This window comes from Neisseria weaveri, assembly GCF_900638685.1.
Taxonomy (GTDB): domain Bacteria; phylum Pseudomonadota; class Gammaproteobacteria; order Burkholderiales; family Neisseriaceae; genus Neisseria; species Neisseria weaveri.
Map to the genome: position 1 here is coordinate 1,728,127 of NZ_LR134533.1, position 57,671 is coordinate 1,785,797.

Annotated in this window: 41 protein-coding genes and 1 tRNA gene (2 of these 42 only partly in view); 13 read left to right on the plus strand and 29 right to left on the minus strand. The window is 47.5% G+C overall.

Going from position 1 to position 57,671, the window contains the following annotated elements:
* From EL309_RS08370 to mutY, 9 genes are all read right to left on the minus strand, one after another.
* A protein-coding gene (locus tag EL309_RS08370) for a DNA translocase FtsK (protein WP_004283312.1) crosses the window boundary here: on the minus strand, positions 1-218 show its 5' portion. 2,197 nt of this gene lie to the left of the window's left edge; the window shows 218 of its 2,415 coding nt (coding positions 1-218); the start codon lies at positions 216-218; its stop codon lies beyond the left edge, outside the window.
* 286 nt (positions 219-504) lie between these two features.
* A complete protein-coding gene (locus EL309_RS08375; RefSeq protein ID WP_172795957.1) occupies positions 505-1,209 on the minus strand; it encodes a GntR family transcriptional regulator in 705 nt (234 codons plus the stop codon).
* A gap of 368 nt (positions 1,210-1,577) precedes the next feature.
* On the minus strand, positions 1,578-1,994 hold the full coding sequence (locus EL309_RS08380; protein WP_004283310.1) for an OsmC family protein: 417 nt from the start codon (positions 1,992-1,994) through the stop codon (positions 1,578-1,580).
* 9 nt (positions 1,995-2,003) lie between these two features.
* The gene (rraA, locus tag EL309_RS08385; protein ID WP_004283309.1) at positions 2,004-2,495 is read right to left on the minus strand and encodes a ribonuclease E activity regulator RraA; all 492 of its coding nucleotides are present in this window, start codon (positions 2,493-2,495) and stop codon (positions 2,004-2,006) included.
* A gap of 65 nt (positions 2,496-2,560) precedes the next feature.
* The gene (gene rfaD / locus EL309_RS08390) at positions 2,561-3,562 is read right to left on the minus strand and encodes an ADP-glyceromanno-heptose 6-epimerase (RefSeq protein ID WP_004283308.1); all 1,002 of its coding nucleotides are present in this window, start codon (positions 3,560-3,562) and stop codon (positions 2,561-2,563) included.
* A gap of 226 nt (positions 3,563-3,788) precedes the next feature.
* Complete coding sequence (rfaE1, locus tag EL309_RS08395; RefSeq protein ID WP_004283307.1) at positions 3,789-4,751, minus strand: D-glycero-beta-D-manno-heptose-7-phosphate kinase; 963 nt, start codon at positions 4,749-4,751, stop codon at positions 3,789-3,791.
* 153 nt (positions 4,752-4,904) lie between these two features.
* Positions 4,905-5,639, minus strand: coding sequence for an orotidine-5'-phosphate decarboxylase (gene pyrF, locus EL309_RS08400; RefSeq protein ID WP_004283306.1), 735 nt, complete (start codon positions 5,637-5,639; stop codon positions 4,905-4,907).
* 195 nt (positions 5,640-5,834) lie between these two features.
* A complete protein-coding gene (dusA, locus tag EL309_RS08405) occupies positions 5,835-6,845 on the minus strand; it encodes a tRNA dihydrouridine(20/20a) synthase DusA (RefSeq protein WP_004283304.1) in 1,011 nt (336 codons plus the stop codon).
* Between the two features lie 146 nt (positions 6,846-6,991).
* On the minus strand, positions 6,992-8,044 hold the full coding sequence (gene mutY, locus EL309_RS08410; RefSeq protein ID WP_004283303.1) for an A/G-specific adenine glycosylase: 1,053 nt from the start codon (positions 8,042-8,044) through the stop codon (positions 6,992-6,994).
* 277 nt (positions 8,045-8,321) lie between these two features.
* Between mutY and EL309_RS08415 the strand changes: the two genes are divergently transcribed.
* Positions 8,322-9,362, plus strand: a complete 1,041-nt coding sequence (locus tag EL309_RS08415; RefSeq protein WP_004283301.1) for a zinc-dependent alcohol dehydrogenase family protein — start codon at positions 8,322-8,324, stop codon at positions 9,360-9,362.
* 161 nt (positions 9,363-9,523) lie between these two features.
* A complete protein-coding gene (locus tag EL309_RS08420; RefSeq protein WP_172795958.1) occupies positions 9,524-10,669 on the plus strand; it encodes a THUMP domain-containing class I SAM-dependent RNA methyltransferase in 1,146 nt (381 codons plus the stop codon).
* 149 nt (positions 10,670-10,818) lie between these two features.
* Here EL309_RS08420 and erpA read toward each other — a convergent pair whose 3' ends face one another.
* Entirely contained in the window at positions 10,819-11,157 is a 339-nt protein-coding gene (gene erpA, locus EL309_RS08425; RefSeq protein WP_004283299.1) for an iron-sulfur cluster insertion protein ErpA, read from the minus strand.
* 90 nt (positions 11,158-11,247) lie between these two features.
* Positions 11,248-11,937 (minus strand): S24 family peptidase, encoded by a 690-nt coding sequence (locus EL309_RS08430; protein WP_004283298.1) that lies wholly within the window; start codon positions 11,935-11,937, stop codon positions 11,248-11,250.
* Positions 11,938-12,163: 226 nt separating this feature from the next.
* On the opposite strand from EL309_RS08430, the gene EL309_RS08435 reads away from it, so the two are divergent.
* Positions 12,164-12,436 carry a hypothetical protein gene (locus tag EL309_RS08435; RefSeq protein ID WP_004283297.1) on the plus strand — a complete coding sequence of 91 codons (273 nt, stop codon included), beginning with the start codon at positions 12,164-12,166 and terminating at the stop codon, positions 12,434-12,436.
* A 77-nt stretch (positions 12,437-12,513) separates the two neighbouring features.
* Here EL309_RS08435 and argC read toward each other — a convergent pair whose 3' ends face one another.
* The 5 genes from argC to rluD form a co-directional block, all read right to left on the minus strand.
* Positions 12,514-13,557: an N-acetyl-gamma-glutamyl-phosphate reductase gene (gene argC, locus EL309_RS08440; protein WP_004283296.1), complete on the minus strand. Its 1,044-nt coding sequence runs from the start codon at positions 13,555-13,557 to the stop codon at positions 12,514-12,516.
* 258 nt (positions 13,558-13,815) lie between these two features.
* Positions 13,816-13,891, minus strand: a tRNA-Ile gene (locus tag EL309_RS08445).
* Positions 13,892-13,999: 108 nt separating this feature from the next.
* Positions 14,000-15,337: a branched-chain amino acid transport system II carrier protein gene (brnQ, locus tag EL309_RS08450; RefSeq protein ID WP_004283295.1), complete on the minus strand. Its 1,338-nt coding sequence runs from the start codon at positions 15,335-15,337 to the stop codon at positions 14,000-14,002.
* 349 nt (positions 15,338-15,686) lie between these two features.
* The gene (gene pgeF / locus EL309_RS08455; RefSeq protein ID WP_372512999.1) at positions 15,687-16,469 is read right to left on the minus strand and encodes a peptidoglycan editing factor PgeF; all 783 of its coding nucleotides are present in this window, start codon (positions 16,467-16,469) and stop codon (positions 15,687-15,689) included.
* 73 nt (positions 16,470-16,542) lie between these two features.
* Entirely contained in the window at positions 16,543-17,661 is a 1,119-nt protein-coding gene (gene rluD / locus EL309_RS08460) for a 23S rRNA pseudouridine(1911/1915/1917) synthase RluD (RefSeq protein ID WP_004283292.1), read from the minus strand.
* On the opposite strand from rluD, the gene EL309_RS08465 reads away from it, so the two are divergent.
* Positions 17,660-18,463, plus strand: coding sequence for an outer membrane protein assembly factor BamD (locus EL309_RS08465; protein ID WP_004283291.1), 804 nt, complete (start codon positions 17,660-17,662; stop codon positions 18,461-18,463). The two genes, rluD and EL309_RS08465, sit on opposite strands and share 2 nt — an antisense overlap.
* Positions 18,464-18,606: 143 nt before the next feature.
* Here EL309_RS08465 and EL309_RS08470 read toward each other — a convergent pair whose 3' ends face one another.
* Entirely contained in the window at positions 18,607-20,205 is a 1,599-nt protein-coding gene (locus EL309_RS08470; RefSeq protein WP_004283289.1) for a peptide chain release factor 3, read from the minus strand.
* A 507-nt stretch (positions 20,206-20,712) separates the two neighbouring features.
* Between EL309_RS08470 and EL309_RS08475 the strand changes: the two genes are divergently transcribed.
* Positions 20,713-23,463: a right-handed parallel beta-helix repeat-containing protein gene (locus EL309_RS08475; protein ID WP_004283288.1), complete on the plus strand. Its 2,751-nt coding sequence runs from the start codon at positions 20,713-20,715 to the stop codon at positions 23,461-23,463.
* 77 nt (positions 23,464-23,540) lie between these two features.
* On the opposite strand, the gene EL309_RS08480 is transcribed toward EL309_RS08475, so the two are convergent.
* Entirely contained in the window at positions 23,541-24,602 is a 1,062-nt protein-coding gene (locus EL309_RS08480; RefSeq protein ID WP_004283287.1) for a histone deacetylase family protein, read from the minus strand.
* 173 nt (positions 24,603-24,775) lie between these two features.
* On the opposite strand from EL309_RS08480, the gene yajC reads away from it, so the two are divergent.
* From yajC to secF, 3 genes are all read left to right on the plus strand, one after another.
* The gene (gene yajC / locus EL309_RS08485) at positions 24,776-25,072 is read left to right on the plus strand and encodes a preprotein translocase subunit YajC (protein ID WP_004283285.1); all 297 of its coding nucleotides are present in this window, start codon (positions 24,776-24,778) and stop codon (positions 25,070-25,072) included.
* Between the two features lie 68 nt (positions 25,073-25,140).
* On the plus strand, positions 25,141-26,997 hold the full coding sequence (gene secD / locus EL309_RS08490) for a protein translocase subunit SecD (RefSeq protein ID WP_004283284.1): 1,857 nt from the start codon (positions 25,141-25,143) through the stop codon (positions 26,995-26,997).
* Between the two features lie 5 nt (positions 26,998-27,002).
* Complete coding sequence (gene secF, locus EL309_RS08495; RefSeq protein WP_004283283.1) at positions 27,003-27,938, plus strand: protein translocase subunit SecF; 936 nt, start codon at positions 27,003-27,005, stop codon at positions 27,936-27,938.
* A 101-nt stretch (positions 27,939-28,039) separates the two neighbouring features.
* Here the strand turns inward: secF and EL309_RS08500 are convergent, their stop codons facing one another.
* Together EL309_RS08500 and EL309_RS08505 are read right to left on the minus strand one after the other, a co-directional pair.
* A complete protein-coding gene (locus EL309_RS08500; RefSeq protein WP_004283282.1) occupies positions 28,040-28,903 on the minus strand; it encodes a phosphoribosylaminoimidazolesuccinocarboxamide synthase in 864 nt (287 codons plus the stop codon).
* A 150-nt stretch (positions 28,904-29,053) separates the two neighbouring features.
* Positions 29,054-29,407, minus strand: a complete 354-nt coding sequence (locus tag EL309_RS08505; RefSeq protein ID WP_004283281.1) for an ArsC family reductase — start codon at positions 29,405-29,407, stop codon at positions 29,054-29,056.
* Positions 29,408-29,564: 157 nt separating this feature from the next.
* Between EL309_RS08505 and EL309_RS08510 the strand changes: the two genes are divergently transcribed.
* Both EL309_RS08510 and EL309_RS08515 read left to right on the plus strand, forming a co-directional pair.
* Positions 29,565-30,212 (plus strand): hypothetical protein, encoded by a 648-nt coding sequence (locus tag EL309_RS08510; protein WP_004285538.1) that lies wholly within the window; start codon positions 29,565-29,567, stop codon positions 30,210-30,212.
* A 111-nt stretch (positions 30,213-30,323) separates the two neighbouring features.
* The gene (locus EL309_RS08515) at positions 30,324-31,907 is read left to right on the plus strand and encodes a YdgA family protein (protein ID WP_004283279.1); all 1,584 of its coding nucleotides are present in this window, start codon (positions 30,324-30,326) and stop codon (positions 31,905-31,907) included.
* 98 nt (positions 31,908-32,005) lie between these two features.
* Here EL309_RS08515 and smc read toward each other — a convergent pair whose 3' ends face one another.
* Positions 32,006-35,500, minus strand: a complete 3,495-nt coding sequence (gene smc, locus EL309_RS08520; RefSeq protein WP_004285536.1) for a chromosome segregation protein SMC — start codon at positions 35,498-35,500, stop codon at positions 32,006-32,008.
* 498 nt (positions 35,501-35,998) lie between these two features.
* Here smc and EL309_RS08525 point away from each other — a divergent pair, with 498 nt between their 5' ends.
* Together EL309_RS08525 and EL309_RS08530 are read left to right on the plus strand one after the other, a co-directional pair.
* Complete coding sequence (locus EL309_RS08525; RefSeq protein WP_004283277.1) at positions 35,999-36,895, plus strand: OmpA family protein; 897 nt, start codon at positions 35,999-36,001, stop codon at positions 36,893-36,895.
* Between the two features lie 53 nt (positions 36,896-36,948).
* Positions 36,949-47,775, plus strand: a complete 10,827-nt coding sequence (locus EL309_RS08530; RefSeq protein WP_126382097.1) for an Ig-like domain-containing protein — start codon at positions 36,949-36,951, stop codon at positions 47,773-47,775.
* A gap of 313 nt (positions 47,776-48,088) precedes the next feature.
* On the opposite strand, the gene rpoD is transcribed toward EL309_RS08530, so the two are convergent.
* From rpoD to gmk, 7 genes are all read right to left on the minus strand, one after another.
* On the minus strand, positions 48,089-50,041 hold the full coding sequence (gene rpoD, locus EL309_RS08535) for an RNA polymerase sigma factor RpoD (RefSeq protein ID WP_004285260.1): 1,953 nt from the start codon (positions 50,039-50,041) through the stop codon (positions 48,089-48,091).
* A 145-nt stretch (positions 50,042-50,186) separates the two neighbouring features.
* Entirely contained in the window at positions 50,187-51,956 is a 1,770-nt protein-coding gene (dnaG, locus tag EL309_RS08540) for a DNA primase (RefSeq protein ID WP_004285259.1), read from the minus strand.
* A gap of 55 nt (positions 51,957-52,011) precedes the next feature.
* Entirely contained in the window at positions 52,012-52,458 is a 447-nt protein-coding gene (locus EL309_RS08545; RefSeq protein ID WP_193777310.1) for a GatB/YqeY domain-containing protein, read from the minus strand.
* A 121-nt stretch (positions 52,459-52,579) separates the two neighbouring features.
* A complete protein-coding gene (gene rpsU, locus EL309_RS08550; protein ID WP_003680926.1) occupies positions 52,580-52,792 on the minus strand; it encodes a 30S ribosomal protein S21 in 213 nt (70 codons plus the stop codon).
* 283 nt (positions 52,793-53,075) lie between these two features.
* Positions 53,076-55,232 carry a RelA/SpoT family protein gene (locus tag EL309_RS08555; RefSeq protein WP_036494306.1) on the minus strand — a complete coding sequence of 719 codons (2,157 nt, stop codon included), beginning with the start codon at positions 55,230-55,232 and terminating at the stop codon, positions 53,076-53,078.
* Positions 55,233-55,261: 29 nt separating this feature from the next.
* Entirely contained in the window at positions 55,262-55,468 is a 207-nt protein-coding gene (gene rpoZ / locus EL309_RS08560) for a DNA-directed RNA polymerase subunit omega (protein ID WP_004285450.1), read from the minus strand.
* Between the two features lie 63 nt (positions 55,469-55,531).
* Complete coding sequence (gmk, locus tag EL309_RS08565) at positions 55,532-56,149, minus strand: guanylate kinase (RefSeq protein ID WP_004285255.1); 618 nt, start codon at positions 56,147-56,149, stop codon at positions 55,532-55,534.
* Between the two features lie 154 nt (positions 56,150-56,303).
* Here gmk and EL309_RS08570 point away from each other — a divergent pair, with 154 nt between their 5' ends.
* A complete protein-coding gene (locus tag EL309_RS08570; RefSeq protein ID WP_004285254.1) occupies positions 56,304-56,870 on the plus strand; it encodes an adenine phosphoribosyltransferase in 567 nt (188 codons plus the stop codon).
* A gap of 83 nt (positions 56,871-56,953) precedes the next feature.
* On the opposite strand, the gene EL309_RS08575 is transcribed toward EL309_RS08570, so the two are convergent.
* Positions 56,954-57,671 carry the 3' portion of a serine hydrolase gene (locus EL309_RS08575; RefSeq protein ID WP_372512984.1) on the minus strand. Its footprint extends 194 nt past the window's final position, so the window shows 718 of its 912 coding nt (coding positions 195-912); the start codon falls outside the window, past its right edge; its stop codon occupies positions 56,954-56,956.

Consider the following 57,671-nt stretch of genomic DNA (forward strand, 5'->3'; position numbering starts at 1 on the left):
GTATAAACGGTAGCGATTAATCCGAATGCCCATAAGGTATCGTTGATGAGTGCGGCGATATGGGGGGAACGCTGTTTTTTACGGGCAGGCATGGAAACCGCTTCCAAATTGGTTTTGCGCTGACGCTGCGGTTTTTCTGCGGACGGATTGGTGCCGGATTTTTGTGCGGGCGCGCCCGCTTTGGCTTTTGTTGCGTTTTTAGGTGGTTTTTTAATCATATTTGTGCTGTGGTCGGATGGGTTGTCGCAATAGGAAGGCCGACGCTGAAAGCTTGGCTGTAAACGGGAAAATTATACAATATTCTATCAGGGGAAACCCAAAGGCCGTCTGAAATGTTTCAGACGGCCTTTGGGTTTTATGAAAGGTTTAAACGGGATAGAGGCTGACAGAGTGTTTTTAATGGTTTGGCATCGGCTTTATCTGTTTATGCAGTTTTGATTTGGCTGATGTAAAAGGCCGTCTGAAAATTTCAGACGGCCTTTGTGTTGTTTATCGGGTTTGGGTTTATTGTGTTTCGAATTTTTTTTCCAAGCGTACTAAAGTTTCGTTCAAATGTTTGCGCAGCATTTTGCCGGCGCGATTGCGTTTGCCTTCAACCAGCAAATCCAGAATTTCGCGGTGTTCGTTGTAAGTTCCGGCTCGGCGTGCGGGTTTGTTGTCTAAAACGGCGATAACCAATGAAGTTCTGGCGCATAGGGTATTCATGATTTCGGTCAGGACGTTGTTGCCGACCAGGCGTGCCAGTTCTACATGGAAAGCGTTGGAAATGCGGTTGACGCCGACTTGGTCGCCGCCTGCCAAAGCGGTGTCTTCATGGTCGAGTATGGTGTAGATCGGTTGCAGGCGCTGTTCTAAATCGGGCAACTCGCTGAGCAATCCGATAATCATTTCTTCCATTGCCATGCGCGTGCTGAGAATGTCGCGTATTTCCTGCAGGTCGGGAACGTGTACGAATGCACCGCGGTTGGGTTGCAGGTCGACGATTTTATCGTGGGCGAGCAGGGAGAGGGCACTGCGTACGGTGTTGCGCGAGCAAACCATTTGGCGGCACAGGTCGGATTCGGTCAGTTTTTTCCCCGGTAGTAAAATGTGGTCGGTAATGCCGTCCAGAATGGCGGCATAAACACGAAACAGCTCGGAATCGTGTCTTTCTTCCAAAATCAGCGAGGAAGTTGCAGGCGCTTGAATATTTTTGTTTTCGTTTTGAATCATGCTTTTATCTGCTGTTTGTTGCAGCCTTTTTAAGGTTTTTGTTAATGATTATTAAGAAAATTGTTGACAATGGTAGCTGCTTAAGGGCAAAATCGTCAACAATAACAGCCAAGTTATAAAGGCATATATAGAGAGAGAAGCGTATCGTAAAATAAACAGGTATATTCGGACGCGTAATGTGGGATGGTCTGGGTATATTGATTTTACGAGTACATGTGGGATTATAAACGACAGTAGTGGTTTTGCCGTTATTTTTCCCGAAAATAATCACAGGTTTTGTGTAAAAAAGGAACGGAACCCTTAAGGGTTCCGTTCCTTTTTTCCTTTTGGGGAAAGGCAGATGGCGGTTATCTGCCTGATTGTTTTTATGCTTCGACAACTTCAAAGCTGTGGCTGACCTTGGCTGCTTTGCCCAGCATGATGGAGGCGGAGCAGTATTTTTCCGCCGACATTTGTACGGCTTTCTCGATGGCGCTTTCTTTCAAGTCGTGGCCGATGACTTTGAAATGGATGTGGATTTCGGTGAAAACGCGCGGAGTATCGTCGGCACGCTTGGCGGTAACGGTTGCTTGGCAGTCTTTGATGTTTTGACGTTGTTTTTCGGCAATCATCACGATATCAATGCTGGAGCAGCCGGCAACGCCCAGCAGCAGGAGTTCCATCGGGCTGGGACCGCGTTTGGGGTTGCTGTCGGCCGGCATGCCTTCCATGATGACGCTGTGTCCGGTTTCGGTGGTGCCGACGAAGCATGAGCCGTCCAGCCATTTTGAAGTTATCTGCATGTTTTGTCCTTATTCGTTAATCAGCGGCTGTTCCGATACCAGAATGCCGTCTGAATCGCTGTATAGATAGTGTCCGGGGGTAAAGGTGACACCGCCGAAGCTGACGGGAATGTCGACCGAGCCTGCACCGTCTTTGGCGCTTTTGCGCGGATTGGTGCCGAGTGCTTTTACGCCGAAGTCCATGCCGTTCATGGCTTCGTTATCGCGGATGGCTCCGTAAATGACGGCGCCTGCCCAGCCGTTTTGGGCACCTGCTGCGGCAATCATGTCGCCCATCAGTGCGCTGTACAGCGAGCCTGAGCCGTCGATAACCACGACTTCGCCGTCGGATGGGGTGTTCATCAGCTGCTTAACCAAGCCGTTGTCGCGCTCGCATTTGACGGTGCGGATTTTGCCGCTGAAGCAGCTGCGTTTGCCGAAGCTGCGGAATTGGGTTTCGCAGGAAGGCGTGTCGGGTGCGATGTCGATCAGATCGGCGGTTGCGAAGTTGTTTTTATCCATGTTTTTCTCCTTTGTTTACTTGGTTTTTCAGACGGCCTCTTGGGAATGAGGCCGTCTGTTTTTTATCATAAATTGTTCAGCATCCAATGTACATAGCGGCCGACGCCTTCTTTGACGTCGAAAAATTCTTCCTGATAGCCTGCTTCGCGCAGTTTGGTGATGTCGGCTTCGGTAAAGCTTTGGTATTTGCCTTTGAGTGCGTCGGGGAAGGGGACGTAGCGGATCAGTTCTTCATCAACCAATTCTTTTAAGGTCATCGGGTGTTTGCCTTCGGCTTCGCGGCAGGCGTTGACGGTGGCGGCGGCCAATTCGTTGAACTGTTGGCTGCGGCCCGTACCTAAGTTGAAAATGCCGGATTTGTCGGGATGGTCAAGGAAGAACAGGTTGACTTTGGCGACGTCTTCCACGCTGACGAAATCGCGGGTTTGTTCGCCGTTGCCATAGCCGTCGTTGGCGCCGAACAGGTTGACGTAGCCGTTTTCGCGGTATTGGTTGAAGTGGTGGAAGGCGACGGATGCCATGCGGCCTTTATGCTGCTCTTGTTGGCCGTATACGTTGAAATAGCGGAAGCCGACCACTTGGGCGGTTAATTTTTTTTCCATGCGGCGGCGTACGACTTGGTCGAACAGGAATTTGGAATAGCCGTAAACATTGAGCGGTTTTTCCAGTTCGCGTTCTTCGCGGAACACTTCACCTTTGCCGTAAACGGCGGCGCTGGAGGCGTAAAGGAAAGGGATGCGTTCGTCTTGACACCAGTCCAGCAGGTCGAGACTGTATTGGTAGTTGTTTTCCATCATGTATAAGCCGTCGTGGTTCATGGTGTCGGAACATGCGCCTTGATGGAATACGGCGTCGATGTCGTCAAACGGCAGAATGTGTTCACGGACTTGGCGGATAAATTCGTGTTTGTCGAGATAATGGGCGATTTCGCATTCGGCCAAGTTTTTGAATTTTTCGCCGCGCGATAAATTGTCGACGGCTACGATGTCGGTTATGCCGCGTGTGTTGAGGGCTTTGACGATATTGCTGCCGACAAAGCCGGCGGCACCGGTTACGATGATGGTCATGATATTTTCCTTTGGATATGGGGCCGTCTGAAATTTTCAGACGGCCTTTTCATCTTTTGAAAAGGGCAGTCATAATGATATAGCAAATAAACGGATTTTTGATAACGGCTTGTACATTGCATTTAAGCTGCTTTGCAATCAGGTTTATCGGGAATCATCATGAGCCTGTTCCATATAGGGGTCAGGTATAAGGAGGCCGTCTGAAATTTTCAGACGGCCTTGATATTTATCCGGCGGTTAAGGCCGAAGTTAATTCTTCAAACGAGCAGACTGCGGTACCGAGTTTGGCTACCACGACACCTGCGGCGGTGTTGGCCAGATGCATGGCTTCGGGGAGGGTGAAGCCGGCGGCCAAGCTGAGCGCCATACCGGCAATCACGGTATCGCCTGCGCCGGATACGTCATAGACTTCCTGTGCGCGGGTCGGCTGGTGGTGCGGTTCGCCGTCGCGGAACAGTGTCATGCCTTCTTCGCTGCGCGTCAGCAAAATGGATTCCAAATTCAGACGGCGTCTTAAGGTTTGGGCTTTTTCGGTCAGCTCTGCTTCGCTGCGCCAACTGCCGGTAACTTCTTTCAGTTCGGCGCGGTTGGGGGTAATCAGGGTGGCGCCGGCGTATTTTTCGTAATCGTCGCCTTTGGGATCGATCAGTACGGGTTTGCCGGCATTGCGTGCCCAGTCGATCATGTCGGCAATATGGGTTAGGCCGCCTTTGCCGTAGTCGGAAAAAATTACGGTGTCGTATTCGGGCAGCAGATTGCGGTATTGCTGTTTGACGGCGTCGAGAATTTCGCGGTTGGGCTGTTCTTCAAAATCCAGGCGGATAAGCTGTTGGTTGCGCGAAACCACGCGCAGTTTGACGGTGGTATCGATGTCTTTGTCGCGCAGCAGGTGGGAAGCGATGCCGTCTTGACGCATGAGATTGTCGAGCGTGTCGGCGGCTTCGTCGTCGCCGGTCACCGACAGCAGCGCGGCATTACCGCCCAATGAGGCGATGTTGCGTGCCACATTGCCCGCGCCGCCTGCGCGTTGGTCGGTTTTGGTAATGCGGGCGATGGGAACGGGGGCTTCGGGGGAAATGCGCGAGGTTTCGCCGAACCAGTAGCGGTCGAGCATGACGTCGCCGACAACCAATACTTTGGCTTGTTTGAAGCGTGTTTTTAATTCTTCTGTTTGGATTTGGGTAACCATGATAAGAATAAGCCTTCTGGATTTTTCAGACGGCCTTTTCGGCAGATAAATACGGTTTTATTGATGGTGCCGCTTGGCTGAAACGAATCAAGCGGCAGATCAGGGAAAACCGTTTTGATGGCCGGGCAGAGGCCGTCTGAAAATAAAAACGGGTCAGACCGGGTTGGCTGCGTTGTTGACTTCGCGCAAAACGGCAACGGGATCGGCGGCTTGGGTAACAGGGCGGCCCATTACCAGATAAGTCGAGCCTGCCGCCAATGCCTGTTGCGGTGTCATAATGCGGCGCTGGTCGTCGTTGTTGCCGGCGATGTCCAAGCGGATGCCGGGTGTAACCAAAACAAATTCTCCGCCCAATTCGCGGCGCAGCGGTGCGGCTTCGTGGGCGGAGCAGACTACGCCGTCCAAGCCTGAATGTTGCGCCAGTTTTGCCCAACGCACGACCAATTCGTCAACGGGTTGGGTGAAGCCGATGTCCGCCAAGTCATTTTGCTCCATGCTGGTTAAAACGGTAACGCCGATGAGCAGCGGTTTTTGCGCATGGTTGGCGACGGCTTCGGCGGCGGCTTCCATCATGCGGCGTCCGCCCGAAGCGTGCATGTCCACCATCCACACGCCCATGTCGGCGGCTATTTTGCAGGCTTGGGCTACGGTGTTGGGGATGTCGTGGTATTTTAAGTCGAGAAACAGTTTGAAGCCTTGATTGATGAGTTTTTCAGCCAAGCTGCGGCCGGTTGCGGTAAACAGCTCTTTGCCGATTTTGAGTTGGCACAGGCCGGGGTCGAGACGGCGGACGAAATTCAGCGTATCGGTTTCGTTGGCAAAGTCCAGCGCAACGATAACGGGGGTGCGTTGGGCGGGCGTTTGGAAATCGGTAATCAGGGGGTTCATGATGTTGTCCGTATGGTTTTTTCAGACGGCCTTCACCAAAAAGGCCGTCTGAAAAAGGGTTGGATAATGAAGTGGATTTTATCAGTATTGCTTGCCGTTAGGAATCTGCTGTATGGCGGCAAACCGGAAGTTTGATTGGTGATCAATCCGGTTTGCCGCTGTGTGAAGGGCTTTGGATTTTCCGTTTAAGGTTAGTTAAAAGGTATTGGCGTTTTTCACTTCTTCCCATGCCTGCAGTATCAGGCTGCCGTCGTTGTCTTTCAGTAAAGCGGCATCGGACAGCATGCGCCGCCAAACACGGGCTTTGTTCAGGCCGTGCATCAGGCCGAGATAATGGCGGACGGTGTGGCGCAATATGGTACCGCGCCCGGCTTGGATTTGTTCGCGGCTGTAACGGAATATACGGTCAACCAATTCGGCATACTCAATCGGCGGTTCGCTGCTGTGGTAAAAGCGTTGATCCCATTCGCGCATGATCATCGGATTGTGATAAGCCTCGCGGCCGACCATCACGCCGTCGACATGTTGCAGATGGCCTGCGATTTCTTCGTTGGTGGTGACGCCGCCGTTGATGATGATTTCCAAATTCGGAAACTCCTGCTTCAAGCGGTAAACGTATTCGTATTTCAGCGGCGGCACTTCGCGGTTTTCTTTGGGGGAAAGGCCGTCCAGCCAAGCATTGCGCGCGTGGACGATAAAAGTGGTGCAGGCGGTTTTATGCGCGAGCGTGCCGACAAAATCGGCGACGGTTTGGTATTCGGTTTGCCGGTCGACGCCGATACGGTGTTTTACGGTAACCGGAATGCGGACGGCATCTTGCATACTGTTTAAACAATCGGCCACCAAGCCGACTTCGTTCATCAGGCAGGCGCCGAATGCGCCTTTTTGAACGCGCGGGCTGGGACAGCCGCAGTTGAGGTTGATTTCGTTGTAGCCGTATTGTTCTCCGGCTTTGGCGGCTTTGGCCAAGTCGGCCGGTTCGCTGCCGCCCAGTTGCAAGGCAACGGGTTGTTCGCCTTCGTTAAACATCAAAAAACGGTCTTGGTCGCCGTAGATAATCGCGCCTGCATTGATCATTTCGCTGTACAGCCAAGTGTGGCGGCTGATTTGGCGCGCCATATGGCGGTAGTGGCGGTCGGTCCAGTCGAGCATGGGGGCAATGCTCAAACGGCGGCTGCCTGTGATGTTGTTGTCTGTCGGATTCATGGATTTTGATTTCTGTTTTTGTATGTTTGACTAAAAAGCCTGCTGATTGTAGCCAAAGCCGTCTGTTTAGTAAAAATCTTTGGTTCAGATAAGGGGCAGTTGAATAGGCCGTCTGAAAATCAGCGTTTTTTTCAGACGGCCTCGATTTATCGGAGCTGTTTGAGAAAATCGTTTAGCGGTTTGGGTAATCCGTAATCCGCTAAATCCGATTCGGCTACCCAAATGCTTTGCGCAGACGGTTTCGGTGCAGAGGTTTCGGACAGGCCGGTATCGGCTTGAAACGGCGTAATCAGCAGCAGGCGGTGGGTCAGGCGGTGGGTGAGCGGCTGTTTTTCTTCCAATGCGTCGGGTGAAAGCCGGAAAACAGCGGCATATCGGTGCAATGCTTCCAATGAATCGAAGCAGGGCAGGCAATATAAACCGCCCCAAATGCCGCGTGCCGGCCGTTTTTCCAATAACAGCTCGCCTTTGGCGTTGCGCACGGCAAGCCAATATAAGGGTAGGGTTTGCACGGTGGCGGCGGATTTTTTGCGCGGCAGTTCGGCGGTTCGGCCTTGTTTGTTTGCTTCGCAGAGGGTTTCCATCGGGCATTCGCCGCACAGCGGTTTGCTGCGTTTGCACACGGTCGCACCCAAATCCATCAGCCCTTGCGTGTAGGCGGGCATGTCTTGGCAGTTGTCGGGCAACAGACTTTCCGCCAATGCCCACAGCTCGTTTTCGAATGCTTTTCCGGCAGGGTCGCCGTCTTTGGCGAATACCCGGCACAACACGCGTTTGACGTTGCCGTCCAAAATGGTTTCGCGTTGTCGGAATGCAAAAGCCGCAATGGCTGCTGCCGTGCTGCGGCCGACGCCGCACAGGGTTTCCAAATCTTTTCTGTTGTCCGGAAAGCTGCCGCCGAATTGACCGACTATTTGCTGCGCGGCTTTGTGCAGGTTTCTGGCCCTGCTGTAATAACCCAAGCCTGCCCACAAACTCAATACTTCGTCTTGCGGGGCGGAGGCCAAAGTGTGCACATCGGGAAAGCGTGCGGTAAAACGGGGGTAGTAATCAAGTACGGTGGCTACTTGGGTTTGCTGCAACATAATCTCGGAAAGCCAGATACGGTAGGGGTCGGAAACCTGCCAAGGCAGATTGTGCCGGCCGTGCTGTTTCTGCCAGCCGATAAGCCGTTCGGCAAAAGTAGGGGATGAGGGCATAAAACGGGTAAACAGGTTTGCTGATGAAGTCGGCTATTGTAGCGCGTTTGGATTTGCGATGTGGACTTGGCTGGTGTTTGAAACTGCATAAAGGCCGTCTGAAAAAAATAACAGGTTTTCAAACGATATTAATGCTTATTTTGATTGTTATAATTTAACATATTAATTTTAAATAAAAAAATTGACAAATAAAGCCTGTGGGAATATAAATGAAAGCTCCATTTCCTTTAGTTGTCTTAAATAAGTCCATTACTCCACCAAAAGAAAGGGAAGCTAAATGAAAGCAATGGTGTATCACGGTGCAGGCGATATCCGCTTGGAAGACAAACCCAAACCTCAAATTATCGATCCGACCGATGCGGTGGTAAAAATCGTTAAAACCACTATTTGCGGTACCGATTTAGGTATTTGGAAAGGCAAGAATCCCGAAGTGGCAGACGGCCGTATTTTGGGTCACGAAGGTGTCGGCATTGTCGAAGAAGTCGGCTCCGGTGTGAAAAATATCAAAAAAGGCGATAAGGTCATCATCTCTTGCGTAAGCAAATGCTGCTCTTGCGACAATTGTAAAAAGCAATTGTATTCACACTGCCGTAACGGCGGTTGGATTTTGGGTTATATGATTGACGGTACGCAGGCGGAATATGTGCGTACGCCGTATGCCGATAACAGCCTGATTCCGTTGCCGGATCATGTCAACGACGAAGTGGCCCTGCTGATTAGCGATGTGTTGCCGACCGCTCATGAAATCGGTGTGCAATACGGTGATGTGAAACCGGGCGACAGCGTTTTTATCGCCGGTGCGGGACCGGTGGGTATGTCGGCTTTGCTGACTGCCCAGTTATACAGTCCGGCCGTTATCATTGTTTGCGATATGGATGAAAACCGCTTGAAGCTGGCCAAAGAATTGGGTGCAACCCACACGATTAACCCTGCCGAAGGCAATGTTCCGGAAAAAGTGTTTGAAATCGTCGGTGCCGACGGTGTGGACTGTGCGATTGAAGCCGTAGGCATTCCGGCTACTTGGGATATGTGTCAGGAAATCGCCAAGCCGGGCGGCCATATTGCCGTAGTAGGCGTGCACGGCAAACCGGTTGACTTCAAACTGGAAAAACTGTGGATTAAAAATCTGGCCATTACCACGGGTTTGGTCAATTCCAATACTGCGGAAATGCTGTTGAAAGCCATTTCGACCAGCTCGGTTGACTACACCAAAATGTTGACCCACCGCTTCAAATTAAGCGAATTGGAAGAAGCTTACGAAGTGTTTAAACATGCTTCTGAAAACGGTGCGATGAAAGTGGTGTTGGTAAATGAATAATCCGACAATAACGGATTGAATTTGATGTGAGGCCGTCTGAAAATTCAGACGGCCTTTTGCATGGCTGTGTAATAATTTCGGCGGTATCATGCTTATCCGCTATAATCACGTTTTTCCCATCTCAATATTCAGACGGCCTGAATATTTCTATACAAAGAAAGATTATGACTATTTACTCCCTATTCATTACCTGTCCCCGCGGTTTGGAAAGTATATTGTCCGATGAATTGAAGCAGCAAGGCTGCACAGAAATCGAAGCGACAGACGGCGGCGTAGGCTGCAAAGGCGGCTTGGAACAGGTATACCGCATCAACCTATATTCCCGAACGGCCAGCAGGGTGTTGCTCCGTCTGATCAAAGGCAGCTACCGCAGCGAAAACGATATTTACAAATTGGCTCGCAATATCCGTTGGCAGCATTGGTTTGATGTCGGCCAGACGTTTAAAGTGAAAGTCGAAGGCAAGCGTGCGCAGGTGAAAAGCCTGAATTTTATCGGTTTGAAAATAAAAGATGCGGTTTGCGATGTTTTCCGCGATGTGGAAAATGCGCGTCCGAATGTCGGTAAGCTGGATCCTGATGTTCGGGTGTATGCCTTTGTTGACGAGCGGACGGCGCAGATTTTTATCGATACGAGCGGTGAAGCGTTATTTAAGCGCGGTTACCGTCAGGATACGGGTGAAGCGCCTTTGCGGGAAAACTTGGCCGCAGGCTTGTTGATGTTGGCAGGATATGATGGCAGCCAGCCTTTCCAAGACCCGTTTTGCGGTAGCGGAACCATCGCAATTGAAGCTGCATGGATTGCCATGAACCACGCTCCGGGGTTGTTGCGCCGTTTCGGTTTCGAAAAGCTTAAAGGCTTTGATAAAACATTGTGGCACAAGCTCCGTGCCGAAGCGGAAAGCAAAGTGGTTGATAAAACTGCACAGCCGATTTCCGGCAGCGACAACGACCGCTATATGATTAAGGCGGCCATTTCTAATGCCAATGCCGCCGGTGTGGGCGACATTATCCGTTGGGATGTAAAAGAAGCGCAGGCCGTTCGCCCGAACGGTGAGGGCGGTGTGATGATTTCGAATCCGCCTTATGGTGTGCGTTTGGCTGAAGTTCAAGCGTTGCAAGCCCTGTATCCGCAGTTGGGGACTTGGCTGAAACAGCATTATGCAGGTTGGTTGATCGGTATGTTTACCGGAGACCGAGATATGCCTAAATTTATGCGTTTGAGTCCTAAGCGTAAGATTCCGCTTTATAACGGTAATTTGGATTGCCGCCTGTTTTTATTGAATATGGTCCAGGGTTCAAACCGTTAATTCGTTAAACCGGTGGGTTTGGATTTCATTTATGTTGTTTATTTTCAAATGGAGTGATCATCAGCCGTAGATATTCAAATTGTGCACTGCATTGAAATAAAGAAAAATCCCGTCTTCATTTAAGAAGACGGGATTTTTGCTGAAAAATATCAAACCGAGAATGAAGAGCCGCAGCCACAGGTTGTGGTTGCATTCGGATTGCGGATAACGAATTGCGAGCCTTGCAGGCTTTCGGTGTAATCGATTTCCGCACCAATCAGATATTGATAGCTCATTGGGTCGACCAAGAAAGTCAGGCCGTCTTTTTTGATTTCGAAATCATCATCATTGGTGATTTCGTCAAAAGTAAAACCGTATTGGAATCCGGAGCAGCCGCCACCGTTAACAAATACACGCAGTTTCAAATCAGGGTTGTTTTCTTCGGCAATCAGGTCAGCCACTTTCGCACAGCAGCTTTCTGTAAAGATAATAGGGCTTTCGTCAGACATAGTATTGTTCCTCTTGAATATTGCTAGGCATTGTCGCGCAAATGCTTCTTTCAGGCAAGTTGTGGCATCGGGAAAAATTTCAATGGTTTTTCAGATGTTGCGCCCGAACCATTCTACCCGTCCGATAATGGCGACGTCGTCCGTCATATTGTTCAAATCGATTTCAAAAGTAGGGTAGGCCTCGTTGGCAGAAATCACATTGACAATTCCGCCCGGCATCAATTGGAGGCGTTTTACCAGCAAGTTGTCGTTGAGGCGTAAAACATATAGTCCGTCGCGAGGTGTGGTTTCTCCGTGATTGATGAGAATGGAGTCTCCGTCGTTTAAAACGCCTTCCATGGAATCGCCTTTAACGGAAATGACAGACAGTTTTTTTGTGTCGCGCGTTACATAGTTTTCAACCCAATAACGGCGGAAAGCCATGGTAAAAACGGGTTTTTCGTCTTGGACTAACTGCCCGTGTCCTGCTGCGGCCTGAATGTCGTAACGGGGAACGAAGATAAATTCGTCAATATCGACAGGATTGTCGAGCGTATCGTAAACGGCAGGCGGTGTTTTATTGACGCTGTCTGGAAAAGGTTCGCCTTCTCCGGTTAGCAGCCAATCGATATTGCAGCCCTTTAATTGTTTGATTTTTTTTAATGTTTCTGCTTTGGGCAAACCGCCTTCATTCCAAATTCTGCTGAAGCCTGCAATGGTCATATCGATATCCGCAGCAATCTTGGCTTGCTTTGCTTCGTCTTTCCAAAGAAAAACCAGTCTGTCTTTAAAAGTGTTCATTCATCTTTCCTTATTATTAATTATGGTTTTGTTTTGGTATGTCCGAATATCGGCTATTTTACTGTGGTTTTTGTTTTTTAGTAAGCTTAATTTTATATTTTTTTTGATTTTCAGAGCTTGATTAGTCTGTTTTTTATTAGTAATATTTAGTTATTCTTAGTTTTATGTAAGATTTATCTTAGTTTTGTGCTGGTTTGGCAGATAAACTTTATAAAAGGAGCGTGTGATGAAAAACGGTAAATGGATGAGTGTAGCGGCAACAGGTATGGCTGTATTCTTATTGAGTGTTTCATCATCGGGCTATTCTGATGCGGCTTCGGTGGATGTGATTGTGTCTCAGTTGAGTTGCGATAAGTTGCATGTGTTGGAAAACGGAAAAATGAATGCCGTGCAGCATGCTTATGCTTTGAAATGCGACGAAGCGGAAGCAGATCGGGCTTGGGAGCAGGTTTATGGTTCTGCGGGTGGCGGAGTATTGGGCGGTGTGGTTTATGAATAAAGCGAGGCCGTCTGAAAATTTCAGACGGCCTTCTATAATTAAGGAATATTGAAAACCGGCTTTTAGCAGGGCTTGTTTTAAGGAAGTAGGGGAACGGTGTTCAATCCGGCATCTTCTTCTAATCCAAACATAATATTCATATTCTGTACGGCTTGGCCTGCCGCGCCTTTTACCAAATTGTCGATGACAGACAAAATGATCCAGACATTGCTTTGCGGTGCTTTTTGTACGCTGATACGGCAATAGTTTGCCCCACGAACGCTGCGTGTTTCGGGCGTTGCGCCTTCAGGCAAAACATCTACAAACAAGCTGCTTTGATAGAAACGGCTGAGCATGTCATGCGGATTATTTTGTCCATCTAAGTGAACATATAAAGTGGCATGCATGCCCCGAATCATGGGTGTGAGGTGCGGTACGAAAATCAAACCGTCGGCAATATTGGGTTGCAAATAATTAATGGTTTGTTTGATTTCGGGTAGATGGCGGTGTCCGCTTACTCCGTAGGCTTTGAAATTGTCGCCTGCTTCGCAAAGAAGAGTGGGGACGCTGGCTTTTCTGCCGGCACCGGAAACTCCGGATTTACAGTCTGCGATTAAAGGCATATTTTCTTTAAGTGCGCCTGCTTTGAGAAGCGGAAGCAAGGCCAGAGAAACGCAGGTGGGATAGCAGCCGGGATTGGCTGTTAAAAGGGTTTGGGCGATGTTTTCCCTGTTCATCTCAGGCAGGCCGTAAACGGCCTGTTTAACCCATTCCGGGCTGCTGTGCTGCATGCCGTACCATTTTTCCCATGTTGGAATGTCTTGAATGCGGTAGTCGGCGGATAAGTCGATAACTTTGATGCCTTTTTCTAGAAGTGCGGGGGCTTCTTTCATGGCCACGCCGTTGGGTGTGGCAAAAAATACGGCATCGCATTGATCTAGGTTTGCTTCGTCCGGTGTTTGGAAAACGAGTTGGTAGACGCCGCGCAGACTGGGAAAATAATCAGCAATGGCAATGCCGGCTTCGCTGCGGCTGGTAATGGCGGTAACGTCTACATTGGGGTGATGGGCAAGTAATCGGAGCAGTTCGCTTCCTGTGTAACCTGTTGCCCCTACGATTCCTACTTTGATTTTTTTGCTCATATTTATTTTGATGACTTGATATGTTGGTAATTGGAACAGTTTAAGGCTTAATAGGCCGTCTGAAAAGATTGCAAGCAATTTTAGTTAGGGCAATGGATAGTAGCAATCGGTTAAAGGCCGGCATTTTTTGGGTTGGACCACTTAGGTAGGGGAACAGGCGGTTAGCGGTTTTGAAAGTTTTAAAAAAATATTTAAGATTTTTGAATATCAAAGCTGGAAAGAAAAAAAGGTTAAACCGTAGTTTAACCTTTTAAAATCTGGTGGGTCCGGTGGGTTTCGAACCCACGACCAAGGGATTATGAGTCCCCTGCTCTAACCCCTGAGCTACAGACCCAGACGTTTATGAAGTCCGTTATTCTAACATAGTTCCCCAGAAAAACAAGATAAGAGGCCGTCTGAATTTTCAGACGGCCTCTTGTTAACACTTTATTGTTTTACCGGTTTAAGCTTTCTTTTTGCTTGCGGCATTTAAGATGCAGCCTAAGATAAAGCCGGCAGCTGCAGGCAATACCCAACCCAAACCGATATCGTACCAAGGCAGAGTGTTGTTGATTGCTGTTGCGGTTTCTTCACTGAAACCAAAAGCGGTTTTGTAAGCATCCAGCAAACCTACGATTAAGGTGGAGAACATAGTGCAGATGTATACGATACGGCTGCCACCGAAGAATTTATCTAAGAATGCCAACAAAATCAGAACGATGGTCACAGGATACAGAAGCATTAGCATCGGAATGGAGAAGCTGATGATACCTGCCAAGCCTTTATTGGCCAAACCGCATGAAATCAAGGTAAACAGAATGGCAAAAGCTTTGTAGGATACGCTCGGAATCAGTCGGTTGAAGTATTCCGAGCAAGCTGTAATCAGGCCGACAGAAGTGGTTAAACAGGCCAGGAATACGATGATTGCCAATAATACATTACCTGCATTGCCGAAATAGAACTGTGCGCTCTTAGAGAGTACGGCTGCACCGTTGTCTAATAAACCTAATTCGGCCACGCTGCTTGCACCCATATAAGCAATGAATACATAAACGATGGCCAAGCAGGCTGCGGCAACGAAACCGGAACGGGCAGTCATGCTTAATACTTGTTGGTGGTTTTTTACACCCATCAGGCGCACGGCATCAACAACGATAATGGCGAACGCCAAAGAAGCCAATGCATCCATTGTGCCATAGCCTTCGATGATGCCTTTGCCTACCGGCTGGGTAACGAAATCACCTTGTGGCGCTTGCAGCGGGCCCATAGGGTTCAAGGCGGCATAACCTACCAAAACGGCAATCGCAATCAATAAGCTGGGTGTCAGGATTTTACCGATGCGTTCAACCAATTTTCCTGGAGACATGGCCAGCCAGTATGACAAAGCGAAGAATGCGATACTGAATAATGCCAATGCCATAGTTTTCTTTTCTTCGGCAGCTTCGCCTAAGAACGGTACGATACCGATTTCAAATGAAACGGTGGCAGTACGGGGAGTAGCAAACAAAGGCCCGATGGAAAGATACAGCAGGGCGGCAAATAAAATACCGTACCACGGTGTAACACGGGAAGCCAATTCCTGAACATCGCGCGAACCGGAATAGCCGATGGCAATGACGCCCAGCAAAGGCAGACCGGCACCGGTCAGTAGGAAGCCGGTCATTGCGCTGAACACGTTGCTGCCGGCTTGTTGTCCGATTGAAGCGGGGAAAATCAGGTTGCCCGCGCCGAAGAACAAAGCAAACAACATCAGGCCTGTGGCCACGAATGTTGTTTTATATTGTGCATTTGGAGAATTCATACCAACGCCTTTTTTATTATGGAAGAAGGAGTGAGATTATCACAAATTGTAAAAAAATGTGAATCGATGCTTGTCGGTTTGTGGCGTTTTGATTTTCTTTTTGAATTATTTTTTAATAAAAATTAATGGATTATGCTATAAATTTTTTACGGTTTAAAATGAAATTGTTTTAAATCTTTTTTGTATAGAATCTTTGTTTAAATAGATTTAATGGGTTTTTTCTGGTGTAAAAAGGTATTTTGTTGAAATTTTGTCTCACTTAATACACTTTTGTCAGATGTTTTATTGTAATGTGGTTAATGAAAGGCCGTCTGAAAATTCAGACGGCCTCCGTTGTAATGATATACGCTTATTTTTCCAGCCAAATCATGCTGGCCATGCGTCCGGTTTGCCCGTCTCGGCGGTATGAGAAGAAAGTCTCCCTTTCCAATACGGTGCAGTGTTTGCCGCCGTAAATCATGTGCACGCCTTCGTTGCGTAAGGTTAAGGTAGCCAGCATGTAGATATCGGCCAGATATTTGCCGTTGCCGATGTTTTGGAATGCTTGCTCGGCTTCCGGCAGTGTCGAAGTGAAGGCGTCAAAGACATCTTTGCCGACTTCGAAGGCATCGGGGGCGATGGCGGGGCCGAGATAGGCCATGATTTCTATTTTGGGTACGTCCATGGCGGAAAGCGTGTTTTGCAGAATACCGTTGGCCAAGCCGCGCCAGCCTGCATGGGCTGCTGCAACCGTTGTGCCTGCGCGGTCGCAGAATAGAACAGGCAGGCAATCGGCGGTCATGACTGCGCAGGCAACGGTGCCGGTATGGTCGGTGCTGGCATCTGCATCTGTGGTACGGCCGATATGTTGTGCGGCAGTAACTACCCGATTGCTGTGGGTTTGATTTAAATAAACAATTGGGTGTGGGACTTCGTTTTGTACGATTTCACGGTTGCGCAGGACATGTTCGGGTTGGTCTCCGACATGGTTTCCCAAGTTCAGACTGTGATAAGGCGGCGCGCTGATTCCGCCGTTGCGTGTGGTAATCAGGGTTTTGACATTGTGCGGTGCCGGCCAGTCTGCTTGGAGAAAATTTTCGTGCATCGGGTTTAGTCCGATGGCATGGTCTAAGCTGAAATTGGAGATGTTCATATTGGTCTTTCCGAATTTCAGACGGCCTCTTGGCAATAAAACGGTAAAGCTTGTTTGAGGCCGTCTGAAAAAATCAGTCGCGTACGTACATGACTTCTACGTCGTAATCATCGTCGTCCCAGTCATCGTCGTCGTCATCGAATTTTTCCTGCCACTCTACTTCGTTGTTTAAAGATGAATCCAAACCGGCTTCCAAACGCAATACGGAAAGCAGGTGGTATATATCTTGAGGAATCGGTGCTTCGAAAGAAACGGTTTCCTGCGTGCTCGGGTGGACAAAGCTGAGACGGTAGGCATGCAGTGCTTGGCGGTTGAGCTGTTTGACTTCGGACTTGACGGTTTCGGAACAGGGATGGCGCGGATTGCCATAGATGGGATCTGCCGCAAGCGGGTGGTTGGCTTCACGCATATGTACACGGATTTGGTGGGTGCGGCCGGTTTCCAGCGAGCATTCGATGTAGCTGTGTGCCAAGTAGCGTTCTAATACTTTTACATGGGTAACGGCAGGTTTGCCGCCGAATTTGACGACTGCCATCTTCAAACGGTTATGCGGATCACGGCCGATCAGGGTTTCGATTTTGCCGTCGAAGGGAACAATGCCGTTGGCAATGGCCCGGTAGATACGTTTGACGGTTCGCGCTTGCAGTTGTTGAACCAAATGGTTTTGCGCAGGCAGGGTTTTTGCTACGACCATCAGGCCGCTGGTATCTTTATCCAAACGGTGTACAATACCCGCACGCGGCACTTGGCTTAGGGACGGGCAGTGTGCCAAAAGGCCGTTAAGCAGAGTTCCCGTCCAATTGCCTGCCGCCGGGTGGACAACTAAGCCCGCAGGTTTGTTGATGACGAGAACGGTGTCGTCTTCATATACAATATCCAAATCCATAGCTTCGGGCGTGAAAGCCAGGTTTTCTTCGCTCGGGCGCACGGTAACGGTAATGTCTTCACCTCCGATGAGTTTGTCTTTCGGTTGTGCCGGTTTTCCGTTTACCAAAACCGCGCCGTCTTTTATCCAAGTGGTCAGACGGCTTCGTGAATAATCAGGCAACAATTTGGCCAATACGGCATCTAAACGTGTGCCGGCTAAATCGATTGGAGTAGTCAAACGGATGCAGGTTTCTGTATCGGGGGCTGCCGAAAACTCTAAATCATCGTTATAATCGGCTTCATTGTTAAAGGAAGTGTTCTGCATGAAAAAAATTCTTTTAGTGGTTGCTGTAAGTTTGGTTCTGGGCGGGTGTGCCACAGACGGTACTGTTGATAAAGATGCCCAGATTACTCAGGATTGGACGGTTGACCGTTTATACACGGAAGCTCAAGACGAGCTTAATAGCGGCAATTATACGCGAGCTATCAAGTTATATGAAATTTTAGAATCGCGTTTCCCGAACGGACGGTATGCACAGCAATCCCAATTGGATACCGCTTATGCCTATTATAAAGATGACGAGCCGGAGAAAGCATTGGCGGCGATTGACCGCTTCCAGCGGACTCATCCGCGTCATCCGAATTTGGATTATGCCCTGTATTTGAAAGGGTTGGTATTGTTTAACGAAGACCAGTCTTTTTTGAGCAAACTGGCTTCGCAAGACTGGTCGGATCGTGATCCGAAAGCGAACCGTGATGCTTACCATGCATTTGATCAATTGATTAAGCAGTATCCAAACAGCAAATATGTTCAGGATGCGACCGAGCGTATGGCGAAATTGGTAGATGCTTTGGGCGGAAATGAGATTGCTGTTGCGCGTTATTATATGAAGCGCGGGGCATTTCTTGCAGCGGCCAATCGTGCACAAAAAGTGGTGCAGCAATATCAAAATACCCGTTTTGTCGAAGAGGCATTAGCCATTATGGAGTTGGCTTATATACGTTTGGACAATAAGCAGTTGGCTGAAGATACACACCGTATTTTGGAGAAAAACTTTCCGAGTAGCCCTTATCTGACCAAACCGTGGCAATTAGATGCCATGCCTTGGTGGCGTTATTGGAAATAATAAGGGGTTGGTATATGAAGAGGCCGTCTGAAATTTCAGACGGCCTCTTTACATTAGGTCAAATAAAAAAGCTTGCCGTAACCTTCAAATACGGCAAGCTTCTTATTTATGGTAAAACCGGCATTAGTTTATTGTTGTAACCGTTAAGCATTCAGATTAACAGAGTGCTCGCGGGTCTCGTGGAATACGATGTCCGGCCAGCGTTCTTGAGTCAGATTCAGGTTCACACGGTTGGGTGCTAGATAAGCTAAATTACCGCCTGCATCAATGGATAAGTTCGCTGCATTCGCTTTTTCGAATTCAGCCAGTTTTTTTCTGTCTTCGCAAGATACCCAGCGGGCAGACCAAATGGAGGCTGTTTCAAATACCGCTTCAACGCCATATTCTGCCGCCAAACGCGAAGTAACCACTTCAAACTGCAACACACCCACTGCACCGAGAATCAAATCCGCACCGCTATGGGGTTTGAAGACCTGAACGGCACCTTCTTCGCCGAGTTGTTGCAGGCCTTTTTGCAGTTGCTTCATTTTCAGAGGGTTTTTAATGCGCACACTGCGGAACAATTCGGGCGCAAAGAACGGAATACCGGTAAATGCCAGTTGCTCTCCTTCGGAAAAGCTGTCGCCAATTTGGATATTGCCGTGATTGGGAATACCGATAATATCGCCGGCATACGCTTCGTCAACCAATTCGCGGTCGTGCGACATAAACGTTACCACGCTGGACGCGGCGATATCTCGGTTGATGCGCAAGTGTTTTATCTTCATTCCGCGCTCGAATTTGCCCGAGCATACGCGCAGGAAGGCAATACGGTCACGGTGTTTCGGATCCATATTGGCCTGAATCTTAAACACAAATCCTGAAAATTTTTCTTCAGACGGCTCAACCATACGCACAGTCGCATCACGGCCTTTCGGTGCGGGAGCCCAATCGATCAGCGAATTTAAAATTTCTTGCACGCCGAAATTGTTAATGGCCGAGCCGAAAAACACCGGCGTCAATTCGCCTGCCAAGAATTCTTCCAATACGAATTCATTGGAAGCCGCCTGAACCAATTCGATTTCGGCACGCAGATTGTCCATTTCCAATGGAAACAGCTCATCTAAGCGCGGATTGTCGATGCCTTCAATCACTTCAAATTCATGTGGCAGTTTCTCACCACCGGCATCAAACAAATACACTTCGTCATTCAGAATGTGATACACGCCTTTAAAGTTTTTGCCCATGCCGATCGGCCAAGTAACCGGAGCACAACGGATTTTAAGGATGTTTTCGACTTCGTCCAGCAACTCCAGAGAATCGCGCACTTCCCGGTCGTATTTGTTCATAAAGGTAACAATCGGCGTATTGCGCAAGCGGCAAACATTCAACAATTTGATGGTTTGTGCTTCCACACCTTTAGCTGCGTCGATCACCATCAAAGCGCTGTCTACGGCAGTTAACACGCGATAAGTGTCTTCAGAGAAATCTTGGTGTCCTGGAGTATCGAGCAGATTGACGGTGTGGTCTTCGTATTCAAACTGCATTACAGATGAAGCAACCGAAATCCCGCGTTGTTTTTCGATTTCCATCCAGTCTGAAGTTGCAAATTTTCCTGTTTTTTTACCTTTTACCGTACCTGCGCTTTGAATGGCACCTGAAAACAGCAAAAGCTTTTCGGTTAACGTGGTTTTACCCGCGTCAGGGTGGGAAATAATGGCAAAGGTACGGCGACGGCGTACTTGCTCCGGAATGTTAGACATATTTTGCCTTTGAAAGAATGATGAACAGGCAGCTTTAGCCCGACAAGCTGCCTGATAAAAAATAAAAAGATGCGAGATTGTACTAAAAACAACACTCTGTATCAAATCGTAGCAAATTTTACAAATCTAATTTTTTATTTGTCATTTTTGATATTTTATTTATTTTAGTTATTGATTTAAATAGATAAATTTTTATTTTTTATCTTCTTATTCATGATGGTTGAATATTTAATTGCTATTTTAATTAAATGTCATTTAATAGTTATAGTTATTTAAGTAAATATTTTGCTGTATCTCAAGTTTTGTATTGATTGGGTTGTTTTGATAGTTTTGTGATAAAAAAAATTATGATAACTTTACTAAAAATAACAAAAAAAGTAGTTTTGTTAGTTTATAGAAACTTAGTTTATTTTTATGCATTTTAAGTAAAGAGTGTTTAACACTCGAAAAGCAAAAATAAATCCGGCACCAAGCCGGCTAATCAATAACATTACGGGAATAAAAAATATGTCAAAACAAAACTTTAAACCTATCGATCAGGTTGTGAACGGCAATATATCCCAAACTATGTATTCAAAAGGTGCGGGGTTGAATGTAGGAGCAGAAAATTCTCTGTACATGCAAGATGTGTATGTAGAGGAAATGTTATCCGAATTGACAAAGCAGATAGACATTGGTTCGGAAGTAAATTTAGACGAATTGGCGTGGGACGCAGGTAATGAGTCGGCTCAAAACTATGGGCAGGTTCATATGCAGCAGCAAGCTACCGTGGAAAATATGCAGGTAAAAGCGCCTGATGAAGTAGTTGCGAAGTCTCCGGAATATGTATTGGCTGAAGAAGTAGCCATTCAAAACAGCGCGGTTAGCAGTAGCGGTAAGTTACCTATTATTTTGGGAGGCTTGGCCGGTGCAGGTGTGTTGGGAGGTTTAGCTGCCGGTGGTGGCGGTGGAGGTGGCGGCGGTTCTGAATCAAAACCGGCTGTGGCACCCAAAGAAACGCCGGCAGTGAAAGAGCCTGCTGCTCCAAAAGAGACTTTAATGCCAGAAGATACCAAAGTGGTTGAAAATTCTGAATCGGGTAAAGAGGAAGTCGATAGTAAACAAACTGAGAATCCTAAGGAAGAGGTTGTTCCTTCAAAAGAAGCTGTCCCTGTTGCAGAGAATGCTGCTTCTAATGCGGGAAGCTTATTTGCGGCCAATACCGATGCAGGTAAATTGAGCGCATCAGGTGAATATCGAATTTACAACCATAAAGTTTATGGAAAATATATTGATGCGCGCGATTTCGGTACGGATGTAACAGGCCAAAAAGACAGTTTGGCAGCAATTAAAAAAGCTTTGGCGGCTGCTCATGAGGAAAGTGCCGCTGTGTATTTGAAAGGTCATTTGAAGATTTCCGACCAAATTGTTTTGAATGATGCTAATAAGAATGTAACCGGCTTATTTGGTGATGGAAAATGTAATACGACTATTTCTTTTGATAAGCCGCAAAAAGGGGTATTTAATCCAAATTCGAATGAAGACGACATCCGTGATCATGCAGGTATTTTGATTGATAAGCAAAACGGTAAGACTATTGCAGAGTTGTCGGTGAAGTATACCAATGAAAGTGATTTTTATCGTCCTTATAAAACTTACTTCGGAAAAATCAGCGGTATTTTAGTGAATGATTCTGATAATACTTTAATCAGTAAGGTTGAAGTATCTGGAGCAAACCGTGCAGGTGTGATTTTCACTTCTACGGACGCATTAACACGCGAGCCGAACAGCTCTTCAAATAAAAATTATAAGATGCGCTTGGCAACGGGTGAGATAGATGAAAATTATGAAACTTTGCCGTATGGGGAAAATAATCGTATTGTAGACAGTTATTTACACCATAACCGCGTTGCAGGTGCCTTGGTTGCTTATCAGAAAAATTTTATTGCCGAGAAAAATACGTTCTCCTGGAACGGTCATGAGAAAGACGGCGGAACTGGTTACGGTATTGCTTCAATGGCCGGTAGCTACGGTTCGGGGATTATATTTAGAAACAATCTAAGCGATCACAACTATAGAAAAGGTTTTGATATCCATGACGGTAACAATATTGTTATTGAAAACAATACTGCAATCGGCGACCGACTTTATGGAATTGCTGTGTATAACAGATTGTTCAGTATGGATAATGTGAAAATTAACGGAAATACGATTATTCAGGATCCGGATTTCCGTTTGGATCGAGATGATGATCTCGGTAACCGATACCATGGTTATTCGGCAATTCAACTGCAAACCAATACGCAGTTTAGAGATATGCCCGGTAAACCGAATGGATATTTTGAAATCAATAACAATATTATTAAGAATTTGAGCCTGTATAAAAATGCTATCCAAACATACGGTATCGAATTCCGCAATCATGAGCCTAAGATGGACTATACCTTGAATATGAAAGGCAATCACATCAGCGGCGATTCTACAAAATACTTGATTGCGGCCATTAATGACACGAAGAATTTCGTTACCAATACCAAAGGTCCCGGTTCCGGTAATATTAATATTCATGATAACTATGCCGAAGTTAAGACCATCGCTAAAGGAACAATGCCTATCTATATTAGCGAAAGTGAAACAAACGGATCTCTACGAGGTAAAGTCAGCATTGAAAGGAATGATATTAAAGTTACGGAAAAATCTGATGGCAGTATTGAAGGTATCGGTTTGCACGGTAACGCAGTAAGTTACGAAATTCACGATAATACTTTTGAATTGCGCGGAACACTGAAAGACCCGATTATCAGCTTCCGCAGCGATAACAAAAACGCATTATCCGAAGTCAACGTAACAGGCAATAAGATCAATACCGATCTTGACTCAATGTATATACGTTGGTTGAGGGCATTCACTGATGCCGATATTGCTGCCGATAATAACAGCCACAACGGCAAGTCTCTTAAATCAATGTATGATAAGCCGCAAAAGTTGGAATTGGATATCGGCGGAGACAGCGTGGTAGGTGGAGAAGTTAACAGTTCTGCCTCAGTATTGCCTAAGCCCGGCATTGCACAAAAATCGGCTGAAAATCTTCTCGGAGAAAAAGGCAAACAATTGATATTGTCTGACTTATTGTCACCATCTGAATTGGATTTGACAGCAACTTTAGGTAAAGACAATCATGAATCATTGCCAGTTAGCGAAATGATACCTGTGTACTCTCATACAGTGGAAACGCTCGATGATTCATTACAGCAACTCGGTCATTCCGGTATTGTCTAATAACGTAGTGTAAATAAAAGCCTTGCATCACAATAAAACGAGATGCAGGGCTTTTTATTGTTTTTGGGTTTAAAAAGTTAAGTTTGCAGCTTGAAAATTTTTTTATCGGTTTGTTTGAGCAGTTTATCGTATATAACAGCACAGTCCGGTTTTCCCATACATGCCAACACATAAATATGTGCTGCCGATGATTTTGCCAGACTTTCCAATGTATATCCGCCTTCTAATACGGACACAATCCGACCTTTACATGAAGAGGCCGTCTGAATAATTTTATGGGTAAGCCAAGCATAATCTGCTTCATGAAGATTCAGACGGCCTGTTTCATCTTGTTTATGTGCATCAAAACCGGCAGACAGTAAAACCAATTCCGGTTTGAATTCAGCCAATTTTGGGAGCCATATATTTTTGATCACGGAGCGGAAAGCGGTACTGTCGGTTTGGGATGGAAAAGGAGTATGGACGACTTGCCGGTTTTTCCCTTTTTGCGGAGCAACAAAAGGGAATAAATCATTTTCAAAACAGTTTAGAAACAGTACTCTTGGATCATCTTTAAAAATTTCCGCCGTGCCATCGCCAAAATGTACATCGAAATCAATAATGGCAATACGCTTCAAACGGTAATGTGCAATTGCGTGCATGGCTCCGATAGCAATATTGTTCAAAAAGCAGAATCCTCCTGCATTATCGCTTTTAGCATGATGACCGGGAGGACGTATGGCACAAAAAGCGTGAAAAGCACGGTTTTTGACAACCATATCGACGGCTTTGATAACGGCGCCGGCTGCATGCCGTGCTGCTTCCAAAGTATTATGGTTCATGACGGTATCATCGTCGATTCGGCTGATTTTTCCGGGCTGAGGGCGGACGGATTCCAAAAAGCGAAGGTATTTTCTCGGATGTACCAGTGCCAATGTGGCATCATCGATTTCAGGTGCCTCTGCAGTTTGCAAGTGTTTCCAAATTCCTTGCTTTTTTAATTCTTCGGAAATCGCCTGTATCCTTTGGGGAGATTCAGGATGATGGTTGCCGGGCTGGTGTTGCAAAAATATCGGATGGCTGATCCATAATGTTTTGGCCTTTTTTCCCATAAACCGGCGTAATTTTGTTTTTACACGTTGGATAATGCGTCGAATCATTGTTTGAGTGTCTTTGCCGTTATTTTTCAGACGGCCTCTTGCATTAAATAAGGTTAATAAAACGGAAACTTCTTGGAAAAATCCTTGTCGGCCTTTAGAATATCTTACTTTCGGCAGCAATCCAAATAGTTTGCTGTTTATTTTGTTACAACAAAACAAAGAATGGATAAAACATGATTGATTTTGCATACGCAGCCGATGCCGCTGCGCAACCCAGCGTTTTGATGCAGTTCGCACCACTGGCTTTGATTTTGGTGGTGTTTTATTTCCTGATTATGCGCCCGCAGCAAAAGAAATTTAAAGCACATCAAGCGATGATTGCAGAATTGAAGCAGGGTGACCATGTGATTTTGGCTTCAGGTTTCAGAGGTAAAATCACTAAAGTAAACGAACAGTATTTCAGCGTGGAGATTGCGCCTCGTGTTGAAGTCGAAGTAGAGCGCAATGCCATTGCAAGTAAAGTGGCTTAAGCCATTGTGTATGAAGTAGCCGCCGCATTATGCTGCGGCTGTTTGTCTTTATAAAATGAAGGTTTACCATGAACCGTTATCCGATTTGGAAATACTTGATCATTGCGGTCACCATCATTTTGGGCGTGCTTTATACGCTGCCTAATCTGTTCGGCGAAACGCCGGCCGTTCAAGTATCGACCAACCGACAATCTATTATTATTAACGAACAAACGGAAAAACGTATTGCTTCTGCTTTGCAGGCGGCCAATATTCCGACCGACGGCATGTTTATTGCCGACAACTCTCTGAAAATCCGTTTTAAAGATGCGGAAACCCAATTGAAAGCCAGAGACGTTATCGAAAATACGGTTGGAGACGGCTATATCACGGCATTGAATTTGTTGGCCGACAGCCCTGAATGGATGGCCAAAATTAAAGCCAATCCTATGTTCTTAGGTTTGGACTTACGTGGTGGCGTCCACTTTACCATGCAAGTGGATATGCAGGCTGCAATGCAGAAAACTTTTGAGCGTTATTCGGGTGATATCCGCCGCGAACTGCGCCGTCAAAAAATCCGTACCGGCACAATCCGACAAACCGATAACGGATTGGTGGTGCCGTTCCAAGATAATGCGGATTTACAAAAAGCACTGCCCGAATTGCGCAAATATCTTCCTGAAGCCACGTTGACGCCTCAAGACAAGGATTTGGTTTTAACGCTTTCTGAAGAAGTGTTGAATAAAGTACGCAGTGATGCAGTAAAACAAAACATCAATACCTTGCATAACCGTGTTAACGAATTGGGTGTTGCCGAGCCGGTAATCCAACAAGCCGGTTCAGACCGGATTGTGGTTCAATTGCCAGGCGTTCAGGATACTGCTAAAGCCAAAGATATTATCGGCCGTACCGCTACATTGGAAGTGCGTATGGTTTCGGATGATCCTGCCCAAGTTCAGGCGGCCTTGTCGGGTAATGTTCCGTTGGGTTACGAATTGCTGTATACGGCAGGTGAACATCCTCAGCCGACATTAGTCAGCAAACAGGTTGAATTGACCGGTGACAACATTAATGATGCTCAGCCAAGCTTTGATGAATTGGGTGCGCCCGCTGTAAGCATCAATTTGGACAGTGCCGGCGGCAGTATCTTTGCGGACTTGACCTCGCAAAACGTCGGCAAGCGCATGGCGATGGTGTTGATTGATCAAGGTAAGGCAGAAGTGGTTACCGCTCCGGTAATCCGTACGGCCATTACAGGCGGGCGCGTACAGATTTCAGGCAGCATGAGTACTGCTGAAGCCAACGATACTTCTCTGCTATTGCGTGCCGGTTCGCTGGCTGCTCCGATGGAGATAATCGAAGAACGTACAATTGGCCCGTCTTTAGGTAAAGAGAATATCGAAAAAGGTTTCAATTCCACATTGTGGGGCTTTGCAGCTGTTGCAGCGTTTATGATTGTGTATTACCGCTTGTTCGGCGTGTTCTCAACCATTGCATTAAGTACCAATATTTTGTTTCTGATTGCGATTTTATCGGTGTTGCAGGCAACGCTGACTTTGCCCGGTATTGCGGCTTTGGCTTTGACGCTGGGTATGGCGATTGACTCGAACGTATTGATTAACGAGCGTATCCGTGAAGAGTTAAGAGCCGGTGTTCCACCGCAACAGGCTATTAATTTGGGTTATCAGCATGCTTGGGCTACGATTGTCGATTCCAACCTGACTTCGCTGATTGCCGGTATTGCCTTGTTGATTTTCGGTTCGGGGCCGGTACGCGGTTTTGCCGTGGTACATTGTCTGGGTATTTTGACATCGATGTATTCTTCCGTTGTGGTTTCGCGTGCATTGGTTAATTTGTGGTACGGGCGCCGCCGGAAATTGCAGCAGATTTCTATCGGTACGAAATGGATACCGCGTGTGGCTGCCGAAGCTGCAGATAAGGAGTAAGCATTATGGAATTATTCAAGATAAAACGCGATATTCCGTTTATGAGCTATGGCAAGCTCACAACCTTTATCTCATTGGTTACATTCATTGCCTCCGTTTTCTTTTTAGTAACGAAAGGTTTGAACTTTTCGGTAGAGTTTACCGGCGGTACGGTGATGGAAGTGCAGTATGAAAAAGGTGCCGACATTAATCAAACCCGTCAGAATCTGCAGGTTTTGAAATTGGGTGAAGTACAGGTTCAGGCATTAGGTACAAACAAGCATGTGATGATCCGTCTGCCTAATAAAGACGGCGTGCCTTCCGCACAATTATCCAATGAAGTAATGAATGTATTGAAGCAAAGTAATCCGGATGTAACTTTACGTCAGGTTGAGTTTATCGGCCCGCAAGTTGGAGAAGAATTGGTCAGCAATGGCTTGGCAGCATTGGGTATGGTGATTGCCGGGATTATTATATATCTGTCTATGCGCTTTGAATGGCGATTTGCCGTCGCGGCGATTGTAGCGAATATGCACGATATCATCATTATTCTTGGCTTCTTCGCTTTCTTCCAATGGGAGTTTTCGTTGACGGTGTTGGCAGGTATTTTGGCTGTGTTGGGCTATTCTGTGAATGAATCGGTGGTGGTATTCGACCGTATTCGTGAGAATTTCCGCAAACCTGCCATGCGCAATAAAACCGTACCTCAAATTATCGACAATGCGATTACGGCAACAATGAGCCGTACCATCATTACTCACGGTTCGACCGAAGCTATGGTGTTGTCGATGCTGATTTTCGGTGGTGCCGCTTTACACGGTTTTTCTTTGGCTCTGACCATCGGTATCGTATTCGGTATTTATTCATCGGTTTTGGTGGCCAGTCCATTGTTGTTAATGTTTGGCTTGAACCGTGATAATTTGGCTAAACCGCAGAAGCAGAAAGAAGAAGCTGTGGTCTAAGCTTGATATAAACGTTTGATATATCTGATATATTGATAATGGGAAGGCCGTCTGAAAATTCAGACGGCCTTCTATATTGTGAAACTGATTGGATAAAGGACTTATTTGCCTGTAAGCAGGTTTAACGCTTCCTGGTATTTGGAAACGGTTTTTTCAATTACTTCGGCAGGCACTTTGGGTGCGGGAGCCTGTTTGTTCCAGCCGCTTTGCTCCAGCCAGTCGCGTACAAACTGTTTGTCAAAAGAAGGCGGATTGGTGCCGACTTGATATTGGTCTGCAGGCCAAAAACGGCTTGAGTCGGGAGTCAGCACTTCGTCCATAAGAGTCAGCGTGCCGTTTTCGTCCAAGCCGAATTCGAATTTGGTGTCGCAAATAATGATGCCGCGCGACTTTGCGTATTCTGCCGCTTCGGTATAAAGCTGAATGGCTTTGGCACGGACTTCGGCAGCCAATTCTTTACCGATAATATTTTCGCATTCGTCAAAGCTGATGTTTTCATCATGATCGCCGACGGCAGCTTTGGTAGATGGGGTAAAAATGACTTCGGGCAGCTGTTCGGCTTCCCGCATGCCTTCCGGCAAGGCAATGCCGCATACGGAACCGGTTTTTTGATAATCTTTCCAACCGCTGCCGGCCAGATAGCCGCGCACGATGGCTTCAACTTTGACCGGGGTCAGTTTTTTGGCCACTACGGCGCGTTTTTCCAGAGTTTTGGCTTCAGCTTCAGGAAGAACGTCGTAAACGGTATCGCCTGTAAAGTGATTGGGCATGATATGGCTGAGTTTTTCAAACCAGAAATTGGAGATTTGGGTAAGAATTTCGCCTTTACCAGGAATAGGATCGTCGAGAATCACGTCGAATGCGGATAGACGGTCTGAGGCTACCATCAGCATTTTATTGTCATCGATTTCGTATAAATCACGTACTTTGCCGGAATAGATTTTTTTCAAACTGATGTCTGACATGATGAGAATCTCTTAGGGGAGGGTAAAAGCAGTATTTTAACTGAATTTAACATGATGTGGGCAGGTCGTTATTGAATTGAGGCCGTCTGAAAATTCAGATGGCCTCATAGCTGGCCAGCATGGTTTGGTTTGAAGTTGGTGTGCTCAAACTCAGGCTTTAAAAATTTCTGTGTAGGCTGCTTCTGTAAAGCCGACATGACGGCATTGGTTTTCAATGGTTAATACGGGCCGTTTGATTAGGCTGGGTTGCTCGGTCATCAGTCTGATTGCCCCCTCTTGTGTTGCGGCAGCGGCTTGTTGTTCCTGATCCAGTTTCCGCCATGTAGTGCCGCGCTTGTTGAGTAGGGTATCCAAAGAAACGCTTTCAAGCCAACCGGTAATCATTTCTGCGGTTACGCCTTGTTTTTTGAAATCCCAAAAAACGTAGTCGATTTGTTCGGTTTCCAGCCATTTTCGTGCTTTTTTGACTGTGTCGCAATTAGGAATGCCGTGAAGGGTAATCATGGTTTGGGTGTCTTTCTAAGATATAAAATAAAGTTTGATTGTACGACCGCCGGCTTGCTTTGTCATGTGTATGACAAAAGGCTTGGAATCATGAGTAAAAAAGACTATGCTTAGACCTTTTCTATCTTATCTATCAATATTGATTGGAGTTCGCACTATGAAAGTAGCAAACCTCATGATTGCATTCGGCGTATCGGCTTTGTCAGCTTGTTCCGGTTCTTCAAGTGAAGCGGGAAAAGCGGTTTTCGAAGAGACGATTAACCGTTATGAAGCGCAGCGCGGTATTTGTTTGCCTGTAAAGTTGGATGTGAATGACGGTTTGCAGACTTTGTTGGGAAATAATTTGGTAGGTAGCGACGAGATCCGGATTTTGTATACCGACAGCCTGGGCAATAAAGTGAACCAGCAGGCGCTCCGTCAAATGGATTTGTTGGAAGAGGGCGGTTTTTATCAAAGGGTGGAAGATAATTTTGCAAAACCGCAGAGACAAAGTGAAGTTAAGGTAAAGGTGTTTCAGATTACGGATAAAGGCCGGTCGCAAACGAAACTGTCTCCGCAGGGGCCTAAATTCTGTATCGGCAGGTTGAAAGTCGATGAAGTGAAATGGTATACGGAGCCGGCGGCAGGCAGCGGTATGATTATGTCGAAAGTGGCGTATCAAGCTACATTTGTTCCGGAGCGTTGGGCCAAGCGTCTGTTGAAGGAAGATGAGAAAGTATGGCGTGAAGCTGCTAAGCCGAGTGTTTTGAAAGCCACTTTGGTGAAAACCAATGAGGGATGGCGCGATATCCGAGAATTAAATTAAAACATTGAGGTTTTCAGACGGCCTGTTGCCGGGCGGAGGCCGTCTGAAAAGACAAATGATATAAATAATGCTATTCTTAAAACCTTATAAATATTCTTTTTGCACATTGCAATGAAAAAGCTCTTCATTATCGTATTTACCGTTATTGCTTTAATTGTTTCCGTTATTTTCTTTGCTCTGCCTTATTATTTCGGCATGAAAGCGGAGGAAACACTGAATGAGCAGCATCGTCTGTTGGCAAGTTCGACTTTGCTGACGGTAGAGTCCCGTCAGTATGAGCGGGGCTGGTTTGGCGCAACCGAAACGATGACGGTCAGACTCAAGCCGACTTTGCTGCATAATGCGCGAAAATATATCCCTGAAAACGTGAAAACATTCTTGGGTGAGCCGATTACGGTGGTAAACCATATTAAACACGGCCCTTTCGTTTACGGTATCAAGCCGGTTCGGGCGCATGTGGAAACCGAATTCCAATATACCCAAGAAGCCGAAAAAGTTTTAAAACGCTTTTTTGGCGAACAAGCACCTGTAAGCATCTCCAATACGGTTAATCTCGGCGGCTCGGGCAGTTTGTCGATGCGCATTCCCGCATTTGATTATGAAGAGTTGTCCGGCATCAAGTTGGATTGGAAAGGTTTGGAAGGAACAACGGATTACGCTTCCGGCTTCGAGACCTACACCCATGATTACCGTGCCCCGTCTTTGGCGGTAAAGCTGGCGGACAAAGGCGATATCGCTTTGGAAAACCTGCATATCAAAACCACTACAGACGACGGTGTCAATAAGTTATCGTTGGGCAGCAGCAGTGTCAGCTTGGATAAATTTTCCATCGAATGGAAAGAAGGTATTGAGTACAACGTCAAGGTGAACGAGCTGGTAAATTTGGTAACCGATTTGCAGATCGGAGCGTTTATCAATCCTACGGGCACGATTGCGCCTTCAAAAATTATCGTTGATAAGTTTCAATTTGAAACACAAACCAATGAAGCCGACAAATGGATCAACAGCCGCGGTCGCTTCCGTTTTGAGAAGCTGACTTACGGAAATGACCGATACGGCCCTTTGGATATCGATGTGTCTGCCGAGCATTTGGATGCACAAGGGTTGCTGGCCATTAAAAACAAAATGGCTGAGTTAACCGTTAAAGAAATGACGGAAGAGGAAATCCAAAACGAGTTGCTAAAAACCGCTAAAAACGAAGCTTCAGGCTTGTTTACTCAAAATCCTGTTTTGAATATCAACACGTTTAATTTCAAAACGCCTGAAGGCACGGTGGATGCGAAAGGCCGTTTGGCTTTCAATAATCTGACCGTAGCGGATATGGACGATTTTGGTGCGATGGTGAAAAAAACCTTGATTGATTTGGATTTGCAGGTGCCGCAGAAATTGTTGGAACAGTTGGCAATCAGACAAGCCGGCAGCATTTTCAGCGTGAATCCCGAAGATGCCGCCGAAGGTGTGGCCAGCATCGAAGATATCAATGAAACCTTGCGTTTGATGGTAGACAGCACCATCCAAACAATGGGTAAAGACGGCTATCTGAAGTTGGAAGACGGCAATGTCCGCACCAATATTCATTTAAGTGATAACTTGCTGAAATTGAACGGCAAAGAGTTGGAAGTCGAGCCTGATCCGGTGTTTACTGAAGAAGATATGGTCGGCGGTGTGGAAGATGTTCAGGCATCGCAGCCTTAATCGGTCGGGATTACATTGAAACGTTTTTTGTTTTTGATGATTATCTTGGATAAGCCAAAGGCCGTCTGAAATTTCAGACGGCCTTTTTCTATATGGCTTTAATTGGGCTCGGCCATTTTTAATGCTTGTTGGATATCGACGGCCACAATACGGGACACTCCTTTTTCCTGCATGGTCACGCCGATCAACTGTTCAGCCATTTCCATGGTCAGGCGGTTGTGCGAAATATAGAGAAACTGGGTTTGTGCCGACATCTCTTTGACCAAGTTGCAGAAGCGGGAAGTATTGGCATCGTCCAGCGGCGCATCGACTTCATCGAGCAGGCAGAACGGTGCGGGATTAAGGCTGAACAAGGCAAATACCAAGCTCATGGCAGTTAAGGCTTTTTCGCCGCCGCTGAGTAGGTGGATAGTACTGTTTTTCTTGCCGGGCGGACGGGCCATAATGGAAACGCCGGCACTCAATAAATCTTCACCTATCATATGCAGCGTGGCTTCGCCACCGCCAAACAGCGTCGGGAAAAATGTCTGCACTTTTTCGTTGACCGCATCAAAAGTTTCTTTGAAGCGTGATTTGGTTTCTCCGTCGATTTGGGCGATGGCTTCTTCCAGTAAATCAATGGCGGACTGGACGTCTTCGCTTTGGGTGCGGTAGTAATTGTCGCGTTCTCTGGCATCTTCCAATTCTTGCAGCGCAGCCAAGTTCACAGGTCCTAATGCTTCGATCTCACGCGCCAGATCATTGATGTAGCTGTTGAGAAATTTGATGTTCCCGCTGTTTTTTGCCAACTCGGCCAAAGCGTCGGTGTCGGCTTGTCGGGATTGTAGATTTTCGTAATAGCGTTTGGCATTCAGTAAGGCTTCTTGCTGCTGTAATAAGGCGGTTTGGGTTGCGGCCTGCAGTTGTGGCAGTTTGGCAGACAAAGCCTGCTGTTGTGCGTATTGGTTTCGGCTTTTTTCTTGTTCGGCGGCCAGATGGTCTTGGACGGCTTGATATTGCTCATCCAATATCTGTATTTCTTCGCCTAAAGTTTCCAGTTTCAGACGTTGCTCGGTATCGAGATTTCCTGTTTCGAATGCCAACGCCAATTCGGATTGCCTTTCCTGCCATTCGAGGCTTTGTTGTTCCAATTCTGTGATTCTGTATTCCAGATTTTGTTTTTGTTGTTGGATTTTATGCAGCTCGATTTCAGCCAATCCATACTGGCGGTTGCTTTCCAGTAGGGCGAGTTGGGCTTGTTTGAGTTGGTTTTGCCGCAGTTGTTTTTGCTCGCCTGTGTGCCGGTATTGTTGCTCCAATTCGTTTAGAGCTTCGGATAAGGTGGTGATATCTTGGTGAAGGCCGTCTGAAGCATGTTCTAAAACAATGGTTTCTTCTTCAAGCTGCAATAGTTCGCGTTCGATATGGTCGCGGCGCAGCTGGCCTTGGTTGGTTCTGGCCAGTAATTCGGCGGCACGGGTTTGTGCGGTTTGATATTGGTAATTGTGCTGTTTTTGTTGCTGTTGAAGATTTTTATAGTTTTGTTCGGCATGGTTCAGCATTTGCCGTGTTTGCTGTAATTGCTGCTCGGCTTCATTCAGTTTGGGAGATAAAACAGACAGCTCCGAAGAGAGTTCGTCCAATTGTTTTTTTTGGGTAATCAGGTTGTCCTGCTGGTGTTTGCCGAATAGTACGACGCTGATTTTGTCGACTTGGTGGCCTTCGGGTGTCAACCAAATTTGATGGTTTTGCAGTTCGTTTTGATGGGTCAGTGCGTAATTTAAGTCAGGTGCACATAAAACACCGTCCAGCCAGTGGTGTAAGGCCGTCTGAAAAGGTGCTTTGGTTTGGATTTGGTTGAGCAGGGCGCGTGCCGGTAAAACGTTTTTTACTCCGCCTGACAGTTGTTTGCTGATCCACGCTGCGGAGTGGCCGGTTTGAGCCGTATCGGGTTGGAAATCTGCCGAAACAGCGCGTGTGTAAAGCCGTTTGGATAAAATAATACTGAGTGCCTGCTGCCATTCGGGTGTAACTTGGATACTTTGCCAAAGCTGTGGGGCTTCGGATTCTTGAGTGGAGTGCCAGAATTCCGATTGGTCGCTGCTTTGTGCTGTTACCAGTTGGTTTAAAGCCTGTTGTCTGACTTGCAGGGTAAGGTGTTGCTGTTCCAGTTGCTGTTGGTATGTTGAGGCCGTCTGAAATTTTTCCTTAAGGTGCTCCAACTCTCTTTCGGCTTGAAGCAGCTGTTCTTCATAATGTTCTTGTTGGCTTTGCAGCAGCAGGCTTTGTTCTTGCGCGGCTTCGGTTTCTGACCGGTCGGGCAGATTGAGGGATGTGTTTTCCTGTTGCAGACGGATTTGGCGTGCCGCGTTTTCTTTTAAGGCATTTTGCGTGTGTGCCAATTGTTGCTGCTTTAAAGCAAGCTCGCGTTTTAGGCGGTTGGTTTCTTCCTGCTGGTTTTGATAGGCATGCTCCAGCTCGGCTTCCGTTTCTTCAAGTTCGGGAAGCCGTTCTTCATGTTCGGCAACTTTGATGGCCCATTCGGCCAATTCGGTTTGCTTTTCTTCTATTTTGAAATTGCTTTCTTCGATTTGTTTGAGTATGTGTTGCTGCTCTTGATGGATTTTTTGCAGTTGCGTTTGGGCGGCTGCTTTATCTCTTTCCAAACGTTGATGCAGGTTTTGTTGGTGTCGGATTTGTTCTTCAAGACGTGCGGTTTGCTCGCGAAGGACGCTGCGTTGGTTGTTGATGCCGTGTGCTTTGTCTTGGTAAAGCTGGATGGTTTCCTGAAGCTGGTGGATCTGTTCTGTCAGGGTTTGGATTTGTTCGGCTGTGTCATTTTGTTGCTGCAAGAATGTTTGGTGTTGCTCGCTGGCTTTGTCGGCCGTATTCAGAGCGTTTTGCCATTGAACGAAATCGAGCAGATCTTGTTGTTGGGAAAGCAATCCGGAAAGTTTTTGGTAATGTTCGGCTGTGGCAGCCTGTTTTTCCAACTTTTCGACTTGTCTTGCCAATTCGGTTTGCAAGTCGGATAAGCGTTGCAGATGCTCGCGGGTGTCTTTCAGACGGCCTTCCGTTTCTTTGCGTCTTTCTTTGTATTTGGATACGCTTGCGGCCTCTTCGATGTATGCGCGCAATTCTTCCGGCCGCGCTTCGATGATTCGGGAAATCATGCCTTGTTCGATAACGGCATAACCGCGGGCACCTACGCCGGTGCCTAAAAATAAATCGGTGATGTCGCGGCGGCGGACAATCTGGTTGTTGATGTAATAGCTTGATTCTCCCTGGCGGGTTAATTGGCGTTTGATACTGATTTCCGCATATTGCCCCCATGCGCCTTGCAGGGTTTGGTCGCTGTTATCAAAAATCAGCTCGACAGAAGCGCGGGGAGAGGGGCGGCGTGTTGCAGCCCCGTTAAAGATGACGTCCTGCATACTTTCGCCGCGAAGCTGCTTGGCAGATGCTTCGCCCAGCACCCAGCGTACTGCGTCGATAACATTGGATTTGCCGCAACCGTTCGGTCCGATGACGGCAACTAATTGGCCGGGAACATGAATGGTTGTGGGGTCTGTAAAAGATTTAAAGCCTGAGAGTTTTATATGGGTGAGACGCATATGTGGGGAAAATGAATCAATATTAGTTGTAAGGAATGCTTAATTTTAGCGGAAATTCGATTTTTCGTTGGGTGATTCTTGGATGTTGTGTGAGAAAAGGGGAAAATAAGCAGTAGTAAAAATTGTTGGAAAAGTTCAAATTTTTTGTAACATTTTCACAACTTAATAATAATTAAAGTTACTTTATTTCGTAAGTTAATAATTTTAAATGATTTATTTTTATATTAAGGGGTGTCTCATGAGTCGTATCTACACGATTTTCACGTTTTTTCTTCAAAAAACCGTCTGATTGTCATACCTGTTATCAGTGAAAAATACCGTTTAATCCAGCCTCGCAAAGACTTTTGCCGATATGTATATCATTTCGTTAAATCCTAAGCTTTATGGCTTGGCGAGGCTCGGTAAATACTTGATTTCAAGTTTTTCAGACGGCCTCTCAACAAAATATATTAAGAAATAATCAATATAAATAATCTATAAAAACAGGAGCGTTTAATCATGTTTCAATGTCGTCAATTATTATGGGGTTTGTTGCCGTTGGTATTGGTAGGTTGTGCTGCTCAGCATAAAGAAACTTGGGTAAATACCCAAAATGCTGCTTACCAGACTAATGTTCCTGAAGGTCGTTCTTCAGTAGTGTTTTACCGTCAAGCCGGTGCAGTAGATGGGCCGACTGTAAATATTTATGTAAACGGTCAGTATTCCGGTTCCTTACAGCCCAATGCATACCGTCAAGAAACTGTTTGCGCTCAAAATCAAAAATTCCACGCCGAGTTTACCCGTAAAGATCGTGCGTATAACAAAAAAATCACTGCCGGCGACTACTATAATTTGCCGGAATCTTCAGTATCCTTCTTTAAAGTTGTTGACAACGGTCAAGGTGAGCCTGTGCTGCAAGCGGTTACGCCGGAACAGGCAGAGTCTGAAATCAGCGGTGTAATGCGTCAAAACCATACTTTGTCTCGTGTAAACCGTCATGCTGATTGTTCTCAAGTTTTGAAAAAATATACTTTGCAGGCTTCCGCATTGTTTAAATTCGACCGCTCAGGTTACAAAGATATGCTGGAAAAAGGCAAACAGGAAATTGCGGCTATTTCTGCAGATATCAAACAAAATCCCAACCACATCAGCAATATTTCCGTAATCGGTCATACCGATCCGGAAGGTAAGCCTGAATATAACCAAAAATTGTCTTATGCCCGAGCTGAAACCGTAAAACAAGCATTGGTAACTTCTGGCGTTCATGCTGGTTTGATTACACCTGAGGGCCGTGGCGAAAAAGAATTGGTTGTTAACAACTGTCGTCAACAGCATCCGAAAAATGCGGCTTCACGCAAGGTGTGTGACCAGCCAAACCGTCGTGTTGAAATTATTTTGCACGGCGAAAAGCAATAAAACTTTATTTCTAAATGCAATATTTGGATTAAATACTAAAAAGGTAAGAAACCATGTCTAAAAACATTACGTTGAAAATTAATAACGCTAAAGAAACCGTGGAGATGCTGAACCTGAAAACAGCATCTGGTGAGGTTTTGCGTATTCCTGCGCAGGCGAATGTTAACTATCAGTTTATTGACGAAGCTACACAATTTGGTCCTGAAAATATTATGACCAAGCGTGTGGGCAATAATTTGGAAATTGCATTTGAAGGTACGGATATTCAAAATCCGGATGTAATTCTGGAAGATTATTATTTAAAAGAAACAGGTGCTTCTAAAAGCAGTCTGTTGGTAGGTCAGCACGAAAATGGCGGAATGTATCCTTATGTTCCTGAAAGTGCGCAACCTGATGATGCGGTAACCATGTTGGCCGAAGAAGTGGAAGCCGGCCAAGCTTTGGGCGGGGAGGTAGTAGGTGCATTGTGGGCACCTGCTCCTTGGTGGCTGCTGGGCTTGTTGCCTTTGGGAGGTTTGGCTGCAGCTGTTGGTAATAAAAATACTGCTCCCGGTCCTATTCATGTAACCATTGATGCGCCGGATAATACTAACGATAACACTCCTCGTGTTACCGGTGAAACAGATGCAGCTCCTGGTAGTTTGGTTACTATTCAATTTACTGACAGCAAGGGAAATGTTCAAACTGTTTCAACTATTTTAAGTGAATTAGGACAATTTGAAGCTGAACCTAAACAGCCACTGGCAGACGGTAAATATATTGTGACTGTTACTGTTCAGGACGTAGAGGGTAAAACAGCTCAAAATCAAGATGACGGCAATATCGACACGACTGCCGTTATTGTCGTTGATGCGCCGGAATTGACTAATGACAATACACCGACCATTACCGGTACAACTAAAGATGTTGAAGAAGGTCAGGTTGTAACTCTTACTATTACTGATGCGGCAGGTGTTACACAAACTGTAACCGCATTGGTAAAAGCAGACGGCTCATATGAAGTTGAAGTTCCTAAAGAGCTCGCAGATGGTAAATATACTGTTTCTGCTTCAGTTCAAGATAAATTAGGTAATAAGGCTCAAAATGAAGATACGGGATCGGTAGATACAACTGCTCCGGCCATTACCGTAGACGCACCGGACGGCCGCAGCAACGACGCCACCCCGACCATCACCGGTAAGACCGATGCCGAGCCGGACCAAGTGGTGACCCTGACGGTAACCGACGCCAAAGGCCAAGTCCAAACCATCGAAACCCCGGTGAAATCAGACGGTAGCTTCGAAGTAGAAGTACCGAAAGATTTGGCAGACGGCCCATACCGCGTTACCGCCCAAGTGAAAGACAAAGCCGGCAACCCGAGTAACGTAGCCGAAGACAGCGGCGAAATCGATACTGCGGCAGGCATTACCGTAGACGTACCGGATTTAAGCAGCGACGCCACCCCGACCATCACCGGTAAAACCACCGATGTAGAAGAGGGCCAAGTGGTAACCGTTGTGGTGACCGACAAAGACGGCAACACCCAAACCGTAACGACGACCGTTCAAAAAGACGGCAGCTACAGCGTTGACGTACCGAACGCCTTACCGGAAGGCAGCTACAGCGTAGAAGCCAGCGTAAGCGACAAAGCCGGCAACAAAGCCACCGCCAAAGACGGCGAGCACGGCCGCGGCAACGAGATCGACACGACCGCACCGGTAGTGACCGTAGACGCACCGGACAACAGCAAAGACAACACACCGGGCATCAGCGGTAAGACCGACGCACCGGAAGGTTCCGTAGTAACGGTTGTGGTGACCGACAAAGACGGCAACACCCAAACCGTAACGACGACCGTTCAAAAAGACGGCGGTTTCCAAGTAGACGTACCGAACCCGTTACCGGAAGGTCCGTACACCGTAGAAGCCAAAGTCAGCGATCCTGCCGGCAACGAAGGCAAAGGCAGCGACAAAGGCTCTGTGGACACCACCGGTCCGGCCATTACCGTAGACGCACCGGACGGCCGCAGCAACGACGCCACCCCGACCATCACCGGTAAGACCGATGCCGAGCCGGACCAAGTGGTGACCCTGACGGTAACCGACGCCAAAGGCCAAGTCCAAACCATCGAAACCCCGGTGAAATCAGACGGTAGCTTCGAAGTAGAAGTACCGAAAGATTTGGCAGACGGCCCATACCGCGTTACCGCCCAAGTGAAAGACAAAGCCGGCAACCCGAGTAACGTAGCCGAAGACAGCGGCGAAATCGATACTGCGGCAGGCATTACCGTAGACGCACCGGATTTAAGCAGCGACGCCACCCCGACCATCACCGGTAAAACCACCGATGTAGAAGAGGGCCAAGTGGTAACCGTTGTGGTGACCGACAAAGACGGCAACACCCAAACCGTAACGACGACCGTTCAAAAAGACGGCAGCTACAGCGTTGACGTACCGAACGCCTTACCGGAAGGCAGCTACAGCGTAGAAGCCAGCGTAAGCGACAAAGCCGGCAACAAAGCCACCGCCAAAGACGGCGAGCACGGCCGCGGCAACGAGATCGACACGACCGCACCGGTAGTGACCGTAGACGCACCGGACAACAGCAAAGACAACACACCGGGCATCAGCGGTAAGACCGACGCACCGGAAGGTTCCGTAGTAACGGTTGTGGTGACCGACAAAGACGGCAACACCCAAACCGTAACGACGACCGTTCAAAAAGACGGCGGTTTCCAAGTAGACGTACCGAACCCGTTACCGGAAGGTCCGTACACCGTAGAAGCCAAAGTCAGCGATCCTGCCGGCAACGAAGGCAAAGGCAGCGACAAAGGCTCTGTGGACACCACCGGTCCGGCCATTACCGTAGACGCACCGGACGGCCGCAGCAACGACGCCACCCCGACCATCACCGGTAAGACCGATGCCGAGCCGGACCAAGTGGTGACCCTGACGGTAACCGACGCCAAAGGCCAAGTCCAAACCATCGAAACCCCGGTGAAATCAGACGGTAGCTTCGAAGTAGAAGTACCGAAAGATTTGGCAGACGGCCCATACCGCGTTACCGCCCAAGTGAAAGACAAAGCCGGCAACCCGAGTAACGTAGCCGAAGACAGCGGCGAAATCGATACTGCGGCAGGCATTACCGTAGACGCACCGGATTTAAGCAGCGACGCCACCCCGACCATCACCGGTAAAACCACCGATGTAGAAGAGGGCCAAGTGGTAACCGTTGTGGTGACCGACAAAGACGGCAACACCCAAACCGTAACGACGACCGTTCAAAAAGACGGCAGCTACAGCGTTGACGTACCGAACGCCTTACCGGAAGGCAGCTACAGCGTAGAAGCCAGCGTAAGCGACAAAGCCGGCAACAAAGCCACCGCCAAAGACGGCGAGCACGGCCGCGGCAACGAGATCGACACGACCGCACCGGTAGTGACCGTAGACGCACCGGACAACAGCAAAGACAACACACCGGGCATCAGCGGTAAGACCGACGCACCGGAAGGTTCCGTAGTAACGGTTGTGGTGACCGACAAAGACGGCAACACCCAAACCGTAACGACGACCGTTCAAAAAGACGGCGGTTTCCAAGTAGACGTACCGAACCCGTTACCGGAAGGTCCGTACACCGTAGAAGCCAAAGTCAGCGATCCTGCCGGCAACGAAGGCAAAGGCAGCGACAAAGGCTCTGTGGACACCACCGGTCCGGCCATTACCGTAGACGCACCGGACGGCCGCAGCAACGACGCCACCCCGACCATCACCGGTAAGACCGATGCCGAGCCGGACCAAGTGGTGACCCTGACGGTAACCGACGCCAAAGGCCAAGTCCAAACCATCGAAACCCCGGTGAAATCAGACGGTAGCTTCGAAGTAGAAGTACCGAAAGATTTGGCAGACGGCCCATACCGCGTTACCGCCCAAGTGAAAGACAAAGCCGGCAACCCGAGTAACGTAGCCGAAGACAGCGGCGAAATCGATACTGCGGCAGGCATTACCGTAGACGCACCGGATTTAAGCAGCGACGCCACCCCGACCATCACCGGTAAAACCACCGATGTAGAAGAGGGCCAAGTGGTAACCGTTGTGGTGACCGACAAAGACGGCAACACCCAAACCGTAACGACGACCGTTCAAAAAGACGGCAGCTACAGCGTTGACGTACCGAACGCCTTACCGGAAGGCAGCTACAGCGTAGAAGCCAGCGTAAGCGACAAAGCCGGCAACAAAGCCACCGCCAAAGACGGCGAGCACGGCCGCGGCAACGAGATCGACACGACCGCACCGGTAGTGACCGTAGACGCACCGGACAACAGCAAAGACAACACACCGGGCATCAGCGGTAAGACCGACGCACCGGAAGGTTCCGTAGTAACGGTTGTGGTGACCGACAAAGACGGCAACACCCAAACCGTAACGACGACCGTTCAAAAAGACGGCGGTTTCCAAGTAGACGTACCGAACCCGTTACCGGAAGGTCCGTACACCGTAGAAGCCAAAGTCAGCGATCCTGCCGGCAACGAAGGCAAAGGCAGCGACAAAGGCTCTGTGGACACCACCGGTCCGGCCATTACCGTAGACGCACCGGACGGCCGCAGCAACGACGCCACCCCGACCATCACCGGTAAGACCGATGCCGAGCCGGACCAAGTGGTGACCCTGACGGTAACCGACGCCAAAGGCCAAGTCCAAACCATCGAAACCCCGGTGAAATCAGACGGTAGCTTCGAAGTAGAAGTACCGAAAGATTTGGCAGACGGCCCATACCGCGTTACCGCCCAAGTGAAAGACAAAGCCGGCAACCCGAGTAACGTAGCCGAAGACAGCGGCGAAATCGATACTGCGGCAGGCATTACCGTAGACGCACCGGATTTAAGCAGCGACGCCACCCCGACCATCACCGGTAAAACCACCGATGTAGAAGAGGGCCAAGTGGTAACCGTTGTGGTGACCGACAAAGACGGCAACACCCAAACCGTAACGACGACCGTTCAAAAAGACGGCAGCTACAGCGTTGACGTACCGAACGCCTTACCGGAAGGCAGCTACAGCGTAGAAGCCAGCGTAAGCGACAAAGCCGGCAACAAAGCCACCGCCAAAGACGGCGAGCACGGCCGCGGCAACGAGATCGACACGACCGCACCGGTAGTGACCGTAGACGCACCGGACAACAGCAAAGACAACACACCGGGCATCAGCGGTAAGACCGACGCACCGGAAGGTTCCGTAGTAACGGTTGTGGTGACCGACAAAGACGGCAACACCCAAACCGTAACGACGACCGTTCAAAAAGACGGCGGTTTCCAAGTAGACGTACCGAACCCGTTACCGGAAGGTCCGTACACCGTAGAAGCCAAAGTCAGCGATCCTGCCGGCAACGAAGGCAAAGGCAGCGACAAAGGCTCTGTGGACACCACCGGTCCGGCCATTACCGTAGACGCACCGGACGGCCGCAGCAACGACGCCACCCCGACCATCACCGGTAAGACCGATGCCGAGCCGGACCAAGTGGTGACCCTGACGGTAACCGACGCCAAAGGCCAAGTCCAAACCATCGAAACCCCGGTGAAATCAGACGGTAGCTTCGAAGTAGAAGTACCGAAAGATTTGGCAGACGGCCCATACCGCGTTACCGCCCAAGTGAAAGACAAAGCCGGCAACCCGAGTAACGTAGCCGAAGACAGCGGCGAAATCGATACTGCGGCAGGCATTACCGTAGACGCACCGGATTTAAGCAGCGACGCCACCCCGACCATCACCGGTAAAACCACCGATGTAGAAGAGGGCCAAGTGGTAACCGTTGTGGTGACCGACAAAGACGGCAACACCCAAACCGTAACGACGACCGTTCAAAAAGACGGCAGCTACAGCGTTGACGTACCGAACGCCTTACCGGAAGGCAGCTACAGCGTAGAAGCCAGCGTAAGCGACAAAGCCGGCAACAAAGCCACCGCCAAAGACGGCGAGCACGGCCGCGGCAACGAGATCGACACGACCGCACCGGTAGTGACCGTAGACGCACCGGACAACAGCAAAGACAACACACCGGGCATCAGCGGTAAGACCGACGCACCGGAAGGTTCCGTAGTAACGGTTGTGGTGACCGACAAAGACGGCAACACCCAAACCGTAACGACGACCGTTCAAAAAGACGGCGGTTTCCAAGTAGACGTACCGAACCCGTTACCGGAAGGTCCGTACACCGTAGAAGCCAAAGTCAGCGATCCTGCCGGCAACGAAGGCAAAGGCAGCGACAAAGGCTCTGTGGACACCACCGGTCCGGCCATTACCGTAGACGCACCGGACGGCCGCAGCAACGACGCCACCCCGACCATCACCGGTAAGACCGATGCCGAGCCGGACCAAGTGGTGACCCTGACGGTAACCGACGCCAAAGGCCAAGTCCAAACCATCGAAACCCCGGTGAAATCAGACGGTAGCTTCGAAGTAGAAGTACCGAAAGATTTGGCAGACGGCCCATACCGCGTTACCGCCCAAGTGAAAGACAAAGCCGGCAACCCGAGTAACGTAGCCGAAGACAGCGGCGAAATCGATACTGCGGCAGGCATTACCGTAGACGCACCGGATTTAAGCAGCGACGCCACCCCGACCATCACCGGTAAAACCACCGATGTAGAAGAGGGCCAAGTGGTAACCGTTGTGGTGACCGACAAAGACGGCAACACCCAAACCGTAACGACGACCGTTCAAAAAGACGGCAGCTACAGCGTTGACGTACCGAACGCCTTACCGGAAGGCAGCTACAGCGTAGAAGCCAGCGTAAGCGACAAAGCCGGCAACAAAGCCACCGCCAAAGACGGCGAGCACGGCCGCGGCAACGAGATCGACACGACCGCACCGGTAGTGACCGTAGACGCACCGGACAACAGCAAAGACAACACACCGGGCATCAGCGGTAAGACCGACGCACCGGAAGGTTCCGTAGTAACGGTTGTGGTGACCGACAAAGACGGCAACACCCAAACCGTAACGACGACCGTTCAAAAAGACGGCGGTTTCCAAGTAGACGTACCGAACCCGTTACCGGAAGGTCCGTACACCGTAGAAGCCAAAGTCAGCGATCCTGCCGGCAACGAAGGCAAAGGCAGCGACAAAGGCTCTGTGGACACTACTGCTCCTGTGATTACCGTAGATGCTCCTGACAACAGCAAAGACACTACGCCGACCATTACCGGTAAGACCAATGCACCGGAAGGTTCCGTAGTGACGGTTGTAGTGACCGACAAGAACGGTGCTACTCAAACTGTGACAGCCAAAGTCAAAGGCGGTAAATACAGCGTTGACGTACCGAATGAGCTGCCGGAAGGTCCATATAAAGCGGATGCGAAAGTTAGGGATGCAGCAGGCAATGAAGGTCGTGCGACAGACAAAGGCTCTGTGGACACTACTGCTCCTGTGATTACCGTAGATGCTCCTGACAACAGCAAAGACACCACGCCGACCATTACCGGTAAGACCAATGCACCGGAAGGTTCCGTAGTGACGGTTGTAGTGACCGACAAGAACGGTGCTACTCAAACTGTGACAGCCAAAGTCAAAGGCGGTAAATACAGCGTTGACGTACCGAATGAGCTGCCGGAAGGTCCATATAAAGCGGATGCGAAAGTTAGGGATGCAGCAGGCAATGAAGGTCGTGCGACAGACAAAGGCTCTGTGGACACTACTGCTCCTGTGATTACCGTAGATGCTCCTGACAACAGCAAAGACACCACGCCGACCATTACCGGTAAGACCAATGCACCGGAAGGTTCCGTAGTGACGGTTGTAGTGACCGACAAGAACGGTGCTACTCAAACTGTGACAGCCAAAGTCAAAGGCGGTAAATACAGCGTTGACGTACCGAATGAGCTGCCGGAAGGTCCATATAAAGCGGATGCGAAAGTTAGGGATGCAGCAGGCAATGAAGGTCGTGCGGCAGACAAAGGCTCTGTGGACACTACTGCTCCTGTGATTACCGTAGATGCTCCTGACAACAGCAAAGACACCACGCCGACCATTACCGGTAAGACCAATGCACCGGAAGGTTCCGTAGTGACGGTTGTAGTGACCGACAAGAACGGTGCTACTCAAACTGTGACAGCCAAAGTCAAAGGCGGTAAATACAGCGTTGACGTACCGAATGAGCTGCCGGAAGGTCCATATAAAGCGGATGCGAAAGTTAGGGATGCAGCAGGCAATGAAGGTCGTGCGACAGACAAAGGCTCTGTGGACACTACTGCTCCTGTGATTACCGTAGATGCTCCTGACAACAGCAAAGACACTACGCCGACCATTACCGGTAAGACCAATGCACCGGAAGGTTCCGTAGTGACGGTTGTAGTGACCGACAAGAACGGTGCTACTCAAACTGTGACAGCCAAAGTCAAAGGCGGTAAATACAGCGTTGACGTACCGAATGAGCTGCCGGAAGGTCCATATAAAGCGGATGCGAAAGTTAGGGATGCAGCAGGCAATGAAGGTCGTGCGACAGACAAAGGCTCTGTGGACACTACTGCTCCTGTGATTACCGTAGATGCTCCTGACAACAGCAAAGACACCACGCCGACCATTACCGGTAAGACCAATGCACCGGAAGGTTCCGTAGTGACGGTTGTAGTGACCGACAAGAACGGTGCTACTCAAACTGTGACAGCCAAAGTCAAAGGCGGTAAATACAGCGTTGACGTACCGAATGAGCTGCCGGAAGGTCCATATAAAGCGGATGCGAAAGTTAGGGATGCAGCAGGCAATGAAGGTCGTGCGACAGACAAAGGCTCGGTGGATAGCACTGCTCCTAATGTAACAGGCAACGTTCATACAGTTGTTGAAGCAAGTAATGCTTCTGTACAAGGTGTAATTAAGGTTAAAGATAATGGCTCTGTATCTTCAGTGACTATTGGCGGTAAAGACATTACTGTTGCGACAGCTAAAGCGCCAGTTGTGATTACTACTGATAAGGGTACATTGAAAATCACAGGTTTCAATACAAAAACCGGTACTGTAAATTACACTTATACTGAAAATGGCAATGCAAAAGACCATCGTGGAAACGATACTGTAAAAGATAGCTTTGTTGTGACAGTACGGGATGCAGCAGGCAATAGCTCTATGGCTGCCTTGGATGTAAAAATTACAGATACTAATCCTGTAGCTGTTAATGACACTAATACCATTAGTGAAAAAGCAAAATCTGTATCTGGTAATGTATTGGCAAATGATACTTTAAATGCCGATACCCCGTTGTCAGCCTCAGTCGTTAATGGTCAAGGTACGTACGGTAAACTGACCATCGGTCAAAATGGTCAATATGTTTACACTTTGGATAAAAATAATCCGAAAGTTAAAGCATTGAATGATGGCGATGTATTAAATGATACGTTCAAGTACAAGTTGACTGATGCAGATGGTGACGTTTCCACGGCTTCGGTAACTATCCGTATTAATGGATCATCTTCAGATAAAGCCATTATTGGAAACAATGACTGCAATGTGCTGCACGGACATAGCGGTGATGACGTTTTGATTGGCGATAGAGGCGGTTATCAAACTGTTATTACCAAAGGTACAGATTACAATGTCGCGATCTTGTTAGATATTTCTAACAGTATGCAGCGTTTCGCCACCTCTGATGGTACGACTTATTTGAACATGGCTCGCAAATCGTTGTTGAAACTTGCGCATGATTTAGCAGAACATGATGGTAATGTTAATGTAACTTTATTAGCTTTTAACAGAACAACTCATAAACTGATTAATATTAGTAATCTGAATGAAGACAATGTTGATCGTTTATTGAAACAAATTGTTAACTTGAAAGTTGGCCCAGTTCTTGATGGTTCCACCAACTACGATGATGCTTTCCACGATGCAACTGCATGGTTTAATAAAGTATCGAAAAAAGGTTATGAAAACGTTACATACTTCCTGACGGATGGTCAACCGACATCATATGGTCCTAATGGTACATTAGGTTCGACAGGTGCTTTTGCTACGCAGGCTCCGGCTTCTGCGGCACTGAAGAGCTTTAAAGGCTTGAGTAAAGTTTCAAGTGTTCATGCGGTAGGCTTCGCTAAAGGTATTCAAAAGACTGTATTGGATTTCTTTGATAACACTGTTAAAGACGGTAAAGTAGGTTATAAAGAAGCAGGTTTTGACTACTATGATGCACATGGTGCCGGACGCACTATCTATAAAGGTTATGCAGGTGATGCGACTATTGTTTCTGAACCTCACCAATTGGATGCGGCACTGAAGAGCGGAAGCTCATTGAATGTGCAGAACAAAGTATCTCCCGATGAATTGGTTGGAGGTGCAGGTAATGATGTATTGTTCGGTGACAGCATTAATACTGATCATCTGTCTTGGGTGGATGGCAACACCGGAGCCAAGTATGTAGCTGGCGGTCACGACGGTATGGGTGCTGAAGCTCTGATTGAATACATCCGTTGGAGTGACAATGCAGGTGCTAAGGTAACGCAACAACAAGTTTCAGATTATGTTCATGATAACTGGAAGTCATTGTTGGATAACCGTAATGATGGCGGAAATGACATCCTGAAGGGTGGAGAAGGTAACGATATCTTGTTTGGTGGCGCAGGTAACGATAGCCTGAGCGGCGGAACAGGTGCAGATAAGTTTGTATTCTTGGCTAAGAGCAACAGTGGTCATGATGTTATTACAGACTTTAAAGCAGGTCAGGATAAAGTTGTCTTTGCCGATTTGGTAAGCTCGGATCAGCTCCAAAATGCTGTGTGGAATGATTCGCGCCATACGCTTACATTTACCGGTGTGGGTGAAGATGGTAAAACTTATCAAAACAGCATTACCTTTAAAGGATTATCTGCAGGCCATACGCTGGAAACTATTTTGGAACAGCACGTTGAATTTATCGGCTAATCCGATTAGTTAATAAGAGCTGCACCTTCAAACCTGAGTTGATATCAGGTTTGAAAGGTGCAGTTTTTTATATATTAAAAGACCAATCAATTGTGATAGATTGATTGATCATTATTTATTGTATTAAGCTTAAGGCCGTCTGAAAATATTTAATATGAAGTTAAAAACGTATTTGGATTAGAACCAAGAATTACAGCAGTTTGTGTGATGTTTTGCTTTGTCGGGGGTCTATTAACAGTATTCATATGCGTATATATAAAAAGCCAAACAGCAGTAGACTCATGCTGTTTGGCTTTTTTCGTTTGAATTTAATTTATTGCTTGTGCTCTTCGCTGTCCAAGAAACTTTTCAGGCGATCACTTCTAGTGGGGTGACGAAGCTTGCGTAAGGCTTTGGCTTCGATTTGGCGGATTCGTTCACGAGTTACGTCAAACTGCTTGCCAACTTCCTCCAATGTGTGATCGGTATTCATATCGATACCGAAGCGCATACGTAAAACTTTTGCCTCTCTGGGAGTAAGACTTTCCAGCACATCTTTAGTTACTTCACGCAGGCTGGAGTACATGGCGGCATCTGCAGGAGCTACATTGTTGATGTCTTCGATAAAGTCACCCAAATGTGAATCGTCGTCATCACCGATTGGAGTTTCCATAGAAATCGGTTCTTTAGCGATTTTCATTATTTTTCGAATTTTATCTTCCGGCATTTCCATCAGCTCGGCCAATTTTGCAGAATCAGGTTCTTCACCGTTTTCCTGCAAATATTGACGTGAAATACGGTTCATTTTATTGATGGTTTCAATCATGTGAACCGGAATGCGGATAGTGCGTGCTTGGTCGGCAATTGATCGGGTAATGGCTTGACGGATCCACCAAGTGGCATAAGTTGAAAACTTATAGCCTCGACGATATTCAAACTTATCTACCGCTTTCATCAAGCCGATGTTACCTTCTTGAATTAAGTCCAGAAATTGCAGACCGCGGTTGGTATATTTTTTCGCGATAGAAATAACCAAACGCAAGTTGGCTTGAATCATTTCTTGTTTGGCCGCAGAAGTCTCTTTTTCGCTTACGACCATGTTTTTATTGATTTCTTTCAGCTCTTCAATGGAAATTTGAGCTTGTTTTTCCATGTCTGATAAGAAAGTTTGTTTTTCAATAATTGCATGGCGGAAGCGGTCTAAAGCATTACTCCATACTCTGCCTTTATTGATCTCATTGTTTACCCAATCCAGATCTGTAATGGAAGGGAGGAAATTTTGGATAAAGTAATCCCTCTCCATGTGCACACGTTCTAAACAAATGTCACGGATTTCACGTTCTAATTTGCGGATATTTTCTACACGGTTGCGCAGGGAGCTGCTTAAGTTTTCAATTTGGCGGGTAGCAAAGCGAACTTCAAGCAGTTTGGCTGCAATCGCATCGCGATGTTTGAGATAAGAAGGATGGCGGCTGTCGTGTTTTTTTAATTGGACAACCATTTTGTCATAATCGGTACGGATCTGTTCGAAGTGATCCAATACTTTTGCTTTAAGTTCTTCCAGATTAGTCGCAGATATGGCTTCGGCATCGGCTTCGTCAACATCTTCTTCATCCGGATCGGATTCATCTTCCGGATCTTCGCTGTTTTCCATTCCGCCGCTTTGCTCTAAGTGGCCTAAGCCTAATTCGTTTAGCAAGACTTCGTTGGAGTCGATAATGGCTTCTACGACTTCATCGACTTTGATTTCGTCAGCACGGACGCGCTCGATTAGCTCTAAGATATCTGAAATAGAGCCTGGGCAGGCTGAGATGGCCTGTACCATATTTTTCAATGCATTTTCGATTTTTTTGGCGATGATAATTTCGTCTTCGCGAGTCAGCAGATCGACTTGCCCCATCTCACGCATATACATGCGCACAGGATCGGTCGTGCGGCCGAATTCGCTATCTACGCTGGATAAAGCAGCTTCCGCTTCGGCAACGGCATCATCATCCGTCATTCCGGCAGCGTTGTCGCTGAGCAGAATATCTTCGGCATCGGGAGCCTGCTCGGTTACTTGGATTCCCAAGCCTGAAATCATGCTGACAATATTGTCGATTTGTTCGGCATCAGACATATCGTCGGGCAGGGCATCATTTATTTCCGAGTAGGTAATGTAGCCACGCTCTTTACCCATGATAATGAGTTGGCGCAGTCTGGTACGCTGTTCGTCAGGACTTAATGTGCGGTTGTCGTCTTGTTCGTTATAGTCAGAGTCTTGGGACGGTGTATTTTTAGTAGACATAAATATCTAATTATCTCGTGTTAAATTAAGTAGTTTGAAAGAAAAGGCTGTCTGAAAATAACGTTTTAAGATTGTTCTGCAGTGGTTTGACGACTCGGTTGCAGCGGTTGGTGGCATTTCAGAAGGCCTGATATCGTTTTTAAGCTTACTGCCTACTTAGAAGCGACAATAATAGTTTTTTTTCGCTTTCGTTTAGACCTGTAAGTCGGCTTTTTTGTTTCAATAGGTTAATTTGCGCATATTTTAACTCATTTAAGAGCTTTTGCATTCCAAGTTTGAAGTTCTCGCAGTCTTCTTCCGAGTCGGTATCTAAAGCTTCCGGCATATTTATGGCGGTTTGGAAAATCTGGTTGAGAACGGTTTCGTGGGGAGTGCCACGCATATATTCCAACAGTTGCGCACTGCTTGGTGTATATTCTTGATTTTTAATTGTATCGGCCAAATCTGCCAAGCAGGCAAAATGACCGGTCAGTGTCAGGTATTCGGGTAAGTCTACATATATGGCCCAGCCCGGATTTATCAAGAGACTGCGTATCTGTCTTTGCAGTAAAGTCGGCATTGGAGGCTGCCGGGCGGTTTGTGCAGGGAGTTTGTAGCTTTTTTGTTTTGCTTGGTATTTTGGTGCTTCTTGTCCTATTAATCCGGCTAGGTTTGTGGGATCGATGCCGACAATTTCACTTAATTTTTGTTTGAGAAGAAAACTTAAGGCCGGTGCGGTTATTTGTGCCAACAGGGGGGCGCTGGTTTTAATGAGTTCGGCTTTGCCTTCCTGCGTATTCAGATTGAGGCCGTCTGAAATTTCTTCCCAGAAATATTCGGATAACGGTTTGCTTTGATTTAATAGAGCATCTTCAAATTGATTTTTTCCGTAGGCACGGATGTAGCTGTCGGGATCGTGTTCCTCCGGCAGAAACAGGAAATGTAGAGATTTGTCGTCTTTCAGTTGGGGTAGGGCATTTTCCAAGGCGCGCCAAGCGGCTTTTCTTCCTGCGCGGTCGCCATCGAAGCAGAAATAGATACTGTCGGTTTGACGCATCAGCAGTTTAATATGATCGGCGGTGGTGGCTGTGCCGAGAGAGGCAACGCTGTAACTGATGCCGAACTGGGCCAATGCGACTACGTCCATATAGCCTTCTACCACCAAAATACGGCCGGCTTCTTTAATAGCGGCGCGTCCTTCGTGTAGGCCATATAGATTACGTCCTTTATCAAACAGGGGGGTTTCGGGTGAGTTGAGATACTTCGGTTCGCCTTTATCGAGAATCCGTCCGCCGAAACCGATGACTTGTCCGCGTTGGTTGCGGATGGGAAACATAATGCGGTCACGGAAACGATCATAATGTTTGCCGTCTTTTTCAATCACCATACCGCTTTCAACCAGTGGTGTGCTTGGGTAGGGGGTGAATATTTGGGCAAGTGGCTGCCAGCCGTCCGGAGCGTAGCCCAAGCCGTAATGTTCGATAACTTCAGGGCTTAAACCGCGTTGGTTTAGATAGGTTTGTGCGCGTTGGCTTTGCTTTAATTGTTGTATGTAGAATGAAGCAGCGGTTTTGGTGGTATCTTCCAGTGTTTGTTGCTTTTTTTTTCGTTCGCGCACGATTTCCGGGTTTTCTTGGCGCCCTTGCTGCCGGGGTACAACCATGCCGACGCGGTCGGCAAGATATTGTACGGCTTCGGTAAAGCTTAATCCTTGGTATTCCATGATGAATCCGATGGCCGAACCGTGTGCGCCGCAGCCGAAACAGTGGTAGAACTGTTTTTGAGGGCTGACGGAAAATGAAGGGGATTTTTCTTTATGGAACGGGCAGCAGGCCATATAGTTCGCCCCGCCTTTTTTTAGTGGCAGGTGCTCATCGATAATGTCAACGATATCGACTTTGGCTAATAGCTCGTCTATAAAATCACTGGGTATCATAATGTAGTCTGCATGAGAGGCCGTCTGAAAATTTCAGACGGCCTGAATTGACGGCTTATGCAGTTAATGCGGTTTTGAGGATTTTATTGACTTCGCCCATATCGGCTTTGCCTGCAAGGTTGGTTTTCAAAACGCCCATGACTTTACCCATATCGGCCATGCTTGAAGCGCCTGTTTGGACAATGGCAGCCTCGACTGCAGAACGAATTTCGTTGTTAGACATCATTTGAGGCAGATAGCGGTTTAATACTTCGATTTCGGCATTTTCTTTATCTGCCAAATCGCTGCGGCCTGCGTCGGCATAGATTTTGGCGCTATCTTTGCGTTGTTTGACCATTTTGGTCAGGATAGCGGTAATTTGATTGTCGTCAGCCTCATTACGCTCGTCGACTTCGTATTGTTTTATAGCGGCATTAATCAGGCGAACGGTAGAGAGCGTAATGCTGTCTTTGTTGCGCATGGCTGTTTTCATGTCTTCGGTGAGTTGTTGTTTCAGGTTCATGGTATGCTCGCTTGAAAATCGGATAACATCGGATATCGGATTAAACAGGATTAAAGGCAAAAACACCGCAGGGCATAGCCTTACGGTGTGTCTTGCTTAAATTACAGGGTTGAGCCTGTAATTAGTACATTTTAGGAGGCAGTTGTTGGCTGCGCAGGCGTTTTTGCAAACGTTTTGCTGCTGCTGCTTTTTTGCGTTTGCGTTCGGTAGTCGGCTTTTCGTAAGCTTCTCGGGCACGCAGTTCGGTTAACAAGCCGGTTTTTTCAACAGCGCGTTTGAAACGGCGCATGGCAACTTCAAATGGTTCATTTTCTTTTACACGGATAGCAGGCATTTTATTTCCTTACAATAATTTGTTCGTTAGCGGGTCGGGCTTCTAGCCGACCGTCAAAAATTTGTTTATGTATCGCATTTGTGTTTGGATAAACAGGGGCGGGATACGCGCCGTGATGTAAAACATCACCTCCTAACAGGCGGCTTGCATCTGCTTGGCAAACCGTAAAAATATTTGATATTCCCTATATCGGGCTAAATTAGCCGTAGATTATCTTATTTGGTCATGAATTTGTCAATGTTTTATAAAAGGCCGTCTGAAATTCAGACGGCCTTTGTTGTATTTAGTTGCGTGTTACGCTGCGTATGTGCGGTATGGCATGAAGTGCCCGGATAATCTCGTTGAGCTGTTTGAGATCTGTGGTGGCGATGAAGAATTTGAATTCGATAAAGCCTTCTGTGCCGGCTTGTCTTTGTGTTGTTTCTACAAATTCAATATCGGCTCCTTCTCCTGAAATAGCTTGTGCCAAAGAGGCGAGCAGGCCCCGTGTATCTTGGGAATTTACAGTTAGGGAAGTTTTGTATGAGCCTTCTTGGATTTGATCCCAATCCGCATCCAGTTGCTGCTCGGGATCAGCTTTGAGTAAGTTGGCACATGTATCTCTATGGATAACCATGCCTTGTTCTTTGAGCAATACAGCTCGGATGCTGTCGCCCGGTATAGGATTACAGCATTGGCCTAAATGGATGCGGCCGTTTTCTGTTCCGTTAACTTTAATCGGCCCGAGTTTGACTTCGTCTCCGAAGTGCTCGCCGGCCAGTCGTGCGATATTCATGGCAACGGAAACGGGAAGGGTTTGCCCCATACCGACTTGATACAGCACTTCTTCGAAAGAGGTTTGTTTGTTATTAAGATCAGCCAGATATTTTTCTTTGAGGCCGTCTGAAAGTAAAACGTTTTGCGGCAGTAAGCTGGAAAGGGCTTTTTGCAGCAGGTTTTCACCCAAATTAATCGCATCCTGGCGGTTTTGGTTTTTCATATAGGCACGAATAGCACTACGGGCACGGCTTGATGCGGCAAAATTGAGCCAGGCGGGATTCGGATGGGAGTGCTCGGATGTGACAATTTCGACGGTGTCGCCGTTTTTTAATTTTGTGCGCAACGGAACGGCGGTATTGTTAACGCGAGCGGCAACTGTGCGGTGGCCGATATCTGTGTGCACGGCATAAGCGAAGTCGATAAGTGTCGAACCTTTAGGAAGATTGAGGATTTTTCCTTTGGGTGTAATGACATAAATCTCGTTCGGGAACAGATCAACTTTGAGGTGTTCCAGAAATTCAACGGCATTCGAGCTTTGCGCTTGCAGCTCTAAAATATTTTTCAGCCATTGGTTGGTATGTAGTGTTGCCTGATTAACGGTATCGGTTCCGGATTTGTAAATCCAGTGTCCGGCAATACCGCCTTCGGCAACTGCATCCATTTCCCGAGTGCGGATCTGTACTTCGATGGGTAAGCCGTGCGGACCTACTAAGGTAGTATGCAGGCTTTGATAGCCGTTGCTTTTTGGAATGGCAATATAGTCTTTAAACCGGCCGGGTTTGGGTTGGTAAAGATTGTGCAGGATGCCTAATGCTGCATAGCAGGCAGGAATGTTGTTGACGATCACGCGAAAACCGTAAATATCCAGCACTTCTGCAAAGTCCATTTTCTTGGCCTGCATTTTTTGATGGATACTGTATAAGTTTTTTTCCCTGCCTTTGATTTTGGCTTCGATATTGGCACTGACCAGGCTTTGGTTAAAGGCACGCAATACTTTGCCGACTACGTCGCGGCGGTTGCGGCGACTGGCCTGCATGGCTTTTTGCAGCACTTTATAACGGTGCGGATGGATATTTTGAAAAGAAAGATCTTGAAGTTCGCTGTAAACTTTGTTTAAGCCGAGACGGTTGGCGATTTGTGCATAAATCGTCAGTGTTTCACGGGCGGTTTGGCGACGTTTGGCGGGATCTTTGGCTCCCAGCGTACGCATATTGTGCAGCCGGTCGGAAAGTTTGACGACAATGACGCGCAAGTCTTTAGTCATGGCCAGAATCAGTTTGCGGAAACTTTCTGCCTGATGTTCTTCTTTGCTGTGGAATTCTAATTTATTTAGTTTCGATAAGCCGTCTACCATATCGGCAATCGTGCTGCCGAATTCACGTGCCATTTCCTCTTTGGTAATGGTGGGAACGTCTTCCAAAACGTCGTGCATCAAGCCTGCGCACAGGCCTTGTACATCCATATGCCACGCAGCTAACTGGGTTGTTACCGCAATAGGGTGGGTGATATAGGGTTCGCCACTTTTTCTAAATTGTCCCTCGTGAGCCTGAAAAGCGTAAGCACATGCTTTTTCCAGCAGGGCTTTATCTTCCTCGTTGAGATAAGAAACAGTTTGGAACAATAAATCTCGGGCTTCGGCAACTATCCCTGTGTATGGTGCGGTTGGTGTGGGTGTCGGCATATGGATGACCTTTTTTATAAAGGTTTGAATTATTTATTGCGATCCAGCATTTCAGAACCGATTTGTCCTGCGGCGATTTCGCGCAATGCGGTAACAGTCGGTTTGTTGTTGCGGATGTCATCTACCAGCGGTGTGTTACCGTTTTCCAGTTGGCGTGCACGGCGGGCGGCGATCAAGGTTAAATCAAAGTGGTTGGGGATTTTGGTAACGCAGTCTTCTACAGTAATTCGTGCCATTTTTATATGTACTTTCTTACAGATGTTTGAAAAATATGTGGAAACGGTTATTTTCCCTTTTTTTTAGGAATTTTCCAATAGATTTTCTATAAACAGTTGTTGTGAATTTTGTTTCAGGCGGTGGGCTTTAATGATATGCAGCAGGTCGTTTTCTGCAACATCCAAGTCTTCGTTGACAACAACATAGTCGAAAAAGAAAGCCTGTTCGATTTCGTGTCTGGCTTTATTCAGTCTTTTATTGATGACTTCTTCACTATCGGTTGCACGACCGATGAGCCGCTCGGCCAAGATTTGGAATGAAGGGGGAAGGATAAAGATGCTGCAGGCATCGGGAAGGATGCGGCGGACTTGTTCTGCACCTTGAATGTCGATTTCCAGAATAACGTCGTAGCCTTGTTCGCGGAGAAGGTTGACACCTTCTATGCTTGTACCGTAATAGTTGTCGAATACTTTGGCATGTTCTAAAAAGGCATTCTCACGGATAAGGTTTTCAAATTTCGGGATATCGATGAAGTAGTAATGTTTGCCGTGCACTTCGCCTTCGCGTGCTTGGCGTGTGGTATGGGAAATGGAAACACGGATGTCTCCATGATGTTTCAGCAGCCGGGAGACCAAAGTGGTTTTGCCTGTGCCTGATGCTGCGGAAATAATGAATATATTGCCTTTTTTCGGGGTGCTCATAGCGTTTCCAGTTGATTTTTACGTCGGTTTATTATGCCATAACGGCTGAAGCGGCGACAACGGGTTAGGGCTTGGGTAAGTATACGAAAAGTAGCTATAATATTAAGCTTGTGTCTGATTTTTATTCAGTTCTGTTTGCATATTGAGGAATATTATGTTGATTCATCCTGACGTTATGGGTGTGGCCGAGTTGGCCAAAAAAATTAGGAAAATACCGAATTGGCCTCAAAAAGGGATTTTATTTCATGACATTACGCCGGTGTTGCAAAGTCCGGAGTATTTCCGTTTGTTGGTAGACTTATTGGTGTACCGTTATGCAAGCCAAAAAATCGATATTGTGGCAGGCCTGGATGCGCGTGGCTTCATTATTGGTGCGGCCTTAGCTTATCAGTTGAATGTGGGTTTTGTGCCTATCCGTAAAAAAGGTAAGCTGCCTTTTGAGACGGTTTCTCAAAGTTATGCTTTGGAGTATGGTGAGGCAACGGTGGAAATCCATACGGATGCGGTTTGGGAAGGTGCACGCGTGTTGTTGGTTGATGATTTGGTCGCCACAGGCGGTACTATGCAGGCGGGGATTGAGTTGATTAAGAAACTGGGTGGAAATATTGTGGAAGCTGCGGCAATTTTGGAGTTTACCGATTTACCCGGTGGCCGGTCGATCAGAGATAAGGGCGTACCTTTGTTTAGCTTGTGTCAAAATGCAGGCTGTATGCCGGACTAAGCATATTGGGAATATTAAAAAGGCCGTCTGAAATTTTCAGACGGCCTTTTTTCAGACGGCCGGCCTATAAACAGAAAAAAGTTTTAAGATGGTCGTTGCAATACCCAGCTTTGGATTTTTCTTGCATCGTTAACACGGCTGAGTGAAGTCGGTGAATTCAAGAGAACGATGGTAATAGGCTGGCTTTGAATGTTGGCTTTCACAACCATAGAGCGACCTGATTCGCGAATGTAGCCGGTTTTTTGCAATTCGATGTCCCAAGCACCTTCTCTGATTAGTGCATTGGAATTTCGATAATTTTGCAGGCGGCCTGAGCTGGTATAAACCGAGCTATGTGTTGATGTGCTTAGATTGCGGATTTGGGCATATTTGCTGGCGGCAGTAACCATTTTGGTCAAGTCGTTGGCAGTGGAAACATTGCGGAAATCCAAACCTGTCGGCTCATAGAAGCGGGTTTGGTGCATACCCAAACTTTGTGCTTTTGCATTCATGGCAGCTACGAAAGCAGGCATTCCGCCGGGATAGCTTCTGCCTAAGGCATGAGTCGCACGGTTTTCGCTGCTCATCAGACTTAAATGCAGCAGCTCGCGTCTGGTCAGCATGGTGCCGATAGATAAACGGCTTCCGGTGCCTTTTAGCCGGTCGATTTCGTCAGGGGTGATAGCAATGAATTCATTCATATCTTGACGGGCGTCCAATACAACCATAGCGGACATCAGCTTGGAAATGGAAGCGATCGGCATCACCCTGTTTGCATTCTTTTGGTAGAGAATCTCACCTGTTTTGTTGTTGATGATGAGA

Excerpts from the sequence above, each read along its gene's own strand:
- EL309_RS08380 (WP_004283310.1), bottom strand. The coding sequence starts at position 1,994 with ATGCAGATAACTTCAAAATGGCTGGACGGCTCATGCTTCGTCGGCACC.
- rraA (WP_004283309.1), bottom strand. The coding sequence starts at position 2,495 with ATGGATAAAAACAACTTCGCAACCGCCGATCTGATCGACATCGCACCC.
- rfaD (WP_004283308.1), bottom strand. The coding sequence starts at position 3,562 with ATGACCATCATCGTAACCGGTGCCGCCGGCTTTGTCGGCAGCAATATC.
- rfaE1 (WP_004283307.1), bottom strand. The coding sequence starts at position 4,751 with ATGGTTACCCAAATCCAAACAGAAGAATTAAAAACACGCTTCAAACAA.
- pyrF (WP_004283306.1), bottom strand. The coding sequence starts at position 5,639 with ATGAACCCCCTGATTACCGATTTCCAAACGCCCGCCCAACGCACCCCC.
- dusA (WP_004283304.1), bottom strand. The coding sequence starts at position 6,845 with ATGAATCCGACAGACAACAACATCACAGGCAGCCGCCGTTTGAGCATT.
- mutY (WP_004283303.1), bottom strand. The coding sequence starts at position 8,044 with ATGCCCTCATCCCCTACTTTTGCCGAACGGCTTATCGGCTGGCAGAAA.
- EL309_RS08415 (WP_004283301.1), top strand. The coding sequence starts at position 8,322 with ATGAAAGCAATGGTGTATCACGGTGCAGGCGATATCCGCTTGGAAGAC.
- erpA (WP_004283299.1), bottom strand. The coding sequence starts at position 11,157 with ATGTCTGACGAAAGCCCTATTATCTTTACAGAAAGCTGCTGTGCGAAA.
- EL309_RS08430 (WP_004283298.1), bottom strand. The coding sequence starts at position 11,937 with ATGAACACTTTTAAAGACAGACTGGTTTTTCTTTGGAAAGACGAAGCA.
- EL309_RS08435 (WP_004283297.1), top strand. The coding sequence starts at position 12,164 with ATGAAAAACGGTAAATGGATGAGTGTAGCGGCAACAGGTATGGCTGTA.
- argC (WP_004283296.1), bottom strand. The coding sequence starts at position 13,557 with ATGAGCAAAAAAATCAAAGTAGGAATCGTAGGGGCAACAGGTTACACA.
- brnQ (WP_004283295.1), bottom strand. The coding sequence starts at position 15,337 with ATGAATTCTCCAAATGCACAATATAAAACAACATTCGTGGCCACAGGC.
- pgeF (WP_372512999.1), bottom strand. The coding sequence starts at position 16,469 with ATGAACATCTCCAATTTCAGCTTAGACCATGCCATCGGACTAAACCCG.
- EL309_RS08465 (WP_004283291.1), top strand. The coding sequence starts at position 17,660 with ATGAAAAAAATTCTTTTAGTGGTTGCTGTAAGTTTGGTTCTGGGCGGG.
- rluD (WP_004283292.1), bottom strand. The coding sequence starts at position 17,661 with ATGCAGAACACTTCCTTTAACAATGAAGCCGATTATAACGATGATTTA.
- EL309_RS08470 (WP_004283289.1), bottom strand. The coding sequence starts at position 20,205 with ATGTCTAACATTCCGGAGCAAGTACGCCGTCGCCGTACCTTTGCCATT.
- EL309_RS08475 (WP_004283288.1), top strand. The coding sequence starts at position 20,713 with ATGTCAAAACAAAACTTTAAACCTATCGATCAGGTTGTGAACGGCAAT.
- EL309_RS08480 (WP_004283287.1), bottom strand. The coding sequence starts at position 24,602 with ATGATTCGACGCATTATCCAACGTGTAAAAACAAAATTACGCCGGTTT.
- yajC (WP_004283285.1), top strand. The coding sequence starts at position 24,776 with ATGATTGATTTTGCATACGCAGCCGATGCCGCTGCGCAACCCAGCGTT.
- secD (WP_004283284.1), top strand. The coding sequence starts at position 25,141 with ATGAACCGTTATCCGATTTGGAAATACTTGATCATTGCGGTCACCATC.
- secF (WP_004283283.1), top strand. The coding sequence starts at position 27,003 with ATGGAATTATTCAAGATAAAACGCGATATTCCGTTTATGAGCTATGGC.
- EL309_RS08500 (WP_004283282.1), bottom strand. The coding sequence starts at position 28,903 with ATGTCAGACATCAGTTTGAAAAAAATCTATTCCGGCAAAGTACGTGAT.
- EL309_RS08505 (WP_004283281.1), bottom strand. The coding sequence starts at position 29,407 with ATGATTACCCTTCACGGCATTCCTAATTGCGACACAGTCAAAAAAGCA.
- EL309_RS08510 (WP_004285538.1), top strand. The coding sequence starts at position 29,565 with ATGAAAGTAGCAAACCTCATGATTGCATTCGGCGTATCGGCTTTGTCA.
- EL309_RS08515 (WP_004283279.1), top strand. The coding sequence starts at position 30,324 with ATGAAAAAGCTCTTCATTATCGTATTTACCGTTATTGCTTTAATTGTT.
- smc (WP_004285536.1), bottom strand. The coding sequence starts at position 35,500 with ATGCGTCTCACCCATATAAAACTCTCAGGCTTTAAATCTTTTACAGAC.
- EL309_RS08525 (WP_004283277.1), top strand. The coding sequence starts at position 35,999 with ATGTTTCAATGTCGTCAATTATTATGGGGTTTGTTGCCGTTGGTATTG.
- EL309_RS08530 (WP_126382097.1), top strand. The coding sequence starts at position 36,949 with ATGTCTAAAAACATTACGTTGAAAATTAATAACGCTAAAGAAACCGTG.
- rpoD (WP_004285260.1), bottom strand. The coding sequence starts at position 50,041 with ATGTCTACTAAAAATACACCGTCCCAAGACTCTGACTATAACGAACAA.
- dnaG (WP_004285259.1), bottom strand. The coding sequence starts at position 51,956 with ATGATACCCAGTGATTTTATAGACGAGCTATTAGCCAAAGTCGATATC.
- EL309_RS08545 (WP_193777310.1), bottom strand. The coding sequence starts at position 52,458 with ATGAACCTGAAACAACAACTCACCGAAGACATGAAAACAGCCATGCGC.
- rpsU (WP_003680926.1), bottom strand. The coding sequence starts at position 52,792 with ATGCCTGCTATCCGTGTAAAAGAAAATGAACCATTTGAAGTTGCCATG.
- EL309_RS08555 (WP_036494306.1), bottom strand. The coding sequence starts at position 55,232 with ATGCCGACACCCACACCAACCGCACCATACACAGGGATAGTTGCCGAA.
- rpoZ (WP_004285450.1), bottom strand. The coding sequence starts at position 55,468 with ATGGCACGAATTACTGTAGAAGACTGCGTTACCAAAATCCCCAACCAC.
- gmk (WP_004285255.1), bottom strand. The coding sequence starts at position 56,149 with ATGAGCACCCCGAAAAAAGGCAATATATTCATTATTTCCGCAGCATCA.
- EL309_RS08570 (WP_004285254.1), top strand. The coding sequence starts at position 56,304 with ATGTTGATTCATCCTGACGTTATGGGTGTGGCCGAGTTGGCCAAAAAA.